61 protein-coding genes, 1 tRNA gene and 1 rRNA gene (2 of these 63 only partly in view) are annotated in these 57,671 nt (G+C 35.6%); 14 read left to right on the top strand and 49 right to left on the bottom strand.

All coding sequences use genetic code 11. The features are described 5' to 3' along the window. The 16 genes from FB2170_RS01690 to FB2170_RS01615 form a co-directional block, all read right to left on the bottom strand. A protein-coding gene (locus FB2170_RS01690) for a hypothetical protein (RefSeq protein ID WP_013304761.1) crosses the window boundary here: on the bottom strand, positions 1-123 show its 5' portion. The gene continues 75 nt to the left of window position 1, outside the view; 123 of the gene's 198 nt are visible here — the first part of the coding sequence; it begins with the start codon at positions 121-123; the stop codon falls past the left edge of the window. An 81-nt stretch (positions 124-204) separates the two neighbouring features. Further along, positions 205-1,998 (bottom strand): M1 family aminopeptidase, encoded by a 1,794-nt coding sequence (locus FB2170_RS17125; RefSeq protein WP_158306076.1) that lies wholly within the window; start codon positions 1,996-1,998, stop codon positions 205-207. 177 nt (positions 1,999-2,175) lie between these two features. Continuing rightward, a complete protein-coding gene (locus FB2170_RS01680) occupies positions 2,176-2,520 on the bottom strand; it encodes a 5-carboxymethyl-2-hydroxymuconate Delta-isomerase (protein WP_013304759.1) in 345 nt (114 codons plus the stop codon). Positions 2,521-2,544: 24 nt separating this feature from the next. Next, entirely contained in the window at positions 2,545-3,654 is a 1,110-nt protein-coding gene (locus FB2170_RS01675) for a family 16 glycoside hydrolase (protein WP_013304758.1), read from the bottom strand. A 187-nt stretch (positions 3,655-3,841) separates the two neighbouring features. Next, positions 3,842-4,411: a carboxymuconolactone decarboxylase family protein gene (locus FB2170_RS01670; RefSeq protein WP_013304757.1), complete on the bottom strand. Its 570-nt coding sequence runs from the start codon at positions 4,409-4,411 to the stop codon at positions 3,842-3,844. Between the two features lie 24 nt (positions 4,412-4,435). Further along, positions 4,436-5,263, bottom strand: a complete 828-nt coding sequence (locus FB2170_RS01665; RefSeq protein WP_013304756.1) for an NmrA family NAD(P)-binding protein — start codon at positions 5,261-5,263, stop codon at positions 4,436-4,438. Between the two features lie 19 nt (positions 5,264-5,282). Beyond that, positions 5,283-5,783, bottom strand: a complete 501-nt coding sequence (locus FB2170_RS01660; RefSeq protein ID WP_013304755.1) for a DUF1772 domain-containing protein — start codon at positions 5,781-5,783, stop codon at positions 5,283-5,285. A gap of 4 nt (positions 5,784-5,787) precedes the next feature. Beyond that, positions 5,788-6,189 (bottom strand): DUF5367 domain-containing protein, encoded by a 402-nt coding sequence (locus FB2170_RS01655; RefSeq protein ID WP_013304754.1) that lies wholly within the window; start codon positions 6,187-6,189, stop codon positions 5,788-5,790. Positions 6,190-6,279: 90 nt separating this feature from the next. After that, on the bottom strand, positions 6,280-7,134 hold the full coding sequence (locus FB2170_RS01650; protein WP_013304753.1) for a helix-turn-helix transcriptional regulator: 855 nt from the start codon (positions 7,132-7,134) through the stop codon (positions 6,280-6,282). Between the two features lie 361 nt (positions 7,135-7,495). Beyond that, entirely contained in the window at positions 7,496-8,029 is a 534-nt protein-coding gene (locus FB2170_RS01645) for a GNAT family N-acetyltransferase (protein WP_013304751.1), read from the bottom strand. Between the two features lie 43 nt (positions 8,030-8,072). After that, complete coding sequence (locus FB2170_RS01640; RefSeq protein WP_013304750.1) at positions 8,073-8,810, bottom strand: GNAT family N-acetyltransferase; 738 nt, start codon at positions 8,808-8,810, stop codon at positions 8,073-8,075. Then, complete coding sequence (locus FB2170_RS01635) at positions 8,807-9,256, bottom strand: DMT family transporter (protein WP_013304749.1); 450 nt, start codon at positions 9,254-9,256, stop codon at positions 8,807-8,809. Before FB2170_RS01635 ends, FB2170_RS01640 begins: the two co-directional genes overlap by 4 nt. Then, complete coding sequence (locus tag FB2170_RS01630; protein ID WP_013304748.1) at positions 9,253-9,882, bottom strand: NAD(P)H-dependent oxidoreductase; 630 nt, start codon at positions 9,880-9,882, stop codon at positions 9,253-9,255. The genes FB2170_RS01635 and FB2170_RS01630 overlap by 4 nt, the downstream gene beginning before the upstream one ends. An 18-nt stretch (positions 9,883-9,900) precedes the next feature. Next, positions 9,901-10,323: a VOC family protein gene (locus FB2170_RS01625; protein ID WP_013304747.1), complete on the bottom strand. Its 423-nt coding sequence runs from the start codon at positions 10,321-10,323 to the stop codon at positions 9,901-9,903. 153 nt (positions 10,324-10,476) lie between these two features. Further along, a complete protein-coding gene (locus FB2170_RS01620; RefSeq protein ID WP_148232038.1) occupies positions 10,477-11,697 on the bottom strand; it encodes an alpha/beta hydrolase-fold protein in 1,221 nt (406 codons plus the stop codon). Between the two features lie 372 nt (positions 11,698-12,069). Next, entirely contained in the window at positions 12,070-12,666 is a 597-nt protein-coding gene (locus tag FB2170_RS01615; protein WP_013304745.1) for a Crp/Fnr family transcriptional regulator, read from the bottom strand. Positions 12,667-12,876: 210 nt separating this feature from the next. On the opposite strand from FB2170_RS01615, the gene FB2170_RS01610 reads away from it, so the two are divergent. From FB2170_RS01610 to FB2170_RS01600, 3 genes are read left to right on the top strand one after another with little or no spacing between them, the layout of a single operon-like run. Beyond that, entirely contained in the window at positions 12,877-13,278 is a 402-nt protein-coding gene (locus tag FB2170_RS01610; RefSeq protein ID WP_013304744.1) for a MarR family winged helix-turn-helix transcriptional regulator, read from the top strand. 45 nt (positions 13,279-13,323) lie between these two features. Next, positions 13,324-14,184, top strand: a complete 861-nt coding sequence (locus tag FB2170_RS01605; protein ID WP_013304743.1) for an alpha/beta fold hydrolase — start codon at positions 13,324-13,326, stop codon at positions 14,182-14,184. Positions 14,185-14,236: 52 nt separating this feature from the next. Continuing rightward, positions 14,237-15,121, top strand: a complete 885-nt coding sequence (locus FB2170_RS01600) for an NmrA family NAD(P)-binding protein (RefSeq protein ID WP_013304742.1) — start codon at positions 14,237-14,239, stop codon at positions 15,119-15,121. 41 nt (positions 15,122-15,162) lie between these two features. On the opposite strand, the gene FB2170_RS01595 is transcribed toward FB2170_RS01600, so the two are convergent. The 24 genes from FB2170_RS01595 to FB2170_RS01480 form a co-directional block, all read right to left on the bottom strand. Further along, on the bottom strand, positions 15,163-15,639 hold the full coding sequence (locus tag FB2170_RS01595; protein WP_013304741.1) for a RidA family protein: 477 nt from the start codon (positions 15,637-15,639) through the stop codon (positions 15,163-15,165). Positions 15,640-15,659: 20 nt separating this feature from the next. Beyond that, the gene (locus FB2170_RS17510; RefSeq protein ID WP_013304740.1) at positions 15,660-15,914 is read right to left on the bottom strand and encodes a hypothetical protein; all 255 of its coding nucleotides are present in this window, start codon (positions 15,912-15,914) and stop codon (positions 15,660-15,662) included. 282 nt (positions 15,915-16,196) lie between these two features. Then, on the bottom strand, positions 16,197-16,739 hold the full coding sequence (locus tag FB2170_RS01585) for a DUF7010 family protein (RefSeq protein WP_013304739.1): 543 nt from the start codon (positions 16,737-16,739) through the stop codon (positions 16,197-16,199). Between the two features lie 22 nt (positions 16,740-16,761). Continuing rightward, on the bottom strand, positions 16,762-18,564 hold the full coding sequence (locus FB2170_RS01580; RefSeq protein WP_083802945.1) for a serine hydrolase domain-containing protein: 1,803 nt from the start codon (positions 18,562-18,564) through the stop codon (positions 16,762-16,764). 95 nt (positions 18,565-18,659) lie between these two features. Beyond that, a complete protein-coding gene (locus tag FB2170_RS01575) occupies positions 18,660-19,730 on the bottom strand; it encodes an alkene reductase (protein WP_013304737.1) in 1,071 nt (356 codons plus the stop codon). A 72-nt stretch (positions 19,731-19,802) separates the two neighbouring features. Continuing rightward, entirely contained in the window at positions 19,803-20,573 is a 771-nt protein-coding gene (locus FB2170_RS01570; RefSeq protein WP_013304736.1) for an MBL fold metallo-hydrolase, read from the bottom strand. Between the two features lie 7 nt (positions 20,574-20,580). After that, positions 20,581-21,297, bottom strand: a complete 717-nt coding sequence (locus tag FB2170_RS01565; protein WP_013304735.1) for a pirin family protein — start codon at positions 21,295-21,297, stop codon at positions 20,581-20,583. A 21-nt stretch (positions 21,298-21,318) separates the two neighbouring features. Continuing rightward, the gene (gene gap, locus FB2170_RS01560) at positions 21,319-22,314 is read right to left on the bottom strand and encodes a type I glyceraldehyde-3-phosphate dehydrogenase (RefSeq protein ID WP_013304734.1); all 996 of its coding nucleotides are present in this window, start codon (positions 22,312-22,314) and stop codon (positions 21,319-21,321) included. 25 nt (positions 22,315-22,339) lie between these two features. Further along, positions 22,340-23,086: an SDR family NAD(P)-dependent oxidoreductase gene (locus tag FB2170_RS01555; RefSeq protein ID WP_013304733.1), complete on the bottom strand. Its 747-nt coding sequence runs from the start codon at positions 23,084-23,086 to the stop codon at positions 22,340-22,342. Positions 23,087-23,089: 3 nt separating this feature from the next. Beyond that, entirely contained in the window at positions 23,090-24,193 is a 1,104-nt protein-coding gene (locus tag FB2170_RS01550) for a serine hydrolase domain-containing protein (protein WP_013304732.1), read from the bottom strand. Positions 24,194-24,200: 7 nt separating this feature from the next. Beyond that, entirely contained in the window at positions 24,201-24,803 is a 603-nt protein-coding gene (locus FB2170_RS01545; RefSeq protein ID WP_013304731.1) for a pyridoxamine 5'-phosphate oxidase family protein, read from the bottom strand. Between the two features lie 3 nt (positions 24,804-24,806). Then, a complete protein-coding gene (locus tag FB2170_RS01540) occupies positions 24,807-25,244 on the bottom strand; it encodes a nucleoside deaminase (RefSeq protein WP_202795952.1) in 438 nt (145 codons plus the stop codon). 7 nt (positions 25,245-25,251) lie between these two features. Next, positions 25,252-26,547 (bottom strand): serine hydrolase domain-containing protein, encoded by a 1,296-nt coding sequence (locus tag FB2170_RS01535; RefSeq protein ID WP_013304729.1) that lies wholly within the window; start codon positions 26,545-26,547, stop codon positions 25,252-25,254. Between the two features lie 75 nt (positions 26,548-26,622). Next, a complete protein-coding gene (locus FB2170_RS01530; RefSeq protein ID WP_041632973.1) occupies positions 26,623-27,051 on the bottom strand; it encodes a hypothetical protein in 429 nt (142 codons plus the stop codon). Positions 27,052-27,186: 135 nt separating this feature from the next. Further along, a complete protein-coding gene (locus FB2170_RS17315) occupies positions 27,187-27,324 on the bottom strand; it encodes a hypothetical protein (protein WP_013304727.1) in 138 nt (45 codons plus the stop codon). 259 nt (positions 27,325-27,583) lie between these two features. Then, positions 27,584-28,570, bottom strand: a complete 987-nt coding sequence (locus tag FB2170_RS01525; RefSeq protein WP_041632972.1) for an alpha/beta fold hydrolase — start codon at positions 28,568-28,570, stop codon at positions 27,584-27,586. A 31-nt stretch (positions 28,571-28,601) separates the two neighbouring features. After that, complete coding sequence (locus FB2170_RS01520) at positions 28,602-29,156, bottom strand: carboxymuconolactone decarboxylase family protein (RefSeq protein WP_013304724.1); 555 nt, start codon at positions 29,154-29,156, stop codon at positions 28,602-28,604. 115 nt (positions 29,157-29,271) lie between these two features. Then, on the bottom strand, positions 29,272-29,688 hold the full coding sequence (locus tag FB2170_RS01515) for a nuclear transport factor 2 family protein (RefSeq protein WP_013304723.1): 417 nt from the start codon (positions 29,686-29,688) through the stop codon (positions 29,272-29,274). A 69-nt stretch (positions 29,689-29,757) separates the two neighbouring features. Then, positions 29,758-30,318, bottom strand: a complete 561-nt coding sequence (locus FB2170_RS01510; protein WP_013304722.1) for a TetR/AcrR family transcriptional regulator — start codon at positions 30,316-30,318, stop codon at positions 29,758-29,760. Positions 30,319-30,461: 143 nt separating this feature from the next. Then, entirely contained in the window at positions 30,462-31,586 is a 1,125-nt protein-coding gene (locus FB2170_RS01505; protein ID WP_013304721.1) for an alkaline phosphatase, read from the bottom strand. Between the two features lie 662 nt (positions 31,587-32,248). Further along, positions 32,249-34,117 (bottom strand): FAD-dependent oxidoreductase, encoded by a 1,869-nt coding sequence (locus FB2170_RS01500; protein ID WP_202795951.1) that lies wholly within the window; start codon positions 34,115-34,117, stop codon positions 32,249-32,251. A 4-nt stretch (positions 34,118-34,121) separates the two neighbouring features. Beyond that, positions 34,122-35,051 (bottom strand): DUF4434 domain-containing protein, encoded by a 930-nt coding sequence (locus FB2170_RS01495; protein WP_013304719.1) that lies wholly within the window; start codon positions 35,049-35,051, stop codon positions 34,122-34,124. After that, the gene (locus FB2170_RS01490) at positions 35,052-36,884 is read right to left on the bottom strand and encodes a sodium:solute symporter family protein (RefSeq protein ID WP_013304718.1); all 1,833 of its coding nucleotides are present in this window, start codon (positions 36,882-36,884) and stop codon (positions 35,052-35,054) included. 612 nt (positions 36,885-37,496) lie between these two features. Then, a tRNA-Lys gene (locus tag FB2170_RS01480) sits at positions 37,497-37,569 on the bottom strand. A gap of 140 nt (positions 37,570-37,709) precedes the next feature. On the opposite strand from FB2170_RS01480, the gene FB2170_RS01475 reads away from it, so the two are divergent. Next, positions 37,710-38,225 (top strand): shikimate kinase, encoded by a 516-nt coding sequence (locus FB2170_RS01475; RefSeq protein ID WP_148232037.1) that lies wholly within the window; start codon positions 37,710-37,712, stop codon positions 38,223-38,225. On the opposite strand, the gene FB2170_RS01470 is transcribed toward FB2170_RS01475, so the two are convergent. The 3 genes from FB2170_RS01470 to FB2170_RS01460 all read right to left on the bottom strand — a co-directional run bounded on the left by FB2170_RS01470 (position 38,217) and on the right by FB2170_RS01460 (position 41,793). Further along, on the bottom strand, positions 38,217-38,714 hold the full coding sequence (locus tag FB2170_RS01470) for a phosphoribosyltransferase family protein (RefSeq protein WP_041632631.1): 498 nt from the start codon (positions 38,712-38,714) through the stop codon (positions 38,217-38,219). The two genes, FB2170_RS01475 and FB2170_RS01470, sit on opposite strands and share 9 nt — an antisense overlap. A 91-nt stretch (positions 38,715-38,805) precedes the next feature. Then, complete coding sequence (locus tag FB2170_RS01465) at positions 38,806-41,247, bottom strand: TonB-dependent receptor plug domain-containing protein (RefSeq protein ID WP_013304715.1); 2,442 nt, start codon at positions 41,245-41,247, stop codon at positions 38,806-38,808. Positions 41,248-41,418: 171 nt separating this feature from the next. Beyond that, positions 41,419-41,793 (bottom strand): RNA-binding S4 domain-containing protein, encoded by a 375-nt coding sequence (locus FB2170_RS01460; protein ID WP_013304714.1) that lies wholly within the window; start codon positions 41,791-41,793, stop codon positions 41,419-41,421. A 77-nt stretch (positions 41,794-41,870) separates the two neighbouring features. Between FB2170_RS01460 and FB2170_RS01455 the strand changes: the two genes are divergently transcribed. Next, positions 41,871-42,827: an FKBP-type peptidyl-prolyl cis-trans isomerase gene (locus FB2170_RS01455; RefSeq protein WP_013304713.1), complete on the top strand. Its 957-nt coding sequence runs from the start codon at positions 41,871-41,873 to the stop codon at positions 42,825-42,827. Positions 42,828-42,899: 72 nt separating this feature from the next. Here FB2170_RS01455 and FB2170_RS01450 read toward each other — a convergent pair whose 3' ends face one another. Continuing rightward, a complete protein-coding gene (locus tag FB2170_RS01450; RefSeq protein ID WP_013304712.1) occupies positions 42,900-43,487 on the bottom strand; it encodes a porin family protein in 588 nt (195 codons plus the stop codon). A gap of 266 nt (positions 43,488-43,753) precedes the next feature. Between FB2170_RS01450 and tgt the strand changes: the two genes are divergently transcribed. From tgt to FB2170_RS01420, 6 genes are all read left to right on the top strand, one after another. Further along, complete coding sequence (tgt, locus tag FB2170_RS01445; protein WP_041632630.1) at positions 43,754-44,884, top strand: tRNA guanosine(34) transglycosylase Tgt; 1,131 nt, start codon at positions 43,754-43,756, stop codon at positions 44,882-44,884. Between the two features lie 2 nt (positions 44,885-44,886). Then, positions 44,887-45,966 (top strand): LptF/LptG family permease, encoded by a 1,080-nt coding sequence (locus tag FB2170_RS01440; RefSeq protein ID WP_041632629.1) that lies wholly within the window; start codon positions 44,887-44,889, stop codon positions 45,964-45,966. After that, positions 45,953-46,840 carry a DMT family transporter gene (locus tag FB2170_RS01435; protein ID WP_013304709.1) on the top strand — a complete coding sequence of 296 codons (888 nt, stop codon included), beginning with the start codon at positions 45,953-45,955 and terminating at the stop codon, positions 46,838-46,840. Before FB2170_RS01440 ends, FB2170_RS01435 begins: the two co-directional genes overlap by 14 nt. Before the next feature lie 63 nt (positions 46,841-46,903). Next, positions 46,904-47,857, top strand: a complete 954-nt coding sequence (locus FB2170_RS01430) for an acetyl-CoA carboxylase carboxyltransferase subunit alpha (protein WP_013304708.1) — start codon at positions 46,904-46,906, stop codon at positions 47,855-47,857. Between the two features lie 167 nt (positions 47,858-48,024). Beyond that, positions 48,025-49,572 carry a replicative DNA helicase gene (gene dnaB, locus FB2170_RS01425; protein ID WP_013304707.1) on the top strand — a complete coding sequence of 516 codons (1,548 nt, stop codon included), beginning with the start codon at positions 48,025-48,027 and terminating at the stop codon, positions 49,570-49,572. Between the two features lie 109 nt (positions 49,573-49,681). Continuing rightward, complete coding sequence (locus FB2170_RS01420) at positions 49,682-50,869, top strand: asparagine synthetase B (RefSeq protein WP_237701148.1); 1,188 nt, start codon at positions 49,682-49,684, stop codon at positions 50,867-50,869. Positions 50,870-50,873: 4 nt separating this feature from the next. Here the strand turns inward: FB2170_RS01420 and FB2170_RS01415 are convergent, their stop codons facing one another. Then, complete coding sequence (locus FB2170_RS01415) at positions 50,874-51,671, bottom strand: HAD family hydrolase (protein ID WP_013304705.1); 798 nt, start codon at positions 51,669-51,671, stop codon at positions 50,874-50,876. A gap of 102 nt (positions 51,672-51,773) precedes the next feature. On the opposite strand from FB2170_RS01415, the gene FB2170_RS01410 reads away from it, so the two are divergent. Together FB2170_RS01410 and FB2170_RS01405 are read left to right on the top strand one after the other, a co-directional pair. Continuing rightward, positions 51,774-52,196, top strand: coding sequence for a secondary thiamine-phosphate synthase enzyme YjbQ (locus FB2170_RS01410; RefSeq protein ID WP_013304704.1), 423 nt, complete (start codon positions 51,774-51,776; stop codon positions 52,194-52,196). A 50-nt stretch (positions 52,197-52,246) separates the two neighbouring features. Then, positions 52,247-52,519: an EF-hand domain-containing protein gene (locus FB2170_RS01405; protein WP_013304703.1), complete on the top strand. Its 273-nt coding sequence runs from the start codon at positions 52,247-52,249 to the stop codon at positions 52,517-52,519. A 68-nt stretch (positions 52,520-52,587) separates the two neighbouring features. On the opposite strand, the gene rplT is transcribed toward FB2170_RS01405, so the two are convergent. The 4 genes from rplT to thrS all read right to left on the bottom strand — a co-directional run bounded on the left by rplT (position 52,588) and on the right by thrS (position 55,849). Beyond that, a complete protein-coding gene (gene rplT, locus FB2170_RS01400) occupies positions 52,588-52,932 on the bottom strand; it encodes a 50S ribosomal protein L20 (protein ID WP_013304702.1) in 345 nt (114 codons plus the stop codon). A gap of 97 nt (positions 52,933-53,029) precedes the next feature. Beyond that, a complete protein-coding gene (rpmI, locus tag FB2170_RS01395; protein ID WP_013304701.1) occupies positions 53,030-53,227 on the bottom strand; it encodes a 50S ribosomal protein L35 in 198 nt (65 codons plus the stop codon). A 96-nt stretch (positions 53,228-53,323) separates the two neighbouring features. Next, the gene (infC, locus tag FB2170_RS01390; RefSeq protein ID WP_083802944.1) at positions 53,324-53,878 is read right to left on the bottom strand and encodes a translation initiation factor IF-3; all 555 of its coding nucleotides are present in this window, start codon (positions 53,876-53,878) and stop codon (positions 53,324-53,326) included. A 30-nt stretch (positions 53,879-53,908) separates the two neighbouring features. Beyond that, complete coding sequence (gene thrS / locus FB2170_RS01385; RefSeq protein WP_013304699.1) at positions 53,909-55,849, bottom strand: threonine--tRNA ligase; 1,941 nt, start codon at positions 55,847-55,849, stop codon at positions 53,909-53,911. Between the two features lie 562 nt (positions 55,850-56,411). Here thrS and FB2170_RS01380 point away from each other — a divergent pair. Then, a 16S ribosomal RNA gene (locus tag FB2170_RS01380) occupies positions 56,412-57,671 on the top strand; it runs 269 nt beyond the window's last position.

Here is a 57,671-nt window from a genome sequence, read left to right as displayed (position 1 = left end):
TCGATCTAGCTTGATTTCTTTTGGATTAAAAGACGTTTGTAATAAATGAAGTGCCATAGCTGCTAATAGGAGGCGTAGTTTTTCTAACCATGCATCATCATTTTGTGTTACTGGATTTGCCAAATAACTGGTTTCAACTTTACTATGCAATTCTTAGCTAGTAGCTAACATATTTTACCGCTCTTCTTTGGTTATAGGCTTGATTTATTTATACAAATAATCTCCCGCAGCAGCGCCCATTAAGCGATGATTGTGTCCTACATTAGGTATTATTTTTATTTCCCAATTGAATTCCGTTTTCATTTCAAGAGCTTTCGCTTTTGCCATTTCATAAAAGTACTTGCCGCGTTCTAGTCGATGTAACCCCTGTAAATTAGCAGTAGGAGAGCTTAAAAAACTTCCTCCTGTTTCATTCTCATTGTCAAGTTCACCTAGAAGAACAATTAGATTTTTCCTAAATGCATTTTTAAGCAAAACTTCATCGACTGGAGTGTCTTTTAATCCAAAAGGATATGAATCGTTAAATTTTGGTAGGGTATAAAAGCTTGCATTTGAAGCTAATATTTTGCCGGCTTTGGAGTTTTCTTGAAAGAGTGCAAACCTATGTAAAATATGACCTCCAGCAGAATGCCCAAAGAGATCATAGGATTTTTGATTAGATTTTAATGCTTCAACTGCCAAGTCAAAAATTCTATCGAAATCATTGAAAATCCATTCGTCTGTAATCAGATTCATCTTGAATGTTAATTTGTCCTCATCAAGTTTTATTTTATTGGAATTTTCAACACGTTCAATACATTCTTGCAAGTTCGAATCTTTAATTAAACCGCCTAAATGATAATCATCAAAACCATATTCATTTTCAGGGTACATGGGAGAAAGGATTAGTAAACCATATTTTTCTGACTCTTCAATCCACGCATTGCGATAACTATCACCATTTCTACCAGCTCCAGGAATTACCAATAGAATTTCAGAATCGATTGTGAAATTTTCAGGTCTATGATAATATACTTTAACCGTTTTTTCTTCGCTGTCTATTCCTCCTTCTATAAAAAATGACCCAGAACCAGTTTGAATATTTATATCTCTGTCAATCCCTAAAGTTTTATAGAAATACTTATGATTGGGTTTACCTTCTTCATTCCATTTATAATCCCATATTGCTTTTCCTGGGTCCAAGTAATTAGATACCGGTATCGCTTCAGAATTGTAGATATATGTATTAAAGAACTCGGTATAGTCTAAACCTGTGGTAATTATTATGCCATTAATAATATCGTTTGTATCATATAAATTTTCTGTACGTAAGAAATTTGCATACAGCCATTTCATCAAATCATCCAGACTTTTTTCATTATCTGTTTTAGTACGAATATCAACATCTAAAACCATAGCTGTTATCCATCCACCATGATATACCAAAAAAAAGTTTTCAAACTTTGTTTTATCATCAATTCCTGCTTCACGCATTGAAATATTTCCTAAACCTTTGGAACCACTATAATAACCTAAAGAAAGTGCTGAAGTTGCTAACATTTCTTCTGGCGAAACAATTCCCATTCTAACAGCTGTCTGAAACGAATAAAATTCTGAAAAACCTTCATTAAACCAGTGTTCTTCACCATTTTTATAACGTATGGTTTCACCATTCCATAAATGAAAAAGTTCGTGCATTAGTACCGTTTTCCATGAACCCTTGCCAAGAGTTTTGTTTTCTGACCATTTAAACTGAATAGATTTAGGATCTGCCTCGCCCCCAGAGTCTTTTGATTTACTAACCGTGATTGTGAAATCTGTATATGTAGCTCCTAACGAATCTCTTGGATTCCCACCAAATAAATCTTTGTATAAAGTGAATGATTTGGTAATAACTTCAGTAAACTCAGCTTCTTTTTCTAACGATTCTTCATCTAAAAACTCATAGTTGATTTTTAATTCACCCGGAACCAAGGTTTGGTTCATTTTTTCTATATCACTTTGTTTAATAAGCTTCATATTACAATGAGGGCAAATTCCTGGTTCTGTAAACATTAATACATCGCAACTTAGATCACATGGTGTGCAAACGTAGTCTTCTGTTTTAGTTTTACATGAAAAGAATAGTATACCTAAAAAAAGAAGTGTGATATGTTTATGATTTAAGTAGGCTATCATTTTTATTGTTATTAATATTTAAAACATTGATTTATTGCAATATGTAGCTCTTTCGAAATCGCGAATATTAATTGATATTATCGGAACATTTGGTAACATTTCATTTAGTTCAGAAACTATACTATTTGATAATTTATTTTTCTGTTCAGTAGAACGTCCTTCCATTATGTTTGCGAAAACGTGGACGAACTTATCGTTCGTGCCACCTACCTTGTAGTATTGGTAGGGGTTAATACGTACCTTAATATCCCCTTTTGCAAATAGGCCGATTGATTCTGCTGAATCATATACTTTTTGCATAATTTCTTGGGGTGATTTTATTTCAAGAACATTTTCTGAACATTCTAGGACGAAGTGTGGCATAAATCACTGTTTTTTGTTTATAAACTAATGTAATTGGATACGTTCTAAATCTTCAAACTTTGCGGATAATCCCCAGCCATTGGCTTTTTCAATAAGAATTATTTGAACAGTATTTTCACCTTTCATTAAATTTAGGTTTAACGCGTTGGCATCGGGGTTCAAATGCCCCATGAATTGTGGTCCTTTGAGTCTAAAAGAATTATTGCCGCTAAACAGTTCATTGCCATTTAGCAATACAATACAACGATCACTATAATCAAAATACATTTTCTTAATCTCTTTTATCTCTGAGGACACTTTAAATTGAGCAACTACAATATCCTCAGCGTTTCGTTCAAAGTTTCCGGCACTTTTTTTGGTCACATATTTTGAGATTGGAAGAAGTCCGGAATTATCTGCTGTTACATTTTTAAAAGCTAGATTTTTAGACTCATCAAGAATGGCATTCAGTGATTCAAAAGAATAGCTCTCAGAAAGTTGCCATTTAGTAATGTAATTTGAATTCAACTTGGGTTCAATTGCCAAATCATTTTCGATGTCAACCTTGGTTTCTTCAAATGAAACATTGGATATCCAGCTTGGGAACAAAGACCAGAGGCCTATTTCGCCACTTTCTGATACTCCTTGAAGATCATTTATTGTAAGCAGTAATTCATCGTTTACATAAACATTAGCTTGGGTTTTATTAAACTCGACTTTGAGATTGTTCCACTCATTAAGTTTGAAGTTAGCTTTAGCTTGAAATTTGTGATAAAGTTGCCAGTTACCTTCATTATTGAAAACGGGTGTATATTGTATAGCATCTACTTGATTGGATTTATGCTGCCTTAGGTAGATCTCATCTTTGTTTCCGTCAGATTTATGAAAGAACATTCCTGCGAATGAACGCTTTGAGGTACAATAAACATCCATTGTCATGACACCTTCAATGTAATTGGAATTCTTTAGGCCTAGATCCCCTTCCAGCATAACGGCTTCTCGTCCATCAAAGGTTTCAAAAGAAACTTTAGTAGTTTCCGTTGCTAGCCATAACTCCTCGTTAAGGGCTAATTTAGTCGATTGCGAAAATGCCTGAGATTGCGTTAAAAGAATAATGATAAGTATTGCAAAAATCCTTGGAATAAAACGTTTCATGTTAAATGTTCGATTTTGATTAATAGATAATCAAGATATTACTATGTTTTGTTGATTTTAGTTAAGAAAGAACTAATTTTTCCATTTATTCGTTTTATGTGCTTAGTGGTTGTTAAACCTTTGGCAATCCAGTTTCTACTATTCTTAATTCAATGTTCTGGCTTTTGTTAATTACCCAATGGAATTTCTATTTTATAGTTTTGGACCAAGCTCTAGATTTAAATGGAGTGTCAAGTTTGGTTTCCGCAACGTGATTAAAGTAATTGCTAAAAGTTTTGACTCCAACACCGGTTATTACTCCTAATACGTGATTTTCTGTATATCCTGAATCTAAAAAACTATTGATTTCTTCTCGACTAATATGGCCTCTATTTTTAGTGACTAACCGAGCAATTGAACTTAGAGCCTTTAATTTTTTGTCATTTATGATTCCATTGGATCTTATGGCTTCTGTTATTTCAGCAGGAACTTTGGAGGCCTTGTCAGCAACAAAACTATGAGCTGCCATGCAATAGTCACATTCGTTCTCATATGCGACTGAAAGGAAAATAATTTCTTGCTCGATAGAATTAAACCCTGAATTTTGACGAAATGTTTTGTACGAATGTACATAGGCGTCTAAGAGAGCAGGATTGTTCGCCATTCCGGAGTACATATTAGGAATAAACCCCATTGTTTTATTTGTGTTCTTTAGGATTTCGCTTGCTATTGGTTTGGCGTTTTCAACTTTTTTTGATTCTATATTCAACTTTGACATTTTTTTATTTTTAATTAATTGTTTTTAATTCCAGATTCCTGTTGCTACAGTTTCTTCTATGTATTCTGAAAAGTCTTTTGGTTTTTTTCCCAATACCTTTTCAATGTCATGGGTGATTTCAGAATTACTTGGATTTACTAGAACTTCGGAGAACAAATACTCTATTAGCCAAACAAAATCTTCTGGTACGCCTTGTTGCTTCATTATGCTTGTGTAAGCTGGCAAAGCAATAGGTGTAAAGGCGATTTCTCTTCCTGTGGCCTTAGAAATCTCTTGAATAACTTCCTTGAATGTAAGTAGTCTTGGGCCTGTGAGTTGATAAATTTCACCATTGTGTTTATCATTCAATAAGGCTTCAATCGCCACATCGGAAATATCGTCGGTGTCTACATAAGGTACTTTGGCTTCCGCTTGTGGTAAGGCCACAAATCCTTCTAAAATGGGTTCCAAGAAAAAACTTTCACTAAAGTTTTGATTAAACCAACTAGCTCTGATAATTGTATAATCTAATCCAGAGTGAATCACGACTTGTTCACACAACTCGGCCTCTCGCTCTCCTTTTCCTGAAAGTAACACCAATTTTTTAACACCACATCTTTTAGCCTGCTTTGTCAGTTCTTCTATCGCTTCCAACGCTCCTGGAACTGCTAAGTCTGGCTGAAACGTTATATATACTTTATCCATTCCTTCCAATGCATTTGACCAGCTTTCGGGATTGTCCCAATCAAAAGCAGGGGTAGCTGATCGCGAACCAATTCTAACGTTATGTCCAGATTGAATTAGTTTACTTGCTACTTTGCGGCCGGTTTTACCGGTTCCGCCAATTACTAAAATGTTACTTGTATTTTTCATTTTTTATATGATATTAATATTATTGTTTAATGTTTAGTGATATGCTGATTATCAGTAATAGAAATGAGATAATCGAAGTTAATGTCCTGATTGAATGCAAGCGGTTCCATTTTACTTCAAATTTTTCGCGTAGTTGCCTTAGTTCATCAATACTGGCAATACCCAAATCTATTTTGTTTAACATCTCATTGAGCGGTACATTGCCAAAAACGGTTACAACTAGGACTCCAAAAAAGTACAATACTCCTGCTATTATTAATAACCATAGGAAATGGTTTGAGTTGCTTTTGAATAAGTATATACTAATAAGATTCAAGAAAAAAGGACCAAAAAACACGGCAAAGAATACAGGGTTTAAAATAGCCCTGTTCATATGTTGGAAAGATTGTAAATAGCCAAAATCATTTAATCTTCCGATTCCAGGTGTTACTGAATTAGTCCATGTAAAGCATAATCCAGCTGATAATCCTGTCAATAATACTAGTGTAACAAGCGCTATGTTTTCTAAAGTGAAATCCATGATTTTATTTTTTTGATGGAGTTTTGTGAGGATAAACTCGAGTATACCAGTATAATACGGCTACCGCTAAAAATTCAAAAGCTATAATCCAAAACCCTAGAGAAGTGAAAAAGGTGTAATGGTTTCCTCCATTCGGAATCACAAAAAACGGAACTGTTATTAGTGCATCCAATGCAACGGCAGTTAACAACATAGTCTGACCAACTTTGTAGCCGTGGGTTTTGTTATCTTTCTTGTAATAGTAAGAACACCCCAGCCAGACTAATGGCATAACTATAATAAATAGCACAAGGTTTGCTTGAGTCTCCGCGTTCTCTAATATGGGCGTGTAAAAGGATAATGAATAAAAAAGTATGCCTATAACCCAAATGGCTATACCTAATAAAATTGCACGTTTGGTTTTCATGTCTATATAATTTTTGATTACAAGACAAAACTATGATGAAGACAAAAGAGAGGTTTGTCTTAAAAGGATAAAGATCTGTTCGAAAAGGAGTTACTTTATTTGACTGGGTCTATAGCCAAATTTTTTGTCAAAAGCATTTGAAAATGAACTCAAACTATCATAACCCACTTGCCAAGCAGCCTCTTGTACAGTAGCTTCTCGATTACGGATTAATTTATGTGCCAAGGTTAAGCGTTCGTTTTGAAGGTATTTGAAAACCGGCACTCCAAAAACTTCTTTAAAGTTTTTTTTCAATTTAAAAGTGTTGATTCCTATTTGTTTGGCAAGTTCATTTAGAGAAGGCGGATTCTCCATGTTTTGTGATAAAATGGTTTTTGCCTGCACCAATTTCTCCCGTTCCGTGGTTTTGATTTTTTCTGTACCAACTATGGCTAATTGACCAAAAAAATGTGATATTAAGGCCGTAATCTGACTTCTAAAAAACATCATTTTGGTTTTGCCTTCATATTGATTACTGAAAATAGAATCGATAATAGTCTGCATTTCAGGAGTCATGAAAAAGGAAGGGCCTTCTACATAATGATCCTTGGGATTAACTAACTGATTCAACATTTCACTGAATAATTCGCCCTCATGATTAGGTAAATTATCCAATGCTTTTGTGGAGGTGGCAATCACGATACACTGTAATGGTTTTAAGGCCGATACTGTATGTACAAATTCAACATCTTTATCGGCATAAAATGAAAGAGCTAAACCTTTGGTATAGTTGAATTCTTTCTGTTTATCACCAAATTTCACACTTAAATCTACATTTCCTTCTCCATAAAAAGCGACAGCAATTACGGGCTCATCAAAAAAACAGGAATCTCTTGTATCTTCATTTGCAGTGGCTTCTTCCACTAAAATGGTAAAATCATTTATGTCTATAATGTCCCTTGTCATAACTCTGATCTTAAATTACTAAAATATGGGGACGTTTGTGAACTTCATTAGAAAATAATCTATTTGAAGTTATATTTGTTCATCCAAATTTTTCCGATTTTCAAACAGTTTTGACCCATAGAGTGCTTCTAAAAGTCATTAGTTCAAAGCTCTTGTTAAAGTCAAAATGAAATATGGAATCATTATTTGTTACATTATCATCAATTATTTCATACTCTTAATTTTCCTTCAAAAACAATTCTTGCTGTACTTTGGATATTTATTTTTTGATCACTCATTAATTCAACTGTCATAGATCCCGTTCGCTCAGAACATTGAAAAGATCTCATTTTCTTTTTATTAACTTATAAAGAGAGTTGTTTCAAAATATCCTACCATAATAATTTAAATCTACTATTTCGTTGCTGGTTGTTCTATAATCATTTCTAATAGTACCTTCAAGTTTAAATCCATTATTTAAAGCAACCTTGATGCTTCCAATATTTTCACTATTTATACGACAAAGCAATTTTTTAAAATTGTATTCTTTTAATAAGTATTCAATTAAAATTGCAACAGCATTAGTAATAATTCCCTTTCCCTGATGGTTAAAATCTATAAAATAACCAATTTCTGCCTTTGGAACATTCCAATCAATATTCTTAACATCTATTAATCCAATGAGCGAGTTGTTCTCTTTATTAGTGATGGTATATATATAATAGCTCTTATTCTTTACCCGCATATCGATTTGCTTACAGTAACTAATCGTGTCTTCTAATGTTTTTGTGTTTTTGACCGTACCAGCAAAATATGTTTCAAGGCGCTCCCGATTAGAATCGATTAAGTCATAAAGGGGGCCGCACTGTTTTGTGTCAAATTCGATTATTTTATAATTTCTAAAATCCGTATTCATTTATGCAGGAATTATTTCTTTATTAATTTTCTTCAAATTAATGCTAGCTAAGTTTGTAATTTTTAATTACGAAATCTTCTTGAAATCCTAGCTTTAAATATAGGTGCTTTCCCATATCCGAAGCTTGTAGGGTCATATATTGACTTCCGTTTTTAACCGCCGAGTTTATTAGTAACTTCATTATTTGCTCTGCGTATCCTTTTCTTCTCATAGCTGGGGGGATACCTACAGAATGGACGCCCATTACTTTATTTGTATTGTAAGCAATAGCCGTACCCACCACATGCTCCTGAGAATATGCTATATAGTAGTCAATTTTCTTCAACGATTTAATGAGTATTTCCGGATGTATTTTGTATCCGAATGAACTTTTGAATAATTGTGACCACAGAATAGCATCAGACTTTTTAGTAACAAGTTGAATATTTAGATTGTCTTCAACTTTAAGCGGTTTGTCCAATTTTAAAGACATTCCTACTTGTTCAAACTGATTTACATACCCCTCAGATTCTAAGCTTTTTAAAATTTTGTGACCGTAAATATCCCAATAAGGAATTGTTAGTGTGGCGGAAATCGAAATTATTTTTTCTTTGGTTGAAGAAATAATCTCTTGACTTAAATCTTTATGAAACCAAAGTCTGTTAGGCCAATCAAAGTCCTTCATAAAGCAATAATCAAAGCGCGATTCAGAAAAATAGGAATGATAAGGCATACTTACTGTCTTCCAAAGAGAAGTGAGGTTGTCTATATTCAGACTTATCAACGTATTAGCCTCGTTCATTTTATATTGATTAATAGAATTCCTGATATCATGGCAATTATTCCAAATATACGTTTAATGGTTATGGGCTCTGAAGGTAAATTTAGCCATCCAAAATGGCCCGCTATTAGAGAAAAAGCTAATTGCCCGAATAAACCTAAGGAAATCATTGTAGATAATCCCAGCTTAGGAATAGTATAATAATAAAGACAAATTCCCAGAACACTAAATATGCCTCCGGTAAACCATAGATAAACAGGAATCTGTTTTATTTCAATCATTGTGGGTACGCTTATTCCTATAAAGACAAAAAAAGCAAAGGCTATAATCGCGCTACTAATAAAAGCGACTATTGAAGCGAGTAGTGGATTCTTTAACAGGAAACCTAAGTTAGAGTTTAAGCCAGCTTGCGCAGCTAAAAATACTCCTCCAAGAATAGCAAGCATTGATAAAGAATACTGGTTCATAACACTTCAAATAACTCAGTAAGTGGTTTTCTAACCTTTTTGCGATACTGTGCATCATCATTTTGAGACCGATAGCCAATGGGAGCGATTACAGCAGCACTTAAGCCCTTTTCAGTTAACCCAAGAATTTCATTGTATTTTTCAGTTTCAAAACCTTCCATGGGGCAGGCGTCAATTTTTAATTCGGCACATGCAATGAGTAAATTTGTAAGCGCAATATATGTTTGTCTTTTAGTCCAATTATTTTGCTCACTAATGGGCATTTCATTAATTTTTTCTTTCATAAAATCGCCATAACCTTGTAAAACATCAATATTAATGTTTTGTGTATTGGCAGATAATTCAAGAAAGTCGTCAATTTCCTTATTTTCTACATTAGTGTAATTACAAAAAACAAATAAATGAGATGCATCCGTTATTTGATTTTGCCCCCAAGATGCGGGTTTTAGTTTTCCCCTTAATTCATTATTCCCAACTATTAAAATTTTGTACAGTTGTAGACCATAAGAAGAAACGGATAACTGCACCGCCCGTTTTAACTTATCCAAATTTTCTTGAGAGATCTTTTTTGAAGGGTCAAATTGCTTTGTGGCATATCGCCAAGTAAGATTTTTTATTAATTCCATATTATAATTGTTTTGTTTTTAGATATTGTCGTCATAACAGACAAATTCGATGATATTTGATTCAGGATCTTTGATAAATATGGATTTCCATTTTACCCATTCAAAAACTTCTGTAACATGTTCTATTTTCTGTCGATTACAGAAAGTTAGGATATTATCATAATCCACTTTATCAATTTCGAGTGCAAAATGGTGCAAGGTTGATTTTTTTACGTCAATAGTGCTCAGTATTTCATCAAATGCAGTCCTATTGTTTTTGGCAAATATGGCAATTGTTTGATGATGTCCTGCATAACCATCGGCAACTTTAAAAAAGGTATAACACTGGGATTCGTGTATTAGTTCAAGTCCTATGGTTTCTATATAGAATTTCCTCATTAATTCCATATCATTCACGCGCAGAATTATTTCTCCAAGTCCCTTTATTTTATTTCCTATCATTGGATGCTATTTTAAATATTCTGTATTCTTTCATTTCCTTCTTTTGAACTAATTTGAAATAGGTAGTATTTCAATTGCCCATGGTTTGACTACAAATCTTTTTTTTTGATAATTTCTATTCATTTTCAACTACGATGACTTAGTCTTTAAACCTCATTCTTGAGAGTTTTTCATTCTATCAATCTCTTTTTGATAACCTACCTCTTGTCCTAATTTTAATTTTTTTGAAATTATAATCGCTGACTCATAGGCTTCAATCGCTTTGTCTATTTGATTTGTTTTTTCATACAACTGTCCTAAGTTATTTGATAGTATAGCGTAGTTCGGATATGCTTCTGAAGCTCTCTTTAGAACTGTAATGGCTCCTAAATCATTTTGGTCGTTTAGAAGTTTAGTGATTATGTCAAAGTAATCACTGGCCGGTCTTCGGACGTTTTTGCCATACTTGTCCGCCAGATGCTGTTCACTTTTCAGAAATACTTCATCACTATAATTTTTTAAAGAATTCTCCGATGCTTTTAAATCGGAAAAGACAAACTTCAATCCATAATAATTTAGTAATAATCGGGCGTCATCATGACCTTCATCCCCAATCTCTTGATGCATCCAATGGAGGTTTTTAGGATTATTCTGTTTTATCACATCCACATAACGGATCAATTCCTGTCGCATTCCCCATCCATCACCTCCGCCAATTCCAAAGTAAACCGATTTATCCAGGTTAGTATTTGATTGGAAAAATTCTTTAGCTTTTTCAGTCATCTCTTCTTTATTCCACCATAAAGCTGGGGATTGAATAATGAATGCATCAAAAATCCCCGGCTTCTCCATGAGCGTATATGTACCAAATAAACCTCCAAACGAGTGCCCTTCTAAAAGACGGTATGGGTGGGTTCGAAAGTTTGATTCTACATAAGGAATCAATTCTTTTTCCAAGAACTGAAGAAACTCAGGAGCGCCTCCACTTTGTGGTATCCCTGCGTCACCAGTTCCCCCATAAACGTCCTTTCCTGCTTTTGAGGGTGTTAAATCCCGTGATCTATCTAAACTCTCTATAGCAACTATAATTATGGGAGGAATGGTTCCCGATTCTGTTAAAAGTTCTACCGTACCAACTACATGTTTGATATTCCCCAGTCCATCCAAAAGATAAAGAACAGGATAATTGGCATCATTATTTTTATATCCAACTGGTAATGAAATAATAATTGGACGATCTTCTTGTAAAATTTCTGATTTCAAAAAATACTGAGTACCAAGTCCCAAAAGTTGATTGTTATTTGTCAACTCTATTCTTTCGGCCAATTGAGCATTTGTATTCAAATGAATGAATGCAAAGCAAAGAATGGTTAATGTAATCTTAAGTGTTTTCATTTGATATTTTTTTAAGTGTATAATTACCATGTTATAATTGTTACTTTACAAAGGTCATAATAGCCTTAATGGTATTCTTGTTCCAAAAGAAGCTTTATTTGTTCGGAAAGAATTCCTATTTGATAGTTCAATGTTATCTTTTCTCGTGTATAAATATTGACTAAAGTGCTGATATTTAAAGCGTAATCACAGCTATTAGTTATATTCTACAAAGTAAATATGGTTTGATGAGAAGAAAAAGGACATATGTCTAGACATTAAAGTTCTTTGGATAGATACCTTATATATGGTTGAAGAGGTTAACTGCCTTTTAATTATGCCAAAATTAGTCGGCTTGACGAGGTATTATTACCGTAATCTATTGTAATTAAACTAATTTTTTATGATTTTTCTTATTCGGCTAAACTGTCTGGGTGTGATGCCAAGATGCGAAGCAATATGATTGAGAGGTATTTTTTTATCGATATTCGGGTATTGCTCTAAGAATTCTTCATATCTAACAGAGGCATCTTTCATGACAATATCAATTTCTCTTTTCTCTTTTTCTATAATCCATTGTTTTTCGAGATAGGATATATAGTAGTTCTTGAAGTTGTCATTATTGAATATAAGTTCACGATATTTTTTGTAATTAAAACTTATAATAATACTATCTTCTAATGCTTCAAGAGCAAATTTAGAAGGGGAATTAGTGAGGTAGGAAACTGTTGAACCTACAAGATTATTTTCTAAAAAGATGTTTTTGTTGTAGGCATTACCATTTTCATCTAAGAAGTATGCTATAACTACTCCCTTATATAAAATACAAATATCATTAGCGATTTTACCCACAGGTAATATAATCTCATTTTTTTTGAAGTGCTTGATCTCCGCTAGATTATATAATGTGGAAAGAGAACTTTCATCTACTTTATAATATTTGTAAATGACATCTTTAATACATTGATTGTAGTCCGCCTTAGTTGTCATTATATTTATTTTATATTTATTCTCCTTGAATAATAGGTATGAAAGGAGAATAAATATAACAAATAATGACCTTTATTATATAACAAGAGTCGCTAGATAATTACCAATATTGGCAAAAACTATGACTTTAATTATATTCTTAAATGCTAAATAATAGTTAAACACACAAATATATGTTGCATATACAACAAGTGTTTGTATGTTTGTCCTATGAAATATGAATTGCAAAATTGTATTAGCTCAAGATTAAGAAAATTATCTAGAATTGCAGATGGTTATATGCGCAATTGCTTAAAGGAGTTTGGAATAACAGAAAACCAGATGACTATCTTATTTGCACTAAGTAAACTTGGTAAAGTAGAGCAAGGAAAAATTGGTGAAGCTTTAGTACTCGAGAGATCCACAGTAAGTAGAAATGTGAAATTGCTTCAAAAGTATAAATTGGTTCGAAGAACAACTGCATATAGGCCTGAAATAGAGTTAACAAATGAAGGTATTGATCTTGTGAACAAATTAATTCCTCATTGGGAAGAAGTAATGGATTCTCTGGTAGACATGATGGGTGATTACGGGACAGTTCCTCTTGAAAAGCTTGAGCAACGATTAAAATAAAAAAAAATTAATATTAATGTTGTATATACAACCTATATAAATAAAATGGAAAAATTTAAAATAGACGAACAACTATATCCTTTTAAAAGCAACTATATCAAAATAAACAATGAAATTAAAGTGCATTATGTGGATGAAGGAGAAGGACCTGTAATTTTGATGCTTCATGGCAATCCAACCTGGTCATTTTTATATCGGAAAATGATTAATGAATTAAAGGATGAGTACAGAGTTATTGCACCTGATTACCCCGGCTTTGGACTTTCTCCTACTCCTTTGAAGTATGATTTTCTTCCTAGTACACATAGTCAAATCATAGAAGAATTTATCAATCTATTAGATTTAAAAGAAATCATATTAGTAATGCAGGATTGGGGCGGTCCAATTGGTCTTAATATAGCCATAAACAATCCTGAGCTTGTTAGAGGAATGGTACTCGGCAATACTTGGGCATGGCCACTTAAAAGGTTTGGGCAGAAAATGTTCAGTCACATTATGGGTGGTTACATTGGTAGATGGATGGCACATTCCTTTAATGGAGTTTGGCATGTGTTTATGAAAAAAGGGTTTGTAAAATCACCTTCGAACCGAGAATTGGCAATGTATAAAGCTCCATTTGAGAATAGTGAAAATTCAAAGCAAACAGCCATATTTCCAAAAGAGCTTTATAATTCAAAATCATTTTTAGCAAAAATTGAATCGTCCTTAAATATCCTCAAGGAAAAGCCCGTACTCTTTACATGGGGTAAGCATGATTTCGCATTTCAAAAACCTGAACTAAGCATATTTCAATCGATTTTCAAGAATCATGAAGTGAAAATGTTGGATGCTAGCCATTTCTGGCAGGATGAACAAGGAGAACTTGCATCGAAATACATAAAAAATTGGGCATCAAAAACGAATTAATCAATTTATAAAAATATCAAACTAGAATAATGATTAAATAAAAAGTAAAATTATGGGCACACATATTTTGATTACCGGTGCTACCGGAACAACAAGTCAATATGCTATACAACATTTGGTTGACAAAGGCATAAAAGTAAGGGCAATGGTAAGAACTATTGACGAAAGAAGTAAGCAACTTGAAACACTTGGTGTTGAGGTTGTAAAAGGGGATTTTCTCGATATTGAATCATTAAGACGAGCCCTAAAGGGCGTCAACAGAGCATTCTTTTGTTATCCTTTTACCGATTATTTGCCAAAGGCCGCTGGCTATTTTGCAAAAGCTGCAAAAGAAGAAAATGTCGAGATGGTTGTTGAAATGTCTCAAATGGGAGCGCGGGAAGACACGCCTAGTCCTGCCACTCAAAACCATGTAATTACAGAGAGCATCTTTGATTGGGCAAATATAGGAGCCGTACATATTAGACCAGGATTATTTGCATGGAATTATTTAGGTTTGGCAGCGCCAACCGTAGCTGCTCAACAAAAATTCTACTACCCTGATTCAGAAGCAAATTATACCATTATTCATCCTAAGGATATTGGGGAAGTCGTAGCAGAAATTTTGAGTGACCACAATAGGGAGAAGCATATTGGTAAAAGATATGACCTTACAGGAAGCAAAACATATAGTGCTACAGATGTTGCTGAAAGTATAGGTGAAGTACTAAATCAGGATATTGAATACATACCTATTTCAATTGACCAATGGATAGATACAATTAAAGATCATCCAACGATCAATCCTTTTCTAGCCAAACATTTAAGGGAATTCAGTAGTGAAGTTTCAGATGGGAGATTCAATAGAATCAGTACTAATGTCCAAGACATTACAGGTCATGAACCAAGATCTTTTGAACAGTATGTTGCAGAACATCAGGCTATGTTTATGAGCTAAGAAGTTCTTGTTCCATAAAAAAAGAACTAAGCTCTGTCAATTTAGAGCTTGGTTCTTTTTATTAAAGTAAATGTTGTTGTTAATCCAACACCAAAATTCCTGGGAAGTTTATCAACACCAAAAATAGTTCTTGAATGAGTACCCTTATCCCCTAAGATTTTAGTAAATAAATCTGAGGCACCATTTGCTACTATCGGAGATTCATCCCAATTGCCAGTGGCCTGAAAATAAACATCTATATGATTTAGGCCAACCACATTTTCAAAGCCGACTTTATCATGTATTTGAGCAAGTACGTTTAACGCGCAAAGCTCCATTGCTTTAATGCCACTTTCAGTTGAGAGCTCATTTCCTAGCCTTCCTTGATATAAGTAAGTGCCATTTCTTATTGGAAACTGGATAGCGACATAGGCAATGTTGTCCCTAATATTTACAGAAACATAAGAACCACCAGGAGTAGAAATTTTAGGGAGTTGAAGCTGTAATTTTTTCAAGATCTCCAGAGTGTTCTTTTTCATTTTTTATTTAATTGGTTTTGCTAAAAATTGTCTAACTCCAAATATTTTTCTTTCATCAGACTCAAGGCAAATGCTGATGCAGAGACTGTGAAAACCGAATAGTCAAAAATGCTCCTTTCATTCCCGTTGAGAATGTCATTGCCAAAGCAAAGAGCAACAACAAATAAGCTCAGTTTAGCACAATATTCAGTTTTGAATCGAATACTTAAATATAAGGCAAAGATTTCAGTCGTTGTTACAATTACTCCTAAAGGAGAAATCAGAACATCTGGCATTAATTTATTTATCACAGCGATATTTTAAATAAAACTATTCCAGTTTCCCCCAAGCAGAAACGGCTGTGGGCCAAAATCAAAATCGACCTGCTGCCGCAGACAGAAATCCAATTGATAAGGCAAGTCTTAAGAATATTTTAATTGATTTATGTGTCATCTTAAGTCGTTTTGTTTAGTAATTTTATAATATTTACTACTACAATAAAATTGCTTTCATCGTCTGAAATCCTAGCATTATGACAAATGTTCTCTTTTACAATTTATTTTTTCGTACAGAATACCTTATTGCATAACCTTTCTTTTTCTTAGAATAAAAATTGTAATGATATATATCCCAATAATTGCAAACGGAATAGTGGCAAATCTATCTTCTGGGAAAAGATACCACAGTAAAACTACAAGAATGGTACGAGCAACGGCATGAAATATTCCTACCCAATGTTTGATTATCCATGAGAATGGAAGCCACATGGTTCCCGTAAGAATACCAACGGTCATTGGCAATGAAGTATAGTCTAACAGAAAAAAGGGGATTGCAATGGCATATATCAAAACGGACTGTCCCACGGTATACATAAACAGTCCATCAAATATATTTTTTGGCTTCGTTTTATCCAAAAAATCTTCACCGGTAAATTTTGATATAAATAACCCCAAGTATACAATACTACCGGTTGCAATAAACAGTATGATAACAGTAACTCTGTCAGTAAATAACAAGCCTGAAACTCCAACTATTAGCCAGGCAATAATCCCGGCTAAAGGAGTTGCAAGAAATTTTCCGTTTGAAAATTCTATTCGTTGTTCTTCTATTGTTCTTTCCATCTTTTATTCTTAGCTATTAATTCTATATCCATAATCTTAAAGGAACTAGGTTCCAATAGATTAATACTACAATCCATTGTAAAGCAAACAAAACCCCTATTATATCTACTTTTAATGCATTGGCCTTCTTTATTTTTAGACTACTAAGAATCAATGCCATGGGAAGAATTCCGGTAACTATAGCCAATAGAACATTTGCAATCGTAAATTCGCCTAAATTTAAGAAAGATTGATTTAGAAGAAACGGAATTGGAATTACAAGCCCTAAAATGGATAAAAATGGCAATGGTATAATCTGTATTTTTTTGAAAAGTTTATTTTGAAAAAGTAGGTAAGAACCTCGAATTAGAATAATTAGTAAACCTATTATTCCAACAATAAAGCTCAACCACAATAGGCCCAAATAAACTGAACTTGATTTTTCATAAGTTACCAAACCATCACCAATAAATTGGACACCTTCATTCTTATATAGAACATGGGAAGGGTTTACTCGATCTTCTTTTCGGAATAAATGACCACCAACTGGTAAAAGAGAGTAAGGTTCATTTTGAATGGATTTAATAAATAACTCATTATTTATTGTTTGTACCTGTATTGAATTGAAAAGTAAATCCAGATAAGCAAACATTTTAAATCGAACAGGGTTCATGCGATAATAACCTTCAAATTCTTTAATATTAGAAGGTAAACCGTCTTTTGGTTTAAGCTTGTCTGGCTTAGTGATTCCAAGGTGATTTATAAAAATGGTATTGAACTTCTCATAATCAGCAGTTTCACTATCAGAATTAAAACTGATAAAGAATCCTTTTTTTTGCTCAGGAAATAAATAGAACGTTGCCCTATACCCAAAGGTATTTCCTCGATGAAATTTTCCAACTACGCCATATCTATCTCTATAACTTAGACCAAATTGATATCCTGAAGTCAATCCATTCTTATAGGATTCAGTTGTTTTGGGTTGGCCCATGTGTTGTAGTAATTCTATATCAATGAAAGGTTTTTCATTTATATGACCATCATTCATTAAAAACTTTGCAAATAAAGCCATATCACTTGCCGTTGTTGTAAACTGCCCTGCAGGGCGCAAAAACATGGGGATGTTTTCTTGTGTTGCCCCATTATCAAAATGCCCCATGGCCATAGTTTGGTCTAAAGTATTACCTATTTGAGTCGTAAATTTAAATGTACTATTATTCATGCCTAATGGAAGAAGTAGATTTTGATCCAAATAAGTTTCATAGGGTTCTCCCGTAGTTTTTTCAATAATCAAGCCCAAAAAAGTATAGCCCATATTTGAATAAGAAAACCTAGACCCTGGTTTGGTTCTTACTTTCAATACAGAAAAATTTTTAGTAAAAACATGCTCTAGAGGTTCATTGGCGGAAGGCTTTGTACTAAACACTTGCCAGAATCTTGAATCCTCAATGCCAGAAGTATGATTTAATAAATCTCGAATAGTAACTGGGTGATTTTCTTTCCAAGGATTATCAAAAGGGATATGTGGTACAATTTTTTGAACAGGACTATCTAAATCTAATTTACCTTGACTTGATAACCGGAGAATACCTGTTGCTATTAGCGTTTTTGTTATTGAACCAACGAGAACTTTGTCAGTTTCTTTTAAAATTTCTTTTGTGTTGGCATTTCTTGAACCTAATGCCCCGGTGGTAATGACCTCTTCATCGACAATTGACCAAACAGCACCAGTTAATTTTTCATCAACTAGTGCTCTATTAAGGTACTCTTCTATAAGAACAGTCTTTTGTGCCATGCTAATATTAGCGAATAGTGCGCATGAGAGTATAATAAATAGCTTACGCATTTTGACTGTTTTTAAAAGGCATGATTAATTAATCAGAATATTTTCAAGTTCTTATTAAATATTTCTTTTGGTGCTTTTTGATTGTTCATGAAATTTCAATAATCAGTATAACCATTTTCTCCTGGTGAATAGAATGTATTCATATCCGGTGCTGTCAATTCGGTTCCATTTTGTAGTTTTTCCACAAAATTGGGGTTAGAGATAAATGGTCTTCCCACATACACTAGATCTAAACCACTATCAAGAATACCCTCAGCTTTTTCAATGCTATCAATATCTCCGCCAGATATTACAGTTCTTTTGAAATGGTGTTTAATGGTTTTCTTAATATCTGTTATAAAATCAGGTGCACCAAAAGCAACTCTTTGGTCCACTACATTAATATAGGCAATGTTCATTTTTTTCAACTCCTTTGATAGATAAACAAAAGTATCTTCTAAATCTTCATAATCTGATAGCATATCATTAAAGGCGCCATATGGTGAAAAGCGAATGCCAACTTTATCTGATCCTATTTCTGCAACAACAGCTTCAGCCACTTCAAGTACAAGGCGTGTTCTATTTACAATAGAACCACCATAAGAGTCTACTCTTTGATTGGAATTTGGGTTGATAAATTGGTTAAGTAAATAGCCATTGGCAGCATGCAACTCTATACCATCTATATCAGCTTCGTTTATCAACCTTTTTGCAGAGTTTACAAATTCATTTTTAACAGTTTCAATTTCTTCCAAAGTCATTGCTTTAGGTGTATCATGAGCAACCATTCCGTCAGTGTCTGTAAACATTTCTCCAGGAGCTTGAATACTCGAAGGGGCAAGTGCTATACTTCCCACCGGCAAATTAGCTTTTGCCGTAATTCTGCCAGTATGCATTAGTTGGATAAAAATTTTACCATCTTTTGCATGTACAGCATCGGCAACTTTCTTCCAGCCAAGAATCTGGTCATCGGAATATGCTCCTGGAATACGAGGATATCCAAGGCCATTGGGGGATGGAGACGTACCTTCTGATATAATTAGACCAGCACTTGCCCTTTGTTGATAGTATTCAGCCATTAATTCATTCGGAATGTTGCCAATAGCCCTGCTACGGGTCATCGGAGCCATTACTATTCTGTTTTTTAACGTTGTGTTTCCTAAAGGAAAAAATTTAAATAAATTCATATGATTTTAATTTTTAGATTGATGGTTCCTTCAACTCTCCTTGAGTTTTAAAGGTGGGTGTTACCTGATGGCTTATTCTATAACCATTAATTCGCCATCTTCGGGAATTAGGACACCATTGTTAATATTATTAGTTTTTAATAATTCTCTTAGTTCTTTTCTAGTTAATGGACAGTGATTTAATGATTCCATATGGTTTGCAATAACTTTTCCTGAGCTGTTTTTTACAAATTTTAAAATATCATCTATATTCATAATCAGCTCTCTGAACAAATCGAATCGAGCGGCACCACATGCCAAAACACTTATATCTGGCTTGTATTCTTTTAAAACTTTATCTACTGAAGGTGTGTAAATAGTATCTGAACTAAGGTAAATAGATTTTTGATTGGGTAGTTTTAGGAAATACCCTATCACATTACCCATTGGTTTAGCAATAAATCCATATCCATGTTTTGCTGGTATTCCTTCAATGGTTCCTCCTAGATATTTTTGTTTCTCCCAATACTTTAATGATTGAACTACATTTACCCCTCTTTTCTTAAGTGCTTCCCTGTCTTTTATACCACAGGTAACCGGTATGTTTCTATTGATTAGGAATTCAACTCCTTTACTGTCAATATGGTCTGGATGTTGATGGGTTATTAAGCAATGCGTTACCTTTTCTAAAATAAGATTCGAATTTTCTGGTAGTGGAACTATCGGGTTTCTTCTTACTTTATGTCTGAAAAGCGTGAAAGAAGGCATGACTCCTTGGTCTCCTAGCATAGGGTCGATTAAAATCACATCTTGTTCTGTTTCCAGAACCATTGTCGCATTTCTTATATGGTGGACCTTCAACATTGTACGATTATTTATTTGTCATTGGAATTTCCATTAACAAAAGTTTGGAGTTAGAATCTGCCTTAATGGTTATTTTATCAATATCCCAAATACCGAAACCATCTCTTTTATTTAAAGTTTGATTTTCAATGGTTATATCTCCTTCTAATACAAAGGCATAAACTCCATTAGTTTTGTCCTTTAACTCATAAAATCGCTCTTTTCCTTTTTCAAAATCCCCCAAATGAAACCAGGCATCTTGATGAATCCAAACCCCGTCGTCATTTTCATTAGGAGAAAGAATTTGAACAAGTTGATTGCCGACATCGCGATTTTTTAAAGTGATTTGGTCATATCTAGGTTCAACATTATTTTTATTTGGAATTACCCAAATTTGCAGGAACCTCACCTCATTCTCTGAACTCCTGTTATGTTCACTGTGTGATATGCCTTTTCCAGCACTCATGACCTGTACATCACCTTCTTTGATTACGGCCACGTTGCCCATGCTATCCTTGTGCTCTAAATCACCTTTTAACGGAATAGAAATTATCTCCATGTTTTTATGCGGATGCGTACTAAAGCCCATTCTGGCGCTTACCACATCATCATTTAAAACGCGCAACATTCCAAAATTCATTCTGTTGGGCTCGTGATAGTTACCAAAACTGAATGAATGATGAGATTGTAACCATCCGTGATTGGCTATTCCTCTGGTATTTGCTTTATGTATAATACTTTTCATAGGTTATCAAAATTTCAAAGTTTATTCTCCATCTACTATTATCTGCCGTATCATTTGGTTTGTAAATCCCCATTCATTGTCGTACCAGGTCATTACTTTCAATAAATCACCATCTACAACTCGGGTCATACTCAAATCTACAGTTGAGGCATAAGGACTTTTCACAATATCAGAAGAAACGATAGGTTCCGAAGTGGTTGTCAAAACGTTCGTATACCTATTTGTCTTAGATTCCTCCTCAAATATGGAATTTACTTCTTTTATAGTTATTGGCCTTTCCGTTACGAAAGTCATATCAGAAATAGAACCAACAGGAATTGGTACCCGTAGCGCTACACCATCAAATTTCCCGACATATTCTGGTAGAGCTTTGGTGGTTGCTATTGCAGCACCTGTTGAGGTTGGTATGATGTTGGTGGCACCTGCTCGCCCCATTCTAAAATTTTTGTCAGAAGGAGAATCAACAATTCCTTGCGATGCTGTATATGCATGCACAGTGGTCATTATTGCTTTTTTAATGCCAACTGTACGACCTAAAATTTCAACAATAGGGCTAATGTTATTTGTAGTACAGCTCGCACATGAAAAAATTGCCGTATCTCCATCTTTAGTATTTACACCATGTACAACAGTTGGAATCTCACTACTTTTCGTTGGTGCTGATATGATTACACTTTTGGCACCAGCTTTAATGTGTTTTTTTGCATCTTCATTTGAAGTGAAAAATCCAGTACTTTCAATAACAACATCAACTTGATGTTCTTTCCATGGTAATTCTTCAGGGTTTCTTTGAGAGTTGTATTGAATTTTTTTATCACCGACAATTAGGTTGTTTCCATCATGTGAAACCTCCTTTTCGTAAATCCCATAAACCGAGTCATATTTTAATAGGTAAGCGATATTTTCGATGGAAACAATGTCGTTGACAGCCACCAACTCAAGCTTTGGAGATTCTAGGATTACTTTTAAGGCAGCTCTACCGATGCGACCCATTCCGTTTATTGCTATTTTTTTCATTTTTTATATTTGTTTGCTTATTAGATTAGTTCCTGCCGGCTATTACACCCCCATCAATATCCCAAATAGCTCCTGTTACCCATGAAGTCTTATTTGACAATAGAAATAGAATGCTGTTCGTAATATCTAAGGGAGTTCCATTTCTGCCAATTGGATGAAAGTTATGGAAAGATTCCAAAGCCTTGTTTGCTTCTTTTTCGCCTCCAAAAACCGCATTGTAAACAGGTGTTTCAACAACAGCAGGGGATACAGCGTTAACTCTGATATTATATTCAGCTAGTTCCATAGCTAAATGTTGTGTTAACGAATGTAATCCAGCCTTTTGCATAGAATATGCAGAGGAGGGAGTTGCCTTTATTGCTTGTTTAGCCCACATGGAACCGATATTGACAATAGACCCACTTTTTGTTTGTTTCATTTTCTCTGCTGCTGCCTGTGATATAAAATAAAAACCCCTGTTTAAATCTAAATAAGAATCATAATCCTCAAAACTATGATCTAAAAAGGATTTTGGTAAGAAAAAACCGGAAGCGTTAACCAAGTAATCCAATGAATCAAAACTTGCAATGGAATTAATTAGCTGAGTTAAATCTTCTTTTTGGGTGATATCATATTTATGTTTAATCAAATTGGGTGCATCTTCAATTTTATTTATGTTTCTACCAACAATGTGTACTTGAACTCCTTGTTCCAATAGTTTTTCAGCAGTTAATTTGCCAATTCCGCTTGTTCCTCCAATAATTAAGGCAATTTTGTTTTCTGTTTTTTCCATCACTTATTGTATTAGTTTGTATAATTCGTCTTCAAAAGATTTGTAGGTCTGAGCATACCTATTATTACTAAGAATTACTATGTGCTCATTGCTTTTAGGTAAATAAATTACTGATGTTTTATATCCAGACCAGCTTCCATTGTGGTATACCCATTTACCTTTACTTTTAGTCTCATAAATTGCCAGTCCATAACCATATTTTTTAGAAACATTATCTACAGAAGTCATTTTACTGAAACTTTTCTCTGATATAAGTATGTTTTCTCGTAATGCTTTTTTCCATTTTTCAAGATCTAATATTGAGGAATAGACTCCACTATCACCGAGAACTCCGTTCATCCAATGAATATGTTTATGGTTTGAGTCATTTTCAACTTTTTGATATTTTTTAGATTTCTTATTAAAGGTGTGCCCTAGCGCAATATTCTTGGTTTTGTTTGGAATTAAATCCTTGCTATATACTTTTGAATGGGTCATTCCTGCAGCATTAAAAAGATTGGTTTGCACATAGGTTTCATAGGGTTGTTTGCTTACAACTTCTATTATCAAAGCAAGCATCGCATAACCTGTATTGTTGTATTCATACTTGGTGCCAGGTTCAAAACTTAGGGGCAGTTTTTGACTTGAAAGTACATGGGGTACATTGCGATGTGTAGCCTGTTTTTTTCGATTCCATATTCGTTTTTGATAGAGTAGTTTTTGAATGTCTGGAAGTCCCGATTGATGTCTTAAAAGATGCTCAATAGTAATATTGGGATAAGGAAATGCTTTAATGATATTTTTTACATTATCATTAAAATGTAATAACCCATTTTCTGCCAGTTGCACGATTGCTGCCGCTGTAAACTGCTTGGATACAGAGGCTAGTTCAAAAATGGTAGAATCATTGAGCACTTTTTTAGATGAAAAATCACTCCAACCATAATTTCCTGTAAATACAAGTTTATCGTTTTTGGAATATAGTACATTGCCATTGAACCCTTGGGATGCATGAATTTTTGCCAAGCTATCTATTCGATGGGCAATCTGTGAATTTCCGATGAAGCCAAATGCCAGAACCAAAATGAGAATTACCAATTTTTTGATTTTGAATACGCGGTTTTCCATGTTCCTTCTAATTATTGGATTTTAAATGATCAATTGTTGTTTCCAAGGTTTTAATTTTGGACTCCAAAGGCTCGGTGATTTTCTTTATTTCATCAGCAGCGAAACGTTGTTTTATATGCTGCTTGCAATTAACATCCCAAGCTTTTACTTTAAAAACTATAGCACGTTCAATTTTTGCGTTATAGTTTTCGTCCCGCAGCGAAGCAATTAATGATTCATCAGTATCTACATAAGCAGTTCCCCAAATTTTTATTCTGGTTTGTGATACATAATGCATTAAAAAAATGGTGGCTTTATTGTTTTCGCTAAGATTACCAATTGAGATATATTGTTTGTTACCTGAAAAATCAGCAAAGGCCAAAGTTTCATTGTCAACGACTTTTAAAAAGCCCTTTTTGCCACCGCGATGTTGAATATAAGGTTGTCCATCTGCATTTGCAGATCCAAAGTAAAATGAATCCATGTCTTTTAGAAAGCCTTCTAAGTCTGATGAAACCTTAGAATTCCAACCACCAAACTGTTCCATTCGAGCATAACTGTTTCTGGATTTAAATTGTTCTTGAAACTTTTTTACGGCTGGCGTGAATACTATGTCGCTGGTATAATTCATTTTTCAATTATTAATTGATAGTTGTTGACATTCTTTAACTAAAACACCTTCAATAAAAGATGGAGGTTGACTCCAAATTGGAATGTTCTCAGTTTCTAAAAGATTAAATTCAGAACTTTTACCTCCGATATATTTTGACCGCAATCCAAATACGACGGTACCTATTTCATAATGTCGAATTACATAAGAACACATAACACAAGGTTCATGAGTTGTGTAAAGTATGGCGCCCTTCAATGATTTTACTTTTTTTAAAGCGTTTTGAATTGCTTCTATTTCGGCATGTCGGGTTATGTCCTTTTTTGAACGGGTATTTTCTCTTCCAATTCCTAAAATCTCATCTTTTGACACTATTAATGCACCTACTGGGGTGTTTCCATTTTGCTTTGCTTCTTCAGCAAGTTGAATACATTTGGCCATATAAAAATCATGATTTACCATATTTAAATTATTTTGTGCGCTTTGCATATTTTTTTCTGTAGCGTATCACGCCCATTAGTATTGATAAGATTACAATTGATATAACACCTCTTCCAATTATGGACTTCATTTTATCCTCAGACATTGCGAATAAAATAACATCTACTTTCTTCGTTTTCCAGAACACCCATTCGCTTGCCAATTTTGTGGCCAAATCTGAATTACCTGTTTCTAATACTATAATTCCATCTCCAGTCTCAGGATTCAGTCGTACTGCTGTATTAATTGGAGGTGTACTTTTCCCGTCATGACCAATAATAAAATCTCCATTATCTGTTTTGGTATATAGAATAGTTCCAAGCCCCCAAATATCCATACCCAGTGAAGTTGCATGTACTTCTCTCATACTTTTTAATGTCTCTGGTTTTAGAACATTTCTGCCAATTGGTTCGTTGTTTTTTCCTTTCATGAAAAATTGAAAGAACAACTCCAAATCTGATATTGAAGTATAAAGTGATGTAGCGGCCAGAGAAGTATATCGATAATGTTTAGCCTCAGACCCATCATCATTATAGAATTCTACCAATTTATAGCCAGAATCCTCATTCCATTTATAGTTTGAATAATTCATATTCAAAGGCTCAAAAATGGTGTTTTTCATATATGAGGTAAACGATTCCCCACTAACTTCTTCAACAAGTAGTTGTAAAAGTGTAAAGCCTCCTCCGGAGTATTTAAATTCACCAGGCTCAACACCAACTTCGACCACCCCTGAAACACCTTTATCTGCATCCGCGGCATTTGTTAATGAAGCCTCAAGTTCTTGTATGCTTTCTTCTGATTCAAAGCCAGAATAACCAAGCCCATCAGTAAGCCCGGCAGTATGACTTAAAAGCCTTCTAACCGTTACTTTGTCATTATTGTACTTGCTTTCCGGTAATTGCCATCTAGTTAAGTATGTACTTACGGGAACGTCTAAATCCAGCTTGCCGTTTTCTACCAATTTCATGACTCCAACAGCCGATACCCACTTACTTAAAGAGGCAACCTGAAATACCGTATTTCTATCTACTACGGTTCCTGCTGTGTGAAATATTTCAGCTTCAACTTTACCATTGTTAATTGTCGCCATGGCAAAATTACCAACAAACTGATTTTTGACTTCATCATTGACAGCATGAATAAATGATTTGATATCGCTTTCATTTGTTATTGATTCGCGCCACCATCCGTTCATTGTACTCGATACAACAGTAACAATCCATAGGGCAATCGCAAATAATGTTATTGCCAAATATTTAAGTATGCGTTTAGTGGTTTTCATAATATAAGTTGTTGATAGGTTGGTTATTGACATTAGAACGAGGCAAAAGAAGATTACACTTCCTTTGAACTGATTCTAACTTTTATACAATGGATTTTGTACATCATAATTGATTAGGATAATCAATGGAATTGCATATGCAATATGACGTAACAATGTGATCACTGGCATCAATGGATCCATGTCCAATCCAGCTATTCCGGCACCTAATAAGGGTAGCATAAAGAACCATACTAAAGCAATGGTTTCGGCTACAACGAAGGTAATTGCACGTGCCCATTTAGGCCCCCATAGAGAAGGTGCTATACCTGCAAATAAAATGGCCAATAAAACGCCGTTTGAATAGTGTCCTATAACGCCATATGTTAAACCAAGTCCGGTCTTTGCTCCCAGTATTCCTGGAATATCCCACCAAGTACCTGTAAATAATAGTCCTGCAAGATCAAATAGAATTGTACCTATAAATCCTGCTAATATTGCTCTTTTCCAATTTATTGTTTTCATAATATTCCGTATTGTATGTTTATTTGTTCTGTCTTTTAAAATTCCATCTAACCCTTTTACTGGCATTTGCTATTTCAAGTTTTCTATAATCGAAATAGGCCGATTGAGTATTGTTTGTAGTTTTCATTGCCTCTTTTATTTAGTAATTGATAGTGCTTCGAAAAATCCCATTTCAAAATTAGGTTTGGGATAGGTCCTCTTAATTTTACCATAGCTACCTTCCTGCATTCTGATTGTAGAAAGAGCTATCAAATTTGATTTGATTGTTTTCATAGTTGTAATGTTTTATGAGGATCGTTCTAGGTAATTGGTAGACCTTGAACTAATTAGCCTCTTGTTAATTGATATTTTTTTTATTTAAATCATATGCAAAACTATTTCAAGACTATAGGGGAGATCTGTCTTAAAAGGAGAAAGATCTGTTCGAAAAGGAAACCATTTGATTTGATGGATTTCATAGTTGTTTTCGATTTTTAAAGGATGGTTCGAGGTTTTGGGCAAACCTCGAACCGATTTTTTTATTGACCTCATGTTATTTGATGTTGTTTTTCTCTAGAAATTTTAAAATGTAATTCGCTATTTCAGTTCCTTTTTCTTCGAGAGCAAAATGACCTGTGTCCAGTAAATGGAATTCCAAATTTTTTAAATCTCTTTTGTATGGGTGGGCCCCATCAGCAGGGAATATATAGTCATTCTTCCCCCATACGATCAGGGTAGGAGGTTGGTACTCCCTAAAGTATTGTTGCCACTCAGGATATAAGGGAACATTGGTTCTGTAATCGTAGAACATTGCCAATTGTATATCATTGTTCTCTTTACGTGTTAAGTGTTGAAGGTCAATGCTCCAGTTATCAGGACTAATTTTTGTCGAATCTTGTACACCATGGGTGTATTGCCATTTTAGGCCTGCGGGAGAATGAAATCCTTCCAGGGGTTTTCCATTTTCCGGGGTGTAATCATTCCAATACTTTTTGATTGGATCCCAGAAATCTTTTAAGCCTTCCTCATAGGCATTCCCGTTCTGGATAATCAATGATTCTATTCTTTCTGGGTATTTGGCAGCAATTCTAAAGCCTATTGGTGCGCCATAATCCATTAAGTAAATGCTGTATTTATCAACTTTTAGTTCTGATAGGAAACCTTCTACCATTTTTGACATATTGTCAAACGTATAGTCAAAATCATTCATTAAAGGTTGATCACTACGTCCAAACCCAGGATAATCCGGAGCTAAAACATGATAATGAACAGACAAGTCTGTCAATAAATTTCGAAACATATGCGAAGAAGTAGGGTAGCCGTGTAATAAAAGGATTGTGGGCTTACTAGTATCACCTGCTTCTCTATAAAAAATATTCATTCCATTGACCTCTACCGTATTGTGATAGGTGGGTTGTGCTTCCTTTTCTGATTTTGGCACTTTGCTTATTTCCTTTGTATTTTTAAAGGAAGAACCTGTTAGGACCATGGTAAAAATAATGGCCATACTTAAAACTGATTTGATTGTTTTTGCTTTCATGATTGTTGTTTTTGTTTTGTTGTTATAATTATTAAACTGTTTGTAGGTTTTCAATTCCTTGTGCTTTTGGAAAATCAATTTCAAACCCACCATTGTGATATACATAATTGGTGATTGTGGTCATTGAAATAGCTGCAATTAACTCTGCAAAGGCCGCCTTTGTATATCCTACTTCAAAAAATCTGCTTGTAGTATTTTCGGTCGGATGTCCTTTACTTTCAATAAACTCACTAACTAAGGTTACCAAAACATTTAACTTGTTGTCGGCTATGGAGTTCGAACGTAATTCAAGAGTTTCTTCTTCTGAAAAACCATTCATTTTTCCTATTGCCGTATGTGCCGAAAGACAGTAGGCACAATTATTGGCTTGTGAGGTGGCCAATGCGATAGCCTCATATTCTTTATTTGAGAATTCACCGCTCTTTAAAGTATCAACGAAGGTCAAGTAACCACCCAATAATTTATCTGATACCCCCATAGTTGCATATAAGTTGGGTACCATGCCTATCTTACTTTTTAAGTTTGAAAAAATGGCCTTGGAATTTTCGTTGGCCTCTTCTTCTTTTAAAGGATTTAATGTGTTCATAATTTTAAATTATTATTTATGTTAAACTGAATTTTGATTAATATCATTATCGATATCGTCGTTTGCTGTTCCATTCTGAACGGCTTGATTGTTTTAGTGTTTTCATTTTTTTGTTTTAATGATTAATAAATTTTCTATCTGATTCAATTATGTCGATATCATTGGCACTCATATCCCGTACTTGCATTAGCCCATCTTTGTCAAACTCCCAATGTTCATTGCCATGGGTTCTTTTCCATTGTCCACTATTTGCATCTTGCCATTCGTATTCAAAACGGACCGATATTCTATTATCTGTATAGGACCATAGATACTTTCTTAATATATAATGCCTTTCGTTTAACCATTTGTCTTTTAGAAATTCAACGATTGCTTTTCTTCCTACAAAGAACTTATCTCTATTCCTCCATTGCGAGTCAAGAGTGTAAGCCATCGATACTTTTTTGGCATCTCTACTATTCCAGGCATCTTCAGCGGCTTGTACTTTTGCTGCCGCAGATTCATTGTTAAAAGGGGGGGTTATTTTTTTCATATTTATAATTTACGTACAGACAAGTCTGTTCTTTATGTCGTTAAAAATTTATTCTACTTACTATTTGTTCTACGCTAATAGTTTAACGCATGCCTTTTTTGCACTTTTAATGGGCCAACTATCTTTTTGAATTTGAGATAATATGATGGCTCCTTCTATTAGGATGAGCACTTGATCACCAAGTTCGGGAACTTCCTCAGCGCTGTACTGGTTTTCATTTTTTAAAAGTTCGTACACCCATTTTCGTAATTCATTCTTATGATATATGGCTTGTGTTTTAATTTTATCATTGCCACTAGGTAAATCTGTAATTATATTTTGCCATCCACAGCCTCTGAAATTAACCTCGGTCAACCATTCGATTAAGTAATCAAAACACCCTATTACTTTATGTTTAGAAGTTTTGTTCCTTGAAACACAATCATTGAGTTTACCCATCCACATCGCATGTCTTGCTATTAAATAGGCAACGGCAATATCTTCTTTTGAACGAAAGTGCTGATACATACTGGCCTTGGCAACTCCAGCCTCTGCTATAATTTGGTTAATACCGGTTTGGTTATACCCTTGATTATAAAAGAGGTCAGAAGCTGTTTCAATAATGCGTTCTTTTACTCCTAACTTTTTCATGGGACAAATATATAATCTAATTTTATAAAACAGACAAGTCTGTATGTTTTTAACATATAATTAACATAGTAAGTCTGTACTAGTCATGGTTTATTGGAACTATGGCTGGAACTTAGTTTTTTCGTCTTTGATTTCTTCCACATTTAGTCTTGCCCCCTCCATTTTGTAACTTTCAATATTTTTTCAAATATGTCATTATTCTCGTAGACCCCAATAAATTCTTTTGATCCAGGACCAAAAGCAAATACAGGAATCAAAGCAGCGGAATGTCCCCCGTTTGAAAATGACATACCAACTTGGCTATAATCACTATACTCGGTACCATCTGCTCTTTTTTTTATTTGAGCGGATAAGGTAAAACCCCCTGTCTCATGATCAGACGTTACGATGACCAAAGTATGGCCATCTTTTTCGGCATAATCCAATGCTTTACCTATGGCATCATCAAAATCAATAAGTTCAGATACCAGATATGGTCCATTATTTTGATGTCCTGCCCAATCTATTTGGGAACCTTCGGCCATCATAAAAAAGCCTGTATCATCTTTGCTTAAAAATTGAAGGGCCAATGAAGTTGCTTTTGAAAGAAAGTCTCCGCGACCTTCAGCCGCGGGTGGCATATCATCTGCAGCCAAAAGAAATCCTGCTTTTTGGTTGGTTCTTATTTTAGAAAAATCAACAAGAGCTGTGGTATCAATCATGAATTTTTTTTCTTTTAAGGCCTCCAACAAGTTTCGCCCGTCTTTCCTCTTGTTAAAAAACTGAAGTCCTCCTCCAGCGAAAAAATCTACTTCTGATTGCGTCAGATGCAGCGCAATTTCTTCGGTTGACCCTCTATTAAAGGTATGTGCAAAAAAACTGGCAGGGGTTGCATGGGTTATAGAAGAGGTGGCAATCATACCCGTTTTGATGTTTTTCTTAGAAACAATCTCTACCAAATTTTTCACCGTTGTCGAATCATCGGCCACGCCGATAGCACCGTTATAGGTTTTGACCCCACATGCAAAAGCCGTCGCCCCTGCGGCAGAATCGGTAACGTCTTCCCTAGAAGAGGAAGTGTTGATTAAACCTATATCGCTAAATCGGGCATAGTTGGGCGAAGAATCTTTGAAATAGAACGCTGAAGAAATCTGAGATAATCCTGTCCCATCACTTATCAATAGAATTACATTTTTAGGTGCAATAGCCTTTTTTTCACCAATTTGACTTGACTTACAATTGAACAACGTAATTGCTAGACAGGTTAAAACTATTTTTTCAAATTTCATTTGATTTCATTTTTTAAGAAAGTTTCCACTGAATCTTTATTTGAACTTTTGAAGTGACTGTTTTTAAAGAATTAAGAGCACCTAAATTTACGGTATTAAATACAATGTGTATCTATTTTTTGTATCAATCAAAGGTCAAAAATGTTTTTATATTTTAAGAATAGTGACAATTTTCAGTTTGTTTAATTGTCTTTGGGCCTTTTGATTTTTTTCCTAGGTTGATTTACCCAACACTACTATTTTCAATTACTTTGGTACTGTCGCGATGCTCCATTTAGGAATAGAGCAATGGGCTACCGATGTGCGCACCGCGATAGTTGCTTCTTTTTGTATAATTATGAAGGTCTTAAAGTGACCTGGCTGGGGTTTCAACCTAATGCTCTCATCCCAATGAAAATCGGAAAATTACTAATTTTCACTTCTCGTGTTGACGATTTGTGAACTGATTCTAAGATAAATTAAATCGAAAGAACTTTCGCTTTACAAATGTAATTCTAAAAATCTAAGTAGTAAATAGGCACAAATTAATCCAATTAAAAGAAAGGAATAATGGGGGAAGTTAATGTCTTTTAAAACGTTCGTTTTATGGGCCATCTAAAATTCGGGGTTTTTACGCTGTTAGCTGTAGTCTTACCCTTTCAGCAATTCCACCTTTGTTTAAACTAATTTTTCTTTAGCTTGTCTTGTTTTAAGTTTCCATAAAAATTGACTTCCATTACAAAAGGGTTTAAAATTTTATCGATTAATATACTAACGGATCTTCTATTTAAAGAAATTGAATCACTATAATCTTGGTCGATTCCCCATGATTTCCAATCGCCTTTGATGAGCATTAAGGAGGAATCGGAATTCGCTTTTTCCACTAAAGAATTAATAAAATTAGGTGTAGCTGGAGCTCCTGAAGCATGAATTAATTCTAATTCGGGATAATAGGGTAGCAACCCATTTTTCAATTCATATTCAGATACTACTTGATCTGGATAAAACCAAGTCTGATTGGCCCATTTATATGGAATTCCATACCCCTTTAAAACTCCAGTTGCACCTATACGTTGCATAGCTTCAAATGCAGAATCTTCTTTTTTAACATCAATAAAAGGCATGAGATACGCATTGCTTTCCAATAAAGCATTTTGCACTTTTCTAATCGAAATTTCGGAAGGTATTTCATTTTCTTTAATGGCAGTTGCCGCCAAAGCCCCTGCTGCTTGACCTATACCTAAAATAACAGGCTGTAGACGGGTTGTGCCATTAACAATATTTGAAACGCTAATATTCTTTTCGGCCACGATAAAATTCTCCGTTTTATTAGGAATCAAACTCCCTAAAGGAATGTTATAACTTGGTACTTTGATATTGATAAAATCGATTCTGGGAGCATTTGGATTTTTATCATGATGATGGTCAATTGGGTAATCGCCAACCGCTATTCCTGTTTTGTAGAGGTTGAAGTCATAAGGCCTTTCCAAATGATCTACTATCAAAAATGTTTTTCCCTTTACCCTTCTTGCTTCCCTATCATAAGGAATCATAGGCAGGTTATCTTTTGTCGGGAATTCTTCGGCTACCCTTAGGTTTTTGAAACCCAATTCGTTTTGAATATAATAGATAAAACCTTGGGTAAAGGACTTAGCTTCATTAAGTTTTTCTTTCCTTTGACTGGTAGTAAGTTCTGGCCAATTCAGATAAAAATCATTCCCGCAATTTGGCCAGTTTATCATGTATTTATCATTGGGAAGTTTCCCATAATCTAACATTTGCCGACAGTTTGAGACTCCTCCGAACATCTCCCCATTTTCGCGTTTACAAGCACATTCGTAGGCTTCTGGATTATAGTTTTTAGGTTTCTTAACTAGACCTTTGTTCCTACGTAAGTTGGAATCTTTTGAAACATCCTCAAGGATTAAAACGTACGTCAAATCTTGAACAATGGTATTGGCAGTTTCAGGAGCCTCTTTTTCGCCGGTATCCTCTCTGGAATCCATTCCCAAACGAAAGTCTGCTTCGACTAAGGGAAGCAGTTCTCCAATTTCTGTTGCATCGATTAAGATTTTGGTTTTAGTAGTATACCATTTTTCTTTTTGTTTGTAGGTGACTAGCCACCCCTCACCATCTTTTTGAACATCTCTATAAATCGCGTTAAAAGCAATTTCAAGATTGGGTTCATCGGCCATTTCTTTAAGTAATCTATTCCCAATCGATGGCTCAAAAAGTGTATGACTTACCCAGCCGGTGGCCAATGCTTTTTCTCCGCCATAATAGTCTCTTAATTTTTGCTGAAACTCACCCCAAATGCCAGATGGCATTTCATGGTTGCCGTCGATTGCAGAAACCCCCGCAGAAGTCAACATACCACCGAGCCATGGTGTAGCCTCAATAATTTGAACATTTATCCCCATTCGAGCAGCCTGAATGCCTGCTGATGTTCCTCCGGCTCCACCGCCAATGATTAGAACATCCACTTGGTTTTGAGCATGGGCAAGAGGCAGCGAAAGGAATACAATAAAAAGGAGTTTGAACTGATTTATCATCATTTCATTTTTGAAAGTGTTCCATGTATCTATTATATAAATGTCCAGCCTGTAAATAAGCCGACTGCGGACTCATAAAATGGGAAAACTCAAAGGTGATGGCTTTTTCACAGCCTGCCCGTTTTGCAGCCTCTAGTTTTAGCAGAAGTTTTTCCCATTTAATAGGGAGAAATTTGATAGGCATATCTCTGTCAAAAGACTCCGAGTTTGTCCAAGACTGCAATGCGTATTTATCAGCTAGGGATTTGTTGATAGTCAAGTATTCTTCTAATTCATTAAAATCTACATGACCATCTTGAAATGCCACAATATCGATACTATTTTTGATACCATCGAATATTTCATCCCATTCAGCTTCATGTTCTTTGAAAGTTATGAACGACTCTTTTGTGATTTGACCTGTTCTGGCCAATACGGCTTTTTTTCCATCCATCCATGGAGAAATCAATACAGGTAAACCATTGCTAATTGCCTTACAATGATTACCAAGCTTTGCTATAGATTCAACAGCACCTTTGGTCTTTCGACTTAACTCCAAACTCATATACCAGCCACCAAAACTTTTGAAATGTCCATAGTTTTTATAAACTTCTTCAATGACCTGAAGATTTAGGTCAATTTCATGTCTCATGTCACCGGTGTCCCAATACTTACCACTATCGTAAGTGCCAAAATAAAACATCATTCCATACTTTTCTGACAACTCCAAATATAATTTCAGTAAATCAACGGGAGGCTTAAAACACCCTTGCATATTTACCAAATATTTTGAAGGATATGTTAGAAATTTTCGATAGCCAGAACGAATTAAAATGACAGTGTCGATGCCCATCTTTTTCATATGCTGAAAATCAATATCCCATTCTTTTTCACCCCAATTTTGATGGGGAATATCGTGGCTGATCTCGTCTAAAAAAGTTCCTGTTATTTGCATTTAAGTATCAATTTCTTTCAGATTATCCCACCAGTATTTTTTTAGTAATACACTAGTTAAAATTAATATACCACTCCAAATTAACATTTCGGTATTTTGACGTAGCATAAAATAGATGGGAATGACCACCTGTGCCATTTGCCAAATAATTCCGACGATTACGTTGAAGGTATCGCGTTTAAAATCTAAGTTAGGTACAAAGCTAGGGTCTTCTGCCGTAACTTCTTTTTTAATAGGCCCCCAGAAACCCCATGGTTTGGTCTGCTTATAGAATTTTTTGACTTGTTCTCTGTTGGGTAATGGTTCTAAAAAGGTTCCTATTATACAGCCTAGTAAAGCGAAAGCAAAAATTAATGGAAACACAAAAATATCTACATAATTAGGAAAGAAGATAAACTTCACCGTAGATGCGATTAATCCGAAAAGCATTCCCCAGAAATAACCATTTCCTGAAAATCGCCACCAAATCCATTTTAAAACATTAGCCGCTACATACCCTCCATAAAGGGAAGAACTCAACCATAAAATCAGAGTATTTAAGGAGCCAGCGTTAAAGCCAAAAATAATTCCTACCATTACCAAGAACAACGAGGAAACAATACTTAACTGTACTAATTTCTTGTCGGGAGCACCAGGGTTGATGTATTTCTTATAAATATCATTAACGATATAGGCTGGAGCGGAATTCACAAAAGCAGCGAAGGTGCCCATAAAGGCCGCAAGAAATCCTGCCAGCATTAAGCCTTTTAGACCAACTGGTAAAAATTTGTTAATGGCCATTGGCAGAACTTGTTCAAAATCGATGTTATCACCCATAGCCAATAATTCAGGACCTAGATAAACCAAAGCTAAAACAGCAAAACCAATAATCATAAAATATCGGGGAATGTATAAAACACAAACCGTCAAAAAACTCATTTTTGCAGCTTCTACAGGAGTTTTGGTTGCCAAAACACGTTGCATATCGTAGCTTGGAACCGGACCGGCTATAGAGGCAAAAACACCTTTTAATACCATCAAAATAAAGAGTATTCCGAAAAGGTCAAATCCGTCGGATGCTATTTTATTGTTCACTTGCGGAAAGGCCGAATTACTCCAGTCGAGATCGAGTTTCCAACCAAATGAGAGTTTACCCCAAGTTTCGGGAACGACACTTGCAATCTGTTCCGCAGTAACCATATTATAAGCCACGATACCAACACCAACGCAGGCAAAGGTCATGATGACGAATTGCATAACTTCGGTGGCCACCACGCTATGCATTCCACCTTTGACAGTATATAAAGATGTGAGTCCGCAAATGATCAAGGCGTAACTTCGAGCTGAAGAAACTTTATAGCCAAGAAACTCAAAAGCCATATCCCATGGAAGTATAGAGGTGCAATACTTGCCAATACCTTCAAAGAAATAAGCAATAAACCCGAGAACGCTTATGACTGCAAAAATGACAATGATTATGTGTGAAAGTTTTGCCCCTTTACCGTCACCAAAACGAAATGTAATCCATTCAGCCCCCGTCATGACATTAGACCGGCGCATCCAAATGGCAAGATATACAAATACGAAAACTTGATTCCAGACGGGCCATAGCCAAGGTAACCATGCACTTTTTAATCCGTAAACAAAAAGAATACCTACGCTCCACATGGTTCCAGAAATATCAAACATCCCCGAGGCATTACTCAATCCGAGATAGTACCAAGGGAGTTCATTTCCTCCAAGGAAATAGGATTCTAGATTTTTTGATGATTTTTTGGAAAGGTAAAATCCGAGTAATAGAACACCGACAACATAAGCAATTACAATTCCAATATCCCAAGGGGAAAGGGTCATTTATGTTTTAGTTTGGTTTCAGCCATACAAGGTAATTAAGTTTTTGATAGCTTAGAAATTGTCCTAACAACTATTTTCATACCACAACTTTTGAATATCTCCTTCTGATAAAAAGTTATTTCCTTGTTTGCTTTTAGTATTCTCGTTATTTACCCTTTGATGGAGCACTATAACCTTAAGTTTTATGAAATTCCAAGTGGACTGGACATTTAAAACCTGCTCAGCACATTGCCCTCCACTTTGTTACAGTCAAAAGTGCTTCATAAATTAGGTCTGGGAAACAACCCCAAACCCAATACTTTGGGGTTTCGTGCGCTTTAACTGAAATGGAAAATATTAAAAGCTGTAAGTAATTGAAAATCAATTGTATAAAAAAAGCTAGCAATTATAAAATTTGCTAGCTTATTGATAATCAAGTATTTAAAAAGTGACCTAGCTGGGATTAACTTTGCTCAGCTCGTTTGACCCAGCGATCTCGTCCTGCAAATGGAAAATCCCCTTCATCCTAACAGATGCCAAATTTTTGTTTCTGTCCAAAACCTGCAGCAAGCTCGGCCTTTCTTCAAAAACAAAAATCCCTGTCAATTCTGACAGGGATTTTCCGTTTGATAGTGACCTGGCTGGGGCTCGAACCCAGGACCCTCTCCTTAAAAGGGAGATGCTCTACCAACTGAGCTACCAGGTCATAATTTCAATACTAAGCTTTCATCTTAGCGGCTGCAAATATAAGATCAATAATTTATTTAACAAGCCTATTTTTATAGAAATTTTAGTTTTCTTTGAATTCAAATTATAAATAGTTCATTTTTACATAAATATAGCGCGGTGAAAATAGTTTTGGTTGGGTATATGGGTAGTGGTAAATCTACGATTGGTAGATTGTTGGCCAATGAGCTGAATTATGATTTCATTGATCTTGATGATTTTATAGAATCAAACGAGCAAATGAAAATTCCAATGATTTTTGAATCAAAGGGGGAAATCTATTTTAGAAAAAAAGAATTTGAATACTTGAAACAAATACTGGCCAATAAAGATAATTTTATACTTGCTACAGGTGGTGGTACCCCTTGTTATGGCGAGAATATGTCTGCAATGCTTGAGGCAACCAGTAATGTGTTTTATTTGAAAGTCTCAATTAGCAGACTTATTGATAGATTGGTTTTGGAAAAAGAACATAGACCATTGATAACCAATATTCCTGATGAGGAGTTGCCTGAGTTCATTGGCAAACACTTGTTTGAACGTAGTTATTTTTATTCCAAAGCCAATAACAGCATCTTTTGCGATGAAAAAAAGGCGGATGAAATACGTTCTGAAATAGAAGGGTTATTAGTCTAGATAGACCAAATCATTTTTTGCTTGAAACTTTACGTGAACATGTTCTTGAAGTGATGTTGACAAAGAAATTCCTTTATAATCTGCCTTTACAGGATATTTTTTATGATTTCTATTGACCAAAACCGCTGTTTTCAATTGTTTTAGCGGTGTAATTAAGAAGTGGTGGACACCATAAATCAAGGTGGTGCCGGAATTAAGAACATCATCTACCAGGACTACAGATTTGTTTTTGTAATCATCAACAGGAATTGAAGTTTTCACCTCACCTTCCAACGGATTTTTTTTGTTCATGCTAACCTTGCATAAGGTTATTTCCGCATCAGTTATATCTTTTAGTACACGTTGTATTTTTTTTGCAAAGTTGAGACCGCCACCTTCAATTCCTGCAATGACTATTTCTTTCTCGTCTACATTGGCTTCATAAATTTGATAAGCTATTCTACGGGTTTTATGCTGTATCTCTTGATGGGACAGTATTTTGTTCTGCATGGTTCTTGAATTACTTTCCAAAGATAAAGAACTGTTTTTTACCAAGCTGTAGTTCTTACGTATTATATGAGTTGCTGTAAGTAACTCAATCTTATGGTAAATTTAAATAAGTTACAGCGCTAATAATTTCCCCATCCAATGAGATTCCTTCCAACACTATCTGATAAGGTGATGTTACATCAGAGGTGTAAAAAGAAATGTTGGCCTTATTCTGTTCGTCCAATCTAATTGTAGGGTTCCAATATATGGTTGATCTATAATCAGATTTGGTATCTTCTTTTTTTTGGGTTTTATAAACGGGCTCATAGAATTTTTTGGCTTGGTACCCCGGATGTTCAAAACTAACAATACCTCTTTTTTTATAGTCTTCCGCTGTATTTGGTTTTTCAGAACCATCCTTTGTATATATGGCTATTACACCACCACCTGCACGTAATCCATAAATCGCCGCTCTAGGACCTTTTACTATATCAATAAAATCAATATCCAAAAAAGCTATATCGTCAACATCCTCAACAGGCATACCATCTAAAAGATACAGTGGTAAACTATTTCCCAATGAAATGTTTCCTCTTAATGTGCCGCTTGCAGAATATCCTGGTATCCTACCCACAAGTCCTATAAGCCAATTGTCATATGGCAAACCTTTAATGTCCTTAAAATCTATAGTATGCGATGGTTCTTTATATAGTGATAATGATCTTTTTTTCTTGTATTGACTATTTCTATCAGTAATAACTTCTTCAAGAACCACTTCATCCAATTCAATGGTTCCTTTTGGCATTTGATATAAGGATTCAAGATACGCTGTAGCTATATTCTTCGGCCCTCTTGAAAACCCCTCTGGGCGCTGTTTTTGTTTTAATGTGATTTCAGGCGCAACGAACGAATCCATTTCTATATGAAAATTCATAATTGGGTTTTTGGCTCTTTTTCTTTGTTCCGTGTTTTTTATTTTTTTTGCTTGGATGATAACAGAAGTTGTATCCAAAAAATTTAAGTTATTAAAAGCAAATTGCCCATTGTTATCTGTCAGCATGACTTCATGTACCAATTCTTTGCTATTATCATAAGTAAGTGAAACTTCGGCAATGGCCGATTTATTATGATTGTAAAAGTTTTTTATCTGCCCGCTTAAGCTAATACCGGTTTCAGCGAAAAAGATTGGTTTTGACGGGTCATTTAACGTGTCATTAGTTATGAATTTCCTCCACCCTTGGGTCATCATCAATATATCAAGATTTCTTTTTCTATCAGGGTCATCCGAATTAAAGTAATAACCAGGTTTCTCTATGTTACCCTTAAGCTCAGACTTTAGTAAGAGTTGTGATTTTATACCCAAACCAAATGGATCCGGTTCAATAGCTGACATATCTGTAACAGCGATTGACATATTGGGTTGCACTTTTTCTTGTATAATAGAGTCTATATGGATTTCTAATTTCACCAATTCTCGCTTTCCATATTCTTTTTTAGAAGGCTTAATACTTACATTAACACTCGCTTTGTCGGTTTCATAGAACGATAAGCGTTCGCTTATGGGTTTTTTGTTATTATCGAATAGGGTGAACTGGACTATCCCTTGCTCCAGAATTCTTTTTGGCACTTTAATTACCGACTTGCTCTTGGCACCTTTTAATTTAACCCTAATAACAGCCCCTTCTCTTTGTGTACCCAAAAGGCTAAAATTTTTCAACCCATTATTCAGTGAAGATTGTAAAGTGATTCTAAAGTCTTTGTCGTGTTCGGTTACCTGCATAACTGTACCATGCCCTATACCAATCGGAAGGTCGTAAATTAATTTAACCCCTTCGTGAACAATGTTCAGTTTATAGGAACTGTCTGGTTTAGGAATAAACTCAAACACACCCATTCCGAATTTAGAGGTTTTTAATTCCAATATTTCCTTACTTGCGTTATCAGTAATTGTTCCTTCAATAGCAATACCTTCGCCGTTTACACCAACCGCTTTAAATCCTACTCTATTCAAAAATCCGTTTACCAGATAACCGCCCTCAGGGAAAAACTGTATATCGGGTTTTGCTTTATCCACTATGTTTGCATCCGGCACTTTATTTATCGTTCCGTCGGATTTTAGGGCTTTTATGTAAACCTTTTTTCTAAAGAAATAAGCTGAATCAAAATTCCGCATATAATTGGTATAGGCCCTAACCGTGTATTCACCACTGATAAGGTCAGGCGATAATTCAAAATTTCCTTCGCCACCGCCATCTGTGATTTTGATGGTTTTTGTCTCTATTATCTCATTACGAGGATTTATCAATTCTACATAAGTTACTTTACTCCAGGTTTTTGGGGTATGTGTTGCGGCATCCAACAGATACGTTTTGAACCAGATATCTTCCCCTGCGTAATAATTGGGTTTATCAAATTGAATGTATATTTTTTCATTTGAATAATAATCATTGTTCCGGTTTGAAAAGGAAGAGAAGAGGGTAAACAGGATGATGAATAGAAAATTAAAAAGTACTTGTGTTTTAATGGAGTATTGATAAAAAGATGCTTTTTTCATAAATCTAGAACTGTTTGGAAGGTGGATTTTATATTCTTTAAAATCTCTACCCTAAATTTCCTACAAAAATTAACACTAAACAAGCAAAAAAAAGATAAACAAGAAGTTTTAGCGTTTATCGGTAATGGGTATAGATAACCTAGGATATGTTAATTAAATCACAGCATTGCTTTATTCTTCCTCATCACCCAAAAACCCATCTATTTCTCTACGGTCCTTTTTGGTTGGTCTTCCGGTGCCTCTTTTACGATAATATGATTTTGAATATTTTAATAATTCTTCATTCTCAAAAGCTTCCTTAGGAGTGGTATCTTTTCGATAAATATCCACCAATTTTGCGCCAACCCTGTTTTTAGGAATGTCCAAAACCGTAAATTGATAATTGATTTGGTTCTTTCGAACAACTATTTGGTCGGTAGGGTATATTTCCCGAGCTGGTTTTGCAACTTGGCCATTTATTTTCACTTGCCCTTTTTTACAGGCAGTTGAAGCAATATTCCTTGTCTTAAAATAACGGGTATGCCATAAGTATTTATCAATCCGCATAAACAATCAAAAATCTTTGTTAAGTAGCTAAGCAAAAATACGGAAAATTGTATCTTGCGGCCTTTAATTGCTATTTGATGAAAAAGAAAGATTTATTTTTACTTGTTTTAGTATTTGCACTGACTTGGTCCTGTAAAAAAGATGATGATAAGTTAGATATTGAGGTAGTACCCCCTCAATCTTTAAGCGAGACCGCCATAGAGGATGATGCTGAAATCAAAGAATATCTGCAAACCCACTTTTACAATTACGAAGAGTTCGATAACCCACCTACTGATTTTGACTATAAAATCAAATTCGATACTATTGCTGGTGACAACGCGGGTAAAACGCCCATTATTGATATGACTGATAACTTAAAAACTGAAGTTATCACGGTAAAATCGTCTGATTTTGGAAGAGATGATGATGAGGAGGTAAGTCATACATTATACACTTTAGTTGTTCGTGAAGGTGAGGTTGAGGAACACCCAACAATAGGGGATTATACGGTTTTGCATTATGAAGGCACATTAATTGATGGTACTGCATTTGACGCTTCAGTAAATGTGGAGGCTAGACTATACCTTTCATCTACGGTTAGAGGTTATGGTAACGGAGTTGAATATTTAAGTCCGGGAACTGGACCCTTTGAAAATGGTGATGGTACTGTGTCTTTTGAGGGTTATGGTATAGGAGCTGTTTTTATTCCTTCTGGATTGGGATATTTTGATAGAGCACCATCAGGTTCAGGAATTGCAAGTTACACCCCACTTGTATTTAAAATTGATTTGCTGTCTTTTGAAGCAAATACTGATTTTGACGGGGATGGAATACCTTCAATTTTAGAAGATTTGGATGGAGATGGAAATTTAAATAATGATAATACAGATCAGGATACCGAAAGAATATTTTTGCCCAATCATAATGATAGTGATGATGATGCCGATGGTATTCCTACAATAGATGAGATTGATATTGATAATGAGGGCAATGTTACCTTTAGAGATACCGATGGTGATGGTATTTCTGACCATTTAGACAGCGATAGCTAATTTTTACAAGTGAATAAAAAAAGGCCCTGAAGATAATTTCTCCTGGGCCTTTTTATTTATAAGTTATTTTGATTAGAACTTTACAGATAAACTAACAATCAACTGATCAGGTCTCGTATCAACTCTATTAGGGTTTAGTTCGGTGACATTACCGCTGATAAAATCTGCTTCATTATTGCTGAATCCTCTTTCGTATCTGACGTCAACGCCTAGTTTGCCAAGATTTACACCAGCACCAATATTCAAACCAACAGTAAAATCATTTTCAATTTTATTGCTGCTTATACCATCAAATTCAGATTCTAGGATATATTGAAAAGCTGGTCCGGCAAAAACATGTAAGGGCCCAATTATTTTAGTACCCACCAAAACAGGTACATCCAATTTACTCATGTCGAAAGTATCTCCATCGTAATCAGACTTTGTTTTTGTGTAAACCAATTCTGGACGAACATACAGTCTGTTCCCTATTTTGCCCCAAAGACCAATATGATAGCCAATGTTCCGGCTTGGATCTTTAATAGCATCTTCAGCGGCATCAAAATAGTCGCCATTCGCATTATAATTCAATCCACCTTTAATACCGAATCCTGTCCCGGATTGTGCGGTTGCAGCTAGGCTTACCATAGCAAATACTGCCAATAAAATTGTTTTTTTCATAATGTGTTCATTTTAGTATTCTCTAGGTATCAAAAACGATACCAAGTTCAATTTGTGACCTTTATATTCAAAACGATGCATGAAATCGTTTATTGTTACAGTTAATTCATCAATTTCATAGATTAATAATGGTTTACAGTAAGTATACTCGCAATACAACCGCATTGAACATCATTGGTTTTTATATGTAAAAACTCAGAACTTTATTTTTTTGTTAAGGATTTTATGCATGGCAGTTGATTATATTTGCCACTTTAAACTAAGATTTGCAATTTACACTAGAACATACAGACGCACAGAGTAGCGCACGAGCAGGGAAAATGGTAACTGATCATGGAGTTATAGAAACTCCGATTTTTATGCCAGTCGGTACTGTTGCATCCGTCAAGGGAGTGCATCAAAAAGAATTGAAAGAGGAGATTAATCCTGATATAATTCTTGGAAACACATATCATTTATTTCTTCGGCCCAAAACCCAAATTTTGCAGCAAGCTGGTGGGTTGCACAAGTTTATGGGATGGGATAGGAATATTTTGACAGATAGCGGTGGCTATCAAGTATATTCTTTATCTGCGAACAGAAAAATTAAAGAAGAAGGTGTAAAATTCAAATCACATATTGATGGGTCCATGCATATGTTCACACCTGAAAACGTAATGGAAATTCAGCGTGTCATAGGGGCCGATATTATAATGGCGTTTGATGAATGCACGCCTTATCCTTGTGATTATAATTACGCCAAACGTTCAATGCATATGACTCATAGGTGGTTGGATCGTTGTATGTCGCACCTAGAAAAAACACCTTTCACTTACGATTATTCACAAACTTTTTTCCCAATCGTGCAGGGGTCTACCTATAAGGATTTAAGAAAACAATCAGCTGAATATATTGCCAATGCAGGAGCAGAGGGTAATGCCATAGGAGGGTTGTCTGTAGGAGAGCCAGCTGAGGAAATGTATGCAATGACCGAAGTGGTTTGTGAAATACTACCAGAGGACAAGCCAAGGTATTTGATGGGGGTTGGTACTCCAATTAATATTTTGGAAAATATAGCTTTGGGTATAGATATGTTCGACTGTGTTATGCCAACTAGAAATGCCAGAAACGGTATGCTTTTTACTGCTCATGGCACAATAAACATTAAGAATAAAAAGTGGGAAGATAATTTTTCTCCTATTGATGAAATGGGTACCACTTTTGTCGACCGTGAATATTCCAAGGCGTATTTACGCCATTTATTTGCGGCCAATGAATATTTGGGGAAACAAATTGCCACGATTCATAACCTTGGGTTTTATCTTTGGTTGACGCGCGAAGCGAGAAAGCATATTTTGACGGGAGATTTTACCCAATGGAAAAATGTTATGGTTAAACAAATGGATAAAAGGCTATAAAATTGAGTATAATAGACAAATACATATTAAAAAGGTATTTGGTCACTTTTGCAGTGATGCTTTTGTTGTTCATCCCAATTGGGATAATGGCCAATCTTGCTGAGCAGATTGGCAAGATGATAGACAATGATGCACCTACCAATGAGATTATTATCTATTACGTTAATTTCACAATCTATATAGGAAGCTTACTATTTCCTATTTTTCTGTTTTTATCAATAATATTTTTTACTTCAAAATTAGCAAGTAACACAGAGATTGTTGCTATTTTAAGTTCAGGAGTATCCTATAACCGTTTTCTCCGACCATATTTGATTGGTGCATCGATTGTGGCACTGATTATGTTGGTAATGGCCATGTTCATTGTTCCCAATGCCAGTATAGGTTATAATGAGTTTAAATTCAAATACCTGAAAAAAGGTAAACAAGACCGAGTAACAAGTAACATATTCAATCAGCTTAATGAGAGCGATTTTATCTATGTAAAGAGTTTTGATCCAGCAAGACAAAATGCAAACCAATTTACATTTGAAAGATTCAATGAGGATAACACCTTGGATTTTAAAATTTCGGCCAATAGTATCCGTTGGATCGAAAAGGATAGTACTTATCGCTTGACTAAATATAAAAAGCGAAAGATGGTTGGCGATTCGGCAATCATTGAAACAAAGAATAGGTTAGACACCTTGTTTACTTTTAAAATAGATGATCTTACTCCTGTTTCTTACATAGCTGAAACAAAAAATCTTTTCGAATTAAATAGATTTATAGAGAATCAAAGAAGAAAAGGTGCATCTAACATCAACAATTATGTTCTTGTAAAATATAGAAGATGGGCGCTGCCGTTAACGGCATTCATCCTAACAATTATTGCTGTGGCAGTGTCATCGGTTAAGCGGCGTGGAGGTATGGGAATAAACCTAGCGTTTGGTATCGGAGTTGCTTTTATATATATCTTTTTTGACAAAGTCTTTGGCACTTTAGCAGAACAGGCTGGTTTTTCACCTTTATTGGCCGTAATCATTCCTAATGTTGTTTTTGGTGTTTTAGCATTTTACCTATTACAAAATGCCAAGCGTTAAACTCAAGAATTATTTACATCTTCATTTCATAGTTTTTATTTGGGGCTTTACTGCTGTGTTGGGTAAGTTGATAACGATAGAGGCTTTACCTTTGGTTTGGTATCGAATGTTGATCGCGACGCTTCTCATTTTTTTGTTCATTACCTATAAAAGATTCCCGCTCAAGATTTCAAAAAAGGCGTTGATATGGATGATAGTGGGAGGAATCACTATTGCCTTACATTGGGTGACTTTTTTTAAGGCAATAAAGGTCTCCAATGTATCGGTAACCTTGGCCACAATGTCAATTGGTGCATTTTTCACTGCGATTTTAGAACCAATTTGGTATGGTAGAAAAATTATTCTCTATGAAATTGTATTTGGCCTAATAGTTATTTTAGGACTTTATATTATTTTTCGGGTAGAAACCCAATATTTGTATGGCATAGTCCTAGCGTTGATTTCTGCATTCCTGTCTGTCATCTTTACTTTGATAAACGGTAAATTGGCCATGCATCAAAAACCCTCGGTAATATCTTTCTATGAGTTAGGAATCGGTGTTCTTTTTTTGACCATTTTTCTAGCCTTTCAGGATAGTTTTTCATTGGAGTTTTTCACATTGTCAACTTCAGATTGGATTTTTATTGGGGTGCTTGCTTCAATTTGTACGGCTTATGCTTTTATAGCATCGGTAAAGGTTATGCGTTATATAACTCCTTATACGGTAGTTTTAACTTTGAACATGGAACCTGTTTATGGTATTGTCCTTGCTTTTTTGATCCTCGGCGAAGATGAAAAGATGACACCTTTGTTTTATGTGGGAGCCTTGATAATTATAATAACGGTAATCGCCAATGGTGTTTTAAAACAATTGAACGCTAAAAAAAATGCCTAGGGGATAGGGTTACCTTATATTATTTTATATTTGTCCAATCAAACTAACAAACCTACCCATCTCATGGAATATTTAGATTTTGAACTTCCGATTAAGGAGCTTGAAGACCAGCTAGATAAATGTATGATCATCGGAGAAGAAAGCGATGTTGATGTTAGCGAAACTTGTAAGCAAATCGAAAAGAAATTAACCGAAACAAGAAAGGATATTTATAAAAACTTGACTGCTTGGCAACGTGTTCAGCTTTCAAGACACCCCAATAGGCCATATACCTTGGATTATATCAATGCTATTTGCGGTGATACTTTTTTGGAGTTGCATGGTGATCGTAATGTAAAAGATGATAAGGCCATGATAGGTGGTCTGGGTAAAATAGGTGATCAGAGCTATATGTTCATTGGTCAACAGAAAGGTTATAATACGAAAACAAGACAGTATCGAAATTTTGGAATGGCAAATCCAGAAGGATATAGAAAGGCTCTACGTCTAATGAAATCTGCCGAAAAATTTGGTATTCCTGTAATTTGTTTGATTGACACTCCGGGAGCATATCCAGGTATCGAAGCGGAAGAACGTGGTCAAGGAGAAGCCATAGCCAGAAATATTTTGGAAATGACCCGTCTTAAAGTGCCAATCATAGTTACCATTATCGGAGAAGGAGCATCAGGAGGTGCATTGGGAATAGGTGTAGGTGACCGTGTGTTGATGTTAGAAAATACATGGTACTCAGTGATATCACCTGAGTCTTGTTCCTCTATATTATGGAGAAGTTGGGAATATAAGGAACAGGCAGCTGATTCCTTAAAACTTACTGCTCCTGATATGAAAAAGTTAAAACTGATTGATGAAATTGTTCGTGAACCGGCTGGAGGTGCACATAGTAATCGAGATAAAACTTTCGAAATCGTAAAAAACAAAATTACGGCCCATTATCAGGAATTGGAAAAGTTATCACCAAAAGAACTGGTTAAATTACGCATGGAAAAATATGCCAATATGGGCGTTTTTAATGGTTAATCGGCGTTTTTAGTAAGCTCACCCAATTTTCGATTTTTTAATTCACCTTTTTTTTCTGTTATCAACAGATTTTGTAACTTATCAACAGTTCATTTGTTAATCAACCGTTGATATAGTTAGTAACTGAATTCGTGTTAACCTTAGGTTAATTACATATTTTCGTGTCCATGGAAAAACCCAAGCCACTTATTGGTCGTAAGATTGACAAATCCACTATAATTAACCTTGAGAGAGGTAAAATACCTCCACAAGCTGTTGATTTAGAGGATGTTGTGCTTGGTGCAATGATGATTGATAAAAAAGGGGTCGACGAAGTAATAGATATCTTACATCCCGAAGTTTTTTATAAAGATGCCCATAGATTTATTTACGAGGCGATTTTTAAATTGTTTGAAACCTCGGAACCAGTGGATTTATTAACCGTTTCTTCTCAATTAAAGAAGGATGGAAAGTTAGAAGCCGTTGGGGGGGATTTTTATCTTATAAAACTAACCCAAAAGGTGGCCTCTTCGGCTCATATTGAATTTCACGCGCGTATTATTCTTCAGAAGTACATTCAACGAAGTCTAATCAAAATTTCCAATGAAATAATAGAAGAGGCATACGATGAAGGTACCGATGTATTTGATTTATTGGATGCAGCTGAGTCAAAACTGTATGACGTAACCCAAGGGAATCTGAAACGTTCTGCCGAAACCGCTCAGAATCTTGTTATTCAAGCGAAAAAAAGAATAGAGGAAATTGCAAATAAAGAAGGATTAAGTGGTATACCTTCTGGTTTTGATAAGGTAGATAAGTTAACATCCGGTTGGCAACCTAGTGATTTGATCATTGTGGCTGCACGACCTGGAATGGGTAAAACAGCTCTTACGCTTTCAATGGCGCGAAACATGGCTGTAAATAATAATGTGCCAGTCGCGTTCTTCTCATGTGAAATGTCATCAGTACAGTTAATTACAAGATTAATTTCTTCTGAAACCGGACTTTCTTCAGAAAAATTAAGAACAGGAAAACTTGAAAAACACGAATGGGAGCAATTGAATGTGAAGGTCAAAACCCTTGAAAAAGCACCTTTATTCATAGATGATACACCTTCCTTGTCTATTTTTGACCTTAGAGCAAAAGCCAGACGTTTGGCATCGCAGCATGGCATTAAAGTGATTATGATCGATTATCTGCAGTTGATGACCGCAGGTGGAAGTCAAAAAGGAGGGAATCGTGAACAGGAAATATCTACAATTTCTAGAAACTTAAAGGCCCTCGCAAAAGAATTGAATGTCCCCGTTATTGCACTTTCTCAGTTATCAAGAGCGGTTGAAACACGTGGTGGTAGTAAAAGACCCATTCTCTCTGACCTTAGGGAATCTGGTGCTATTGAACAGGATGCTGATATAGTGTCTTTCATTTATCGACCAGAGTACTATAAAATTGACGAATGGGATGATGAAGAACGCACTCCTACACAAGGTCAAGCAGAGTTTATTGTTGCTAAACACAGAAATGGCGGTTTAGAGAATATTAGGTTAAAGTTCATTGGTAATCAAGGTAAGTTTGATAATTTGGATGACTTTGACTCACCTTTTGAATTTCAATCGAAAATGAATGCAGAAGATGAGAATCCGTTTTTGACCAAAAATCTACCCAATGCGAATGAGGCCTTTGGTAGTTCAATGAATGATGACTTAAACCCTGATGATAACGACGTACCCTTTTAAAATATTAATTAGATTATCTGAACCCTTGTACTTGAGGAGTTTTCTTATTACGCTTTTAATCACCATATTTTCATTTCAATTTTCTTCAGCTTCCTCAATTTTAATTCCTATGGATGCTGAAGGCCAAAAGAATCATCTCAAAGCTTATGGTATTACTTTTTGGGTATTGACCAAACAGCAAAAAGTACATTGGTTATTGAATTATAGGGGAGGTTCTTTTTTACTTCCAGATGGGGAGCGTATCCGTAAAGAATGTCAGATACGGGGTGTTTCTTTTGAAATCCTTTCTGATAATCAGGCACAAAGTATTTTGGACAATATAAGTAGTCCTTCCCAAAATCAGGAAGCTGTTATTTTGGAAAAGGCACCAAAAATTGCTGTGTATACCCCTAAAACAAATCAACCATGGGATGATGCTGTGACGATGGTTTTGACCTATGCAGAGATACCCTATGTAACCGTTTACGACGAAGAGGTTTTGGATGATAAACTGGTTTTATATGACTGGTTACATCTACATCATGAGGATTTTACCGGGCAATATGGTAAATTCTATGGTGCATACAGGGCCACACCTTGGTATATCAATGGTAAAAAAGAAGCAGAGGCTTTGGCGAACAAACTGGGTTATGATAAAGTTTCTGAAGAAAAGAGAGATGTAGCTTTAAAAATCAGAAATTATGTAATCGGAGGTGGTTTTATGTTCGCGATGTGTTCCGCTACCGATAGCTTTGATATTGCTCTTGCTGCAGATGGTGTAGATATTTGTGAGCCGATGTTCGATTATGATCCTTCTGATGCCAATTATCAAAGCAAGTTAGATTATAATAAGACATTTGCCTTTAGTGATTTCACACTGGAAAGGAATCCTTTACGTTATGAATTTTCATCAATAGATATGACGACTAAAAGGGGAGAGGTTCCCAAAGAATCGGATTATTTTTCTTTAATGGATTTTTCTGCGAAATGGGATCCTGTGCCTACGATGCTATGTCAAAACCATACGTCATTGGTCAAGGGTTTTATGGGGCAGACAACTTCATTTACTAGACAAGAGATTAAACCAACGGTTCTAGTCTTGGGTGAAAACAAAATAAATGGGGAAGCACGATACATTCATGGTATAAAGGGAAAAGGCTTTTTTACTTTTTATGGTGGGCATGATCCGGAGGATTACCAACATAGGGTAGGAGACCCAAAAACCGAGTTGGAATTGCACCCTACGTCCCCCGGGTATCGTCTAATTTTAAATAACGTATTATTTCCTGCGGCAAGAAAAAAGAAACAAAAAACTTGACTAATTATTGATTCAGTAATTTGTCCAAGATTAATTCAACTCCAAAATTGTCATTACTTTCAGTCTGGTAGTTTGCAACTTCCTTCACGTTGGGGTGAGCGTTTTTCATGGCAAAGCTAAAGTCAGACATAGCCAACATTTCTAAATCATTGTTGTAGTCACCAAAAACGATGGTTTCTTCTTTTAAAACACCAAGACGATCTTGGACCTGTTTTAAGGCATGCCCCTTGTTAGCATTTGAATGGTTCAAATCCAACCAATTTTGACCTGATACCTTTACAATAACTTGATTTTCAAAGTTTTTCATTGCAGGATAAACATGTTCTTCAGCGCATTCATTATGATAAACGGCGATTTTTATTATCTCATCGGTTATCGCATGCAAACTATCATGAATTTCAAAGCTTGAATAATATTCTTTTAACTCTTCAAGAAATGGGGTTGAACTTCCATCAAAATAGGCATTGTATTTGCCACAAAGCATAGCGTGAGCACCATCTATTCTGTCAATACATTGAAGGAGATCATTTTTTAGATGACTTTCAAGGGGAGTTACCAATAATTCTTTGTCTTGATCTTTGACCAAGGCCCCATTCTCTGCTATTACGAGTATGTCCTTCTTAATACTATCAAGCTTATCGACTATACTATGGTATTGTCTTCCGCTTGCGGCAACAAAATGGATACCCCTTTTTTTAAGCTCTTGAAATTGAGAAAAAAAACGGTCACTAACTTTGTGTTGTGAGTTCAGTAGCGTACCGTCCATATCCGTCACTACCATTTTTATATGAGATAAATCCATTCAGAAAAAATATAAGTTGCAAAGGTATTTGAATGAAGGTAATAACAAGAATTAAATACATAAACTTTATATTACCATAACTAATGCTAAGTGTAAATAAAAATGAAATTTATTCAAAAGGAAATTCGACTAAAAGCTTTTTCTCGAGGTTTTCATCTGATTACAAATGAGATTTTGGAGGATATTCCTGAAATAAAATCCTTGAGTAAGGGAATGCTACAGGTCTTCATAAAACACACATCCGCTAGTTTGACGATCAATGAAAATGCAGATCCAACTGTTCGAGTTGATTTCGAGAACCATATGAATAAAATGGTTCCTGAGAATTCCCCGTATTATATTCATACTTATGAAGGTCCTGATGATATGCCGGCCCATATAAAATCGTCATTAATGGGTTCTTCCATTCAGATACCCATTACCCAAGGAAGGTTGAATATGGGTATATGGCAAGGAATTTATTTATGTGAGCACAGGAATAATGCTTCAGGCAGGAACTTGGTCATAACCGCTTTTGGAGACTAATGGGAATTGAAAGAACTATTTTTTTATAACTTTAGGTAAAACATATAACCATGGCTACAAAAGAATCTATTCTGAACAAAATTCAAATCTTGATTACAAACCATTTTGAAACACCGGAGGACGCGTTTTCCTTTTTTGATGCTGACAGTGACGGTAAACTCAAGAAAAGTGAAATAGTAAAGTTGTTAAAACAAGCTGAGATAAATGGTTTCATTAGAGGAATCGTTGGCTCCAAGCTTATCGATGGATATGATAAATCCGGGGATGACTTGATTGATTGGTCAGAGTTCAAAACCGCAGTTGAAAAAATCAAGGAGGCTTGAGTTAATAACGAGCATAAAAAAATCCGATTCAATGAATCGGATTTTTTTAGTGAGATATGTTTTTAAATCTATTTTACTTTATCTACAATTGCTTTAAAAGCATCTGGGTGGTTCATGGCCAAATCTGCTAAAACCTTACGGTTCAATTCGATATTATTAGCTTTTACTTTTCCCATAAATTGTGAATAAGACATTCCGTGCAATCTTGCTCCTGCATTTATACGGGTAATCCATAAGGCGCGGAAAGTTCTTTTTTTGTTTCTACGATCTCTATAAGCATATAACATTGCTTTTTCAACCGCGTTTTTGGCTACTGTCCAAACGTTTTTACGTCTTCCAAAGTAACCTTTGGCTTGCTTCATCACTTTTTTTCTTCTAGCTCTTGAAGCAACTGCATTTACTGATCTTGGCATAATTTTAATTGTTTTTGTAGTAGGCGGTCGAAAAATCGACTCTTTTTAATTCTTTGGCCTAACTCCAGGGTTAATGATTAATTACCGTAAAGGACAATTATTTTAAACGTAATTGTTCTTTAATGCTGTTAACATCTGCATCGTGTACCAATCCAGAATGTGTTAACGCTAGCTTTCGCTTTTTAGACTTCTTCGTAAGAATGTGGCTCTTAAAAGCGTGCTTTCTTTTGATTTTTCCTGTACCTGTAAGCTTAAAACGCTTTTTAGCACTGGATTTTGTTTTTTGTTTAGGCATTTTTTCCTATTTATATTTATCTCACTTTTCATGCTAAACGCTGCTTATCAAATGACTAGCAGCGCTCAGTATTTTATATAATCGAACTACGTTCGTTTATTTCTTCGTTTTAGGGGCAATGAACATTGTCATTCGCTTACCCTCTAATTTTGGCATTTGTTCAACTTTACCTAATTCTTCCAATTCTGAGGCAAGTTTCAACAACAATATTTCACCTTGGTCCTTATAAACAATTGAGCGTCCTTTAAAGAAAACATAGGCTTTTAATTTGGCCCCATCTTTAAGAAACTTCTCAGCATGTTTCTTTTTAAATTGATAATCATGGTCATCTGTGTTTGGGCCAAATCTAATCTCTTTGACTACAACTTTGGAAGCTTTCGCTTTCATAATTTTCTCACGCTTTTTTTGCTCGTAGAGAAATTTCTTATAATCAATTATTTTACAGACAGGGGGATCAGCCTTTGGTGAAATTTCTACCAAATCCAAACCAATTTCCTCTGCTTTGGCCATTGCTTGTGGCAATGTATAAACACCTACTTCAACATTATCACCCACCAATCGTACGTTGGGTGAAATGATTCTTTCATTGATTTTGTGTGGGTTTTTATTTTCCCTTCTAGGTTGGGGCCTAAATCTTTTTCGTATTGCTATGACTAAATTTTTTTAATTAAACTTCAAATTTTAAAACGACTTTAAGGTACTATTTATTTCTTTAGTGACCAAGTCAACGAAGGCTTGAACATTTATAGAACCAATATCTTCACCTCCGTGCCTTCGCACGGCTATAGTGTTGTTCTCTTCTTCACTTTCTCCTACAATCAGCATAAATGGTAATTTACCCATCTCTGCTTCCCGTATTTTCTTCCCAACAGTTTCGTTCCTGTTATCAATGAGGGCGCGAATTTCGTTATTTTCCAAGGAATTTAAAACTTTTTCCGCATATTTTTCATGTTTCTCACTTACAGGCAGTATAATAGCCTGTTCTGGTATCAGCCATAAAGGGAAGTTTCCGCCTGTATGTTCCAATAATAGTGCCACAAATCTTTCCATACTTCCAAAGGGTGCTCTGTGAATCATTACTGGTCTATGTGACTCATTATCACTGCCTTTGTATGTTAAGTCAAACCTTTCAGGAAGATTGTAGTCAACCTGAATGGTTCCTAATTGCCAATTTCTTCCAAGTGCATCCTTGACCATGAAATCTAGTTTTGGCCCATAAAACGCAGCTTCACCACTTTCAACCACAAAATCCAATCCTTTTTCCTTAGCAGCATTGATAATGGCGTTTTCTGCTTTCTCCCAATTTTCGACAGAACCGATATATTTTTCTGGAGTATCCAAATCCCGAACAGATACTTGAGCTTTAAAGTTTTCAAAACCTAATGAGCTTAGTACATATAATGATAGATCTATTACATCTTTAAACTCTTGATCAAGTTGGTCCGGGGTACAGAAAATGTGTGCGTCATCCTGAGTAAAACCACGAACTCGGGTTAAACCATGTAGCTCTCCACTTTGCTCATACCTATAAACGGTACCAAATTCAGCATATCGTTTGGGTAATTCTCTATAACTAAATGGTCTGGAATTGTATATTTCGCAATGATGTGGACAATTCATTGGTTTCAATAAAAACTCTTCATCATCTTTTGGGGTGTGAATAGGTTGAAAACTATCCTCACCATATTTGGCATAATGACCAGAAGTAACATATAGTTCCTTTTGTCCAATATGCGGAGTGACCACCATTTCGTACCCAGCTTTCTTTTGTGCTTTTTTAAGAAACTGTTCCAAGCGCTCCCTAAGGGCAGCGCCCTTAGGCAACCATAATGGAAGACCTTGACCAACTTTTTGCGAAAAGGTAAATAACTCTAACTCTTTTCCTAGCTTTCTATGGTCCCTTTTTTTTGCTTCCTCTAAAAGTTGAAGATAAGCTGTAAGTTCTTTTTGCTTAGGGAAAGAAATACCGTAAACCCTTGTTAGTTGTTTGTTCTTTTCATCACCTCGCCAATATGCACCGGCAACACTCAGTATCTTAATAGCCTTTACAATTCCCGTATTTGGAATATGACCTCCTCTACATAAATCGGTAAAGGTATCGTGGTCACAAAAGGTAATGGTGCCATCTTCAAGGTTTTCGATAAGCTCAACCTTAAATTCATTTTTTTGGGATTTGTATTTTTCCAATGCTTCTTGCTTGCTTACAGACCGCATTTTAAAATCATGTTTTCCTCTTGCGATTTCGAGTGCTTTCTTCTCAATGGCAGGAAAATCCTTATCAGAGACAGTATGCTCACCAAAGTCCACATCATAGTAGAAGCCGTTTTCAATTGCAGGACCAATCGTTAGTTTGGCTCCTGGGAACAGTTCCTCCAATGCCTGTGCCACAATATGGGAAGAAGAATGCCAAAAAGCCTTTTTACCTTCGTCGTTGTTCCATGTAAACAAGGTTAAAGAACCATCTTCGATTATTGGAGTGACGGTTTCAATTATGGTGTCATTGAATTTTGCTGAAATAACATTCCTTGCAAGGCCTTCACTTATGCTTTTAGCGATATCCATTGCTGTACTGCCTTTGCTGTACTCTTTGACGGTTCCATCTGGTAAAGTAATCTTGATCATGCTTCTTTAATGATAATAAGTTTGCAAAGATAGTATCTTGTGATTAGGCAGGCAATATATATGGGTATGTTTTTAGGACAATACTGGACACTTGCAAAATACCAAGTTGGGTTATTCATTATATGTCTTATCACTGTCCGAAGATGTGACTATTGTTTTTACTTGAAAAAATCGATAGTCAAATCTTGCATGGATCGATAAAATGTATTAAATTTAATACCCTTTTTTAAAATTTATTTTCCTTTAAGGCCTTATGGAATAAGGGTTTGTGAAATTGACTAAAAAAAAGTTTTAAAAAAGTGGACAATTATAGTTGCAATTTAAAAAACCATCTTATATTTGCACCCGCTTTGGGACACAGGGGCTGTGATTAGCAGTTTAGTTAGAGGTGTTTTTTTAGCGGATGGCCGGGATTGTTTTCGGTCATATTTTTGAAGTTCATTGGAATATTGTAAAGACAGCGTATATGATCCGAGAGGGTCATGTATTATAAGAATTTGAATCGAGAGACGGGATCGTGTGATTTTTCAGGGAGTTGGATGCTTAAATTATATAAGAATCAACGATGAAGAGTTTGATCCTGGCTCAGGATGAACGCTAGCGGCAGGCCTAACACATGCAAGTCGAGGGGTAACAGGGAGTGCTTGCACTCTGCTGACGACCGGCGCACGGGTGCGCACCGCGTATGGAATCTGCCTTTTGCAGGGGAATAGCCCAGGGAAACTTGGATTAATGCCCCGTGGTACCTTTATATAGCATTATATTAAGGTTAAAGTCTTCGGGCGGCAAAAGATGACCATGCGTCCCATTAGCTGGATGGTAAGGTAACGGCTTACCATGGCTACGATGGGTAGGGGCCCTGAGAGGGGGATCCCCCACACTGGTACTGAGACACGGACCAGACTCCTACGGGAGGCAGCAGTGAGGAATATTGGACAATGGAGGAGACTCTGATCCAGCCATGCCGCGTGCAGGAAGACGGCCCTATGGGTTGTAAACTGCTTTTATACGGGAAGAAAAAAGGGTACGTGTACCCTACTGACGGTACCGTAAGAATAAGGACCGGCTAACTCCGTGCCAGCAGCCGCGGTAATACGGAGGGTCCGAGCGTTATCCGGAATTATTGGGTTTAAAGGGTCCGTAGGCGGGCCATTAAGTCAGAGGTGAAAGTCTGCGGCTCAACCGTAGAATTGCCTTTGATACTGGTGGTCTTGAGTTATGGTGAAGTGGCTGGAATATGTAGTGTAGCGGTGAAATGCATAGATATTACATAGAACACCGATTGCGAAGGCAGGTCACTAACCATATACTGACGCTGATGGACGAAAGCGTGGGGAGCGAACAGGATTAGATACCCTGGTAGTCCACGCCGTAAACGATGGATACTAGCTGTCCGGGACTTTAAGTTCTGGGCGGCCAAGCGAAAGTGATAAGTATCCCACCTGGGGAGTACGTTCGCAAGAATGAAACTCAAAGGAATTGACGGGGGCCCGCACAAGCGGTGGAGCATGTGGTTTAATTCGATGATACGCGAGGAACCTTACCAGGGCTTAAATGCATATTGACAGGGGTAGAGATACCTTTTCCTTCGGGCAATTTGCAAGGTGCTGCATGGTTGTCGTCAGCTCGTGCCGTGAGGTGTCAGGTTAAGTCCTATAACGAGCGCAACCCCTACCGTTAGTTGCCAGCGAGTCATGTCGGGGACTCTAACGGGACTGCCGGTGCAAACCGTGAGGAAGGTGGGGATGACGTCAAATCATCACGGCCCTTACGTCCTGGGCCACACACGTGCTACAATGGCCGGTACAGAGAGCAGCCATCT

It is taken from the genome of Maribacter sp. HTCC2170, assembly GCF_000153165.2.
GTDB lineage: Bacteria > Bacteroidota > Bacteroidia > Flavobacteriales > Flavobacteriaceae > Maribacter_A.
This window is presented reverse-complemented; position numbering and strand designations above follow the sequence as displayed.

Bases quoted from the DNA above. Each gene is read 5' to 3' on its own strand.
- FB2170_RS01530 (WP_041632973.1), bottom strand. From the start codon at position 27,051: ATGAAAACAATAAATTGGAAAAGAGCAATATTAGCAGGATTTATAGGT.
- rpmI (WP_013304701.1), bottom strand. From the start codon at position 53,227: ATGCCTAAACAAAAAACAAAATCCAGTGCTAAAAAGCGTTTTAAGCTT.
- FB2170_RS01450 (WP_013304712.1), bottom strand. From the start codon at position 43,487: ATGAAAAAAACAATTTTATTGGCAGTATTTGCTATGGTAAGCCTAGCT.
- FB2170_RS01545 (WP_013304731.1), bottom strand. From the start codon at position 24,803: ATGAATTATACCAGCGACATAGTATTCACGCCAGCCGTAAAAAAGTTT.
- FB2170_RS01490 (WP_013304718.1), bottom strand. From the start codon at position 36,884: ATGACCCTTTCCCCTTGGGATATTGGAATTGTAATTGCTTATGTTGTC.
- FB2170_RS01415 (WP_013304705.1), bottom strand. From the start codon at position 51,671: ATGGATTTATCTCATATAAAAATGGTAGTGACGGATATGGACGGTACG.
- FB2170_RS01680 (WP_013304759.1), bottom strand. From the start codon at position 2,520: ATGCCACACTTCGTCCTAGAATGTTCAGAAAATGTTCTTGAAATAAAA.
- FB2170_RS01540 (WP_202795952.1), bottom strand. From the start codon at position 25,244: ATGGTAAATCATGATTTTTATATGGCCAAATGTATTCAACTTGCTGAA.
- FB2170_RS01515 (WP_013304723.1), bottom strand. From the start codon at position 29,688: ATGAAAAAAATAACCCCCCCTTTTAACAATGAATCTGCGGCAGCAAAA.
- rplT (WP_013304702.1), bottom strand. From the start codon at position 52,932: ATGCCAAGATCAGTAAATGCAGTTGCTTCAAGAGCTAGAAGAAAAAAA.
- FB2170_RS01435 (WP_013304709.1), top strand. From the start codon at position 45,953: ATGCCAAGCGTTAAACTCAAGAATTATTTACATCTTCATTTCATAGTT.
- FB2170_RS01655 (WP_013304754.1), bottom strand. From the start codon at position 6,189: ATGAAAACCAAACGTGCAATTTTATTAGGTATAGCCATTTGGGTTATA.
- FB2170_RS01580 (WP_083802945.1), bottom strand. From the start codon at position 18,564: ATGCGTAAGCTATTTATTATACTCTCATGCGCACTATTCGCTAATATT.
- FB2170_RS01465 (WP_013304715.1), bottom strand. From the start codon at position 41,247: ATGAAAAAAGCATCTTTTTATCAATACTCCATTAAAACACAAGTACTT.
- FB2170_RS01505 (WP_013304721.1), bottom strand. From the start codon at position 31,586: ATGAAATTTGAAAAAATAGTTTTAACCTGTCTAGCAATTACGTTGTTC.
- dnaB (WP_013304707.1), top strand. From the start codon at position 48,025: ATGGAAAAACCCAAGCCACTTATTGGTCGTAAGATTGACAAATCCACT.
- FB2170_RS01525 (WP_041632972.1), bottom strand. From the start codon at position 28,570: ATGAAAGCAAAAACAATCAAATCAGTTTTAAGTATGGCCATTATTTTT.
- FB2170_RS01605 (WP_013304743.1), top strand. From the start codon at position 13,324: ATGGAAAAATTTAAAATAGACGAACAACTATATCCTTTTAAAAGCAAC.
- FB2170_RS01495 (WP_013304719.1), bottom strand. From the start codon at position 35,051: ATGCAAATAACAGGAACTTTTTTAGACGAGATCAGCCACGATATTCCC.
- FB2170_RS17315 (WP_013304727.1), bottom strand. From the start codon at position 27,324: ATGAAAACAATCAAATCAAATTTGATAGCTCTTTCTACAATCAGAATG.
- FB2170_RS01570 (WP_013304736.1), bottom strand. From the start codon at position 20,573: ATGTTGAAGGTCCACCATATAAGAAATGCGACAATGGTTCTGGAAACA.
- FB2170_RS01630 (WP_013304748.1), bottom strand. From the start codon at position 9,882: ATGGAATTAATAAAAAATCTTACTTGGCGATATGCCACAAAGCAATTT.
- FB2170_RS01645 (WP_013304751.1), bottom strand. From the start codon at position 8,029: ATGAATACGGATTTTAGAAATTATAAAATAATCGAATTTGACACAAAA.
- FB2170_RS01420 (WP_237701148.1), top strand. From the start codon at position 49,682: ATGGATGCTGAAGGCCAAAAGAATCATCTCAAAGCTTATGGTATTACT.
- FB2170_RS01625 (WP_013304747.1), bottom strand. From the start codon at position 10,323: ATGATAGGAAATAAAATAAAGGGACTTGGAGAAATAATTCTGCGCGTG.
- FB2170_RS01460 (WP_013304714.1), bottom strand. From the start codon at position 41,793: ATGCGGATTGATAAATACTTATGGCATACCCGTTATTTTAAGACAAGG.
- FB2170_RS01555 (WP_013304733.1), bottom strand. From the start codon at position 23,086: ATGGAAAAAACAGAAAACAAAATTGCCTTAATTATTGGAGGAACAAGC.
- FB2170_RS01575 (WP_013304737.1), bottom strand. From the start codon at position 19,730: ATGAATTTATTTAAATTTTTTCCTTTAGGAAACACAACGTTAAAAAAC.
- FB2170_RS01455 (WP_013304713.1), top strand. From the start codon at position 41,871: ATGAAAAAGAAAGATTTATTTTTACTTGTTTTAGTATTTGCACTGACT.
- FB2170_RS17510 (WP_013304740.1), bottom strand. From the start codon at position 15,914: ATGCCAGATGTTCTGATTTCTCCTTTAGGAGTAATTGTAACAACGACT.
- FB2170_RS01600 (WP_013304742.1), top strand. From the start codon at position 14,237: ATGGGCACACATATTTTGATTACCGGTGCTACCGGAACAACAAGTCAA.
- FB2170_RS01550 (WP_013304732.1), bottom strand. From the start codon at position 24,193: ATGGAAAACCGCGTATTCAAAATCAAAAAATTGGTAATTCTCATTTTG.
- FB2170_RS01410 (WP_013304704.1), top strand. From the start codon at position 51,774: ATGAAATTTATTCAAAAGGAAATTCGACTAAAAGCTTTTTCTCGAGGT.
- FB2170_RS01535 (WP_013304729.1), bottom strand. From the start codon at position 26,547: ATGAAAACCACTAAACGCATACTTAAATATTTGGCAATAACATTATTT.
- FB2170_RS01500 (WP_202795951.1), bottom strand. From the start codon at position 34,117: ATGATAAATCAGTTCAAACTCCTTTTTATTGTATTCCTTTCGCTGCCT.
- FB2170_RS01470 (WP_041632631.1), bottom strand. From the start codon at position 38,714: ATGCAGAACAAAATACTGTCCCATCAAGAGATACAGCATAAAACCCGT.
- FB2170_RS01430 (WP_013304708.1), top strand. From the start codon at position 46,904: ATGGAATATTTAGATTTTGAACTTCCGATTAAGGAGCTTGAAGACCAG.
- FB2170_RS17125 (WP_158306076.1), bottom strand. From the start codon at position 1,998: ATGAAGCTTATTAAACAAAGTGATATAGAAAAAATGAACCAAACCTTG.
- FB2170_RS01670 (WP_013304757.1), bottom strand. From the start codon at position 4,411: ATGTCAAAGTTGAATATAGAATCAAAAAAAGTTGAAAACGCCAAACCA.
- FB2170_RS01520 (WP_013304724.1), bottom strand. From the start codon at position 29,156: ATGAACACATTAAATCCTTTAAAAGAAGAAGAGGCCAACGAAAATTCC.
- FB2170_RS01565 (WP_013304735.1), bottom strand. From the start codon at position 21,297: ATGAAAAGTATTATACATAAAGCAAATACCAGAGGAATAGCCAATCAC.
- gap (WP_013304734.1), bottom strand. From the start codon at position 22,314: ATGAAAAAAATAGCAATAAACGGAATGGGTCGCATCGGTAGAGCTGCC.
- FB2170_RS01510 (WP_013304722.1), bottom strand. From the start codon at position 30,318: ATGAAAAAGTTAGGAGTAAAAGAACGCATTATTGAAACAGCTTCTGAC.
- FB2170_RS01620 (WP_148232038.1), bottom strand. From the start codon at position 11,697: ATGAAAACACTTAAGATTACATTAACCATTCTTTGCTTTGCATTCATT.
- FB2170_RS01640 (WP_013304750.1), bottom strand. From the start codon at position 8,810: ATGAACGAGGCTAATACGTTGATAAGTCTGAATATAGACAACCTCACT.
- FB2170_RS01635 (WP_013304749.1), bottom strand. From the start codon at position 9,256: ATGAACCAGTATTCTTTATCAATGCTTGCTATTCTTGGAGGAGTATTT.
- FB2170_RS01675 (WP_013304758.1), bottom strand. From the start codon at position 3,654: ATGAAACGTTTTATTCCAAGGATTTTTGCAATACTTATCATTATTCTT.
- FB2170_RS01660 (WP_013304755.1), bottom strand. From the start codon at position 5,783: ATGGATTTCACTTTAGAAAACATAGCGCTTGTTACACTAGTATTATTG.
- FB2170_RS01610 (WP_013304744.1), top strand. From the start codon at position 12,877: ATGAAATATGAATTGCAAAATTGTATTAGCTCAAGATTAAGAAAATTA.
- FB2170_RS01650 (WP_013304753.1), bottom strand. From the start codon at position 7,134: ATGACAAGGGACATTATAGACATAAATGATTTTACCATTTTAGTGGAA.
- FB2170_RS01615 (WP_013304745.1), bottom strand. From the start codon at position 12,666: ATGACAACTAAGGCGGACTACAATCAATGTATTAAAGATGTCATTTAC.
- FB2170_RS01405 (WP_013304703.1), top strand. From the start codon at position 52,247: ATGGCTACAAAAGAATCTATTCTGAACAAAATTCAAATCTTGATTACA.
- thrS (WP_013304699.1), bottom strand. From the start codon at position 55,849: ATGATCAAGATTACTTTACCAGATGGAACCGTCAAAGAGTACAGCAAA.
- FB2170_RS01665 (WP_013304756.1), bottom strand. From the start codon at position 5,263: ATGAAAAATACAAGTAACATTTTAGTAATTGGCGGAACCGGTAAAACC.
- FB2170_RS01595 (WP_013304741.1), bottom strand. From the start codon at position 15,639: ATGAAAAAGAACACTCTGGAGATCTTGAAAAAATTACAGCTTCAACTC.
- FB2170_RS01585 (WP_013304739.1), bottom strand. From the start codon at position 16,739: ATGGAAAGAACAATAGAAGAACAACGAATAGAATTTTCAAACGGAAAA.